Here is a 41530-nt window from a genome sequence, read left to right on the forward strand (position 1 = left end):
ATGTGGAGAGTCAAAATGCATAACAATAAGATTGCATTCACGAATGTCACCATTTTTGACGGTAGCGGTGAAAAGCCTTTCAAAGGCAGTGTGCTGGTAGAGAACAACCGGATCACCCGTATCCTTAAAGGCAATGCAAAGCTTCATGACCTTGACGCCCAGACCGTGGACGGCAAGGGTGCCTTCATGATGCCTGGCATGACAGAAGCACACACTCACTTCTCCTGGAATGACCAGCCAACGCTTTCTGCCATTCAGTTGATGCCTCCTGAAGAGCACATCCTGTGGTGCGTTGGTGTGGCTAAGCGATATCTCGACATGGGCTGGACGTCCTGTATTGGCGCTGCCGCTGCCAAGGCTCGCCTCGACGTCGTACTGCGCAATGCCATCAATGCCGGCCAGTTTCCTGGGCCGCGCTATCTCGCTGGCAGCCAGGAAGTTACGACCATCGGTACGCTGGGAGACAACACCTTGCCGCATCTGCCGTTCCCAGAGCTGAACTTCGGTTCGGTGTGCTGTGGGCCAGAGGAAATTCGCAAGGCGGCCCGGACGTTTATCAAGTACGGAGTTGACCATCTTAAGATCAACTTGTCGGGTGAGTACATCGCCGGCATTCCTGCGGAGACCTCACCCTTCGCCGAAGAAGAGATCGCCATGCTGGTCTCCGAAGCCAAGCGCTTCGGCAAGCGCGTCGCTGCCCATGCCCGCTCGGCAGAGTCGGTCAAGCAGTGCGTGCGGTATGGCATCGAGCTGATCTACCACGCCAGCTTCGCCGACGAAGAAGCGCTGGACATGTTGGAAGCCAACAAGGACAAGCACTTCGTGGCACCAGGTCTGGCTTGGTTGATCCGTACCACCTACAACGCCTCCGACTATGGCATCACCCCGGCCATTGCCGAGAAGATGGGCTACAAGCGCGAGTTGGAAATCGCCTGTGAAACTCTGCAGAAGATCCACAAGCGCGGTATCCGTGTCCTGCCGGGTGGTGACTACGGTTTCGCCTGGATGCCCCACGGTACCAATGCCATGGACTTAGAGTATTTCACCACGTACCTGGGCATGACCAACATGGAAGCCTTGATCGCCGCTACCCGATACGGTGGCGAGATCATGATGCAGGGAGATCAATTGGGTCAGTTGAAGGAAGGCTATCTTGCCGATCTTATGCTGGTGACTGGTAATCCACTGGCTGATATCAAGGTGCTTCAGGATCCAGAAAAAATCGCACTGGTGATGAAGGACGGTGTGATCCACAAAACCTCTCTGCAAGTGCAGCAACCTCGTGCAGCGGTTCACCGCCTCCCACGAAAGGTCGCGCAGGGCGGTAAGCACTAATCCATGCGTAATAGGGTGCCGCAAAGGCACCCTGACTCATTCTGATTCTTTTATCATTGCTCAGTGCATCTTTTGATGCGCTGCCGCTATGCAGTTGTTTGTTACATGTCTGATGCTCATTTTCTCACAATAAAAACAATGAGATTGTGCTATGAAGAAAGTAATTGCTTCTGTTGTGCTTTTGTCGTGCGCGCCTGAAATAGTCCAGGCGGCAGATTTCAATATCAATGTCCTCAGTGTGCTGCATACGAGTAATTCGAAAGCAGACCCCGTCCTCGGTACGGGTACCTCTGATAAAGAGCTGACCACATATCAATTCGAGCATTTCAGCACATTCAAGTATGGGGATATCTACTTGGATGCTGAATTGTACTCTGGGGATGATGTCGGGAATGAAGAAGAGCTCGGAATCAGTACGGGTAAAAATACGCAGAGCTTATTCGTTGCCAATCCACGGCTCAGTCTGAGCAAGATGACAGGGCGGTCGTTCGCGTATGGCCCGATAAGCGATGTGTCATTGATCGCGCGTTGGGAGCGGGCCAGCTATGGTGATTTCCGTTCGAACAACTATGGGATGTCGCTGAACTTCGACGTCCCAGGCTTCGTCTACTTCGAGTCGGGGCTGCTTCAGCGGAAAACCAACTACAACAGCGCCACCTGGTTGTGGCGTTCCTACCTGATTTCCAAGCCCTGGACGATGCTTGGACAGGACTTCAACATGACGCTGCTGTCGCTGGTCAATGGCACCGACCACAACGGCACCGAGGTCTTCCTGCGTCCCGAGCTGCTCTGGCACATCGACAAGCCAGGCTCGCTACAACTGGGGGTGAGGCTCGAAACTCACCATTACAAACTCAATGGTGATCAGTACGAGCGATACACACCTAATCTGGTATTCAAATGGTTCTTCTGAATTACTTCCAGTAGGTAGCGCCGATTCGGCTTAGCCACTTGGCACTGCTACGGGTTTTGTTGCCGAGTAGTTCGTCCAACTTGTCGATCAGAGGCATCAGCATGTTTCTGGCAGCATTTGCTGCGCCGTCCTCATCGCCGGCCACAATGGCATCCAGTACGGCGACGTGATCGGCGAGGCTGGGTTCAGGAAGTTCAGCATCCGTGAAAATGCTTTTCGTATGCGCATGAATGGAGGAAGAGAAGTAGGCGTAGAGGGCCTGGAGAGCTTCATTATGTGAGGCTGCTGCGATTGCGAGATGGAAGTTGCGATCACGCTCCAGAAACTCGTCAATTTCGCCGTCGGCAGAATATTCACCGCGTCCGTCGACGGCTTTTTTTAGAGCAGCTATGTCTTTTGGTGTACGACGCCGGGCCGCAAACCTTGCAGCCTCCGCTTCGAGCACGCACTGCAATTCGATGTGATCGCGCAGACCCGAGCGGTTCAGCTTGTTCACCGTTTCTGCCGGATCCAGCTCGCGACGCACATACGTACCGTCACCCTGGCGAACCTCCAGCATGCCGGAGTGGGAGAGCACCCGGATGGCTTCACGCACGGTGTTACGGCCCACCTGGAACTGTTCAACCAGCTCGGCCTCGCGTGGGATGCATTCCCCAACCTTCCACACGCGATTCTCAATAAGCTCGCGAATGGCGTCGATGGTCGCTTCCACAAGCGACTGACGTGCGATCGGGGTTTTCACCGGAATTGCCATTACCAGACTTTCTCCAACATGCTTAAGATCGTGAATCTTACTCGAATAATCATGCACAAAGCTCTGGCTGTGTTCGCCAGGCAGTCAGGGTTACGCCCACAGACCGCACATGGCGTAAGGCAAGCAGCCGTTCAACCCGAACACGCGCAAAACGCACTGCGTTGAAAGTCATAACCTTGCTCAGCACCTCATGCACCAGCCGCTCCAGCACCGCAAATCGTCCTTCTTCGACGCAGGGCAGGATCGCGGAGACTACCGCATCGTAGTCCACGCCACCGTCAACATCACTGTCCGCAATGGCCTGGCTTCCGTCATACAGCAGGGTCATGCTGATGAGGATATCCTGCTTGTGCAGCATCTCGTCCTCGTTGACGCCGATGAAGCACTGCATCCTCAGGTCGTTGATCTCGATCGTGGCCAAGCCGAGGCTGAAGGGCTCCATTGTCAGGCCCTGAACACAGCGCGCATGAACTCCTGGCGTTGCCCATCTGATTGTTCGAACGAGCCCAGCATCGCTGAGGTTTGCATTTCCGACCCTTGCTTCTCCACGCCTCGCATGCGCATGCACAGGTGTTGCGCTTCGATGACGACCGCGACACCCGAGGCATCTGTCGTGCTGTAGATGGCATGGGCGATTTGCTGGGTGAGGTTTTCCTGGATCTGCAGACGGCGGGCATACATGTCCACGATGCGCGCCACTTTCGAAAGCCCCAGAACTCGCCCGGTGGGTATGTAGGCCACATGGGCTTTGCCGATGAAAGGTAGCAGGTGGTGCTCACACAGAGAGTACAACTCGATGTTGCGAACAACCACCATGTCTCGGCTTTCGCTCTCAAACAAGGCGCCGTTCACTAGCTCGCGCAGGTCTTGCTCATACCCTTGGCACAGGTAGCTCATGGCTTTCGCAGCACGCTTTGGCGTATCCAATAGGCCTTCGCGTACAGGGTTCTCACCCAGGGCTGCGATGATGCCCTTATAGTGCTTTTGAAGCTCGCTCATTGCCTGTGACCTCGATTAAATCGAGTTTACTATACATCCTAACATCCCATGTATGAAACCCTTCGACGATGAAGGGAGGTTCATGAAAGACGAGAGGCCGCATCAGTTGCTTCGACGAGCCTTCATTCGCCAGATGCATGTTTTCACTAGGCAAAAAGCCAGTATGATCTGGGGTTGCTCTTCTTCGAGGTGTTCAGGATGTTCATTTCGCCAGCGGCTGACAGTTATCTGTTTTCCAGCAATCGACTAGACGATTTGCTGCTTCAGGAACGAGGGAGGATACCCACCGAGGTGGAGCGGCTGGATGCGAATCGCCTGCTCAACACTGCGCCTGAGGATCTGATCGCCTACTTGGTGCAACTTGGCACGGTCGAGCCGATCACGCTGCGCCGGGATGAGTGGTACGTTGACACCGAAGAAGTCCATATCGATGTCCGGGGTGATTCCCGCCGATACATCCGTGACATGAGCCGACCTGCGCTCGTGCCTGGGGAGCGTGTGACGGTTCATGTCCCGTTCGATGGCCCTGAGCTTTTCTTCTTCTGCCAATCGAATCAGTGGTCGACCAGTCCGCCGCGCGGAAAGGTGGCGGGGAGTGAGCTGATCCTTGAGTTCCAGTACCCCTCGGACTCTCCTCGCGAAGTGCGTCCGGAGGTTGATCGCGTGCTGGCTGATATCCAGCAGTATCTGGGGTGGCAGGATAGCCAGATCAACGCCCACAACGCGTCCTTGCACCAGTTGGCCGCGCAGGTGGTGAATGATCGCAGGGATCGATTACTCGCCAAGTCCCAGCGCACCGCAGCCCTGGGTATCCCTGTTCGACAGCGCTCGGATGCACCGAAGACCTACGCTGTCCCTACTGCTCGCCGCAAGGCCGCCCCCACGCTGCCACCAGCCACTTCCAAGCCCTTCGAGCCGGAACCTACCTGGGCGATGGATCAGTACGAACATGCGCTGAAAATAATGCAGGACATGGCATTGGTCATGGAGCGCAGCCCAGCCGCCTTCAAGTCCATGGACGAAGAGGCCCTTCGACAACATTTCCTGGTTCAGCTTAACGCTCAGTTTGAGGGCAAAGCCTCAGGCGAGACCTTCAACATGAGCGGTAAAACCGACATCCTGCTGCGTGAGGGGGATCGCAACGTTTTCATCGCCGAGTGCAAGTTCTGGAAGGGGCCCAAGGCCTTTGGGGAGGCCATCGACCAGTTGCTCGGCTACACGACCTGGCGGGATAGTAAGACGGCGATTTTGGTGTTCAACAAGGGCGTTGATACGAGCAAAGTGTTGGCTGGCATCGATACTACTGCCCAGGCGCATGCGAACTTCAAGCGTAAGGAGGCCTACCGGCACGAAAGTGGCTTCCGCTATGTTTTCCACCAGCCGGATGACGCTAATCGCGAGCTGATCATCACCGTGCTCGTGTTTCACGTACCATCCTGACCAGCCACCTCGACCAATCCTCTCTGAGAAGTGATTTTGACGCAATGAAAGCAGTGCAATGGACAGTGTTTATCGACATGCTGGGCTTCAAAAAGCTGAATTCGGCAGTGAGATCTGACGAGCAGGCGCAGGATTTGCTCGACTTCATGACCGGGAACCGGGAGGTGTTGCTGGAGCTTGAGGCTGGGGTGGAGCAGCGCTACAAGCAGGATTTGTTTTTCAACCTTTACGAGTGGTACGACGCAAAAAGCGCCTTCATTTCCGATTCGATCGTTGTAACGTTCAAACCCAAGGAGGTGGCTTGGGAAACCAACTCCGACAGGGTTCTCATGCATTCAGCAAACGCGCTGATGATCATCATGATGAGGCTCGGGGCGTTGATGCACAGATGCTTGCTGGACAAGAAAATCACTTTCCGGGGTGGCATCTCCACCCAGTATTGCGACATAAATGAGAGTTTTGCGGTTGGCGCAGGGCTCAGCGCAGCCAATGAAGCGGAAGGCAAGGCCGTTTATGCCCGTCTTGCCCTGGCCGACGATGTCGTGCGTAACACGGCGCTGATGGCATGGATCCGCAAGCTGTTTCGTGGGATGTACGGTGACTCAGAGTTCTTGGTGGAAGAAGACGGGGTGACCTACGTTAACGCACTCGACTTCATGCTCGCAGGAGGAGACATGAGTACACCCGCCGTCTCGAATGCTATTCGATTGCAAGAAGGGCGGATTGCTGTGATGGCCACGCGGCAAAAAAATGAGGTGTTCCTCAACGCTCAGAAGGCTCTGGTAGTCGAGATGATCCGGGACTTCTATGCGGCCTACCGCAAAAATTATGCCGATGAGGACTGCCGGAAGGGCAACCGTCGAGTCCTGGAAAAATATTTCTGGCTTCGTCGCTATCACAACGCGGCGGTTGAGAAACGCCGGCTTCCAGGCTTTGCATTCTGAGCCCTCTCATCGTCCTTCCTGATCGTAAGGAGTTTGATCTTGCCACTGGCTATGGGGCGAGCTGAAACTCCACGCGATGACTTAAGTGGTTCTTCAGGAACTCGGCCAGGGCCCTCACGCGCTTAGGCAAATACTTGGCAGACGGGAAGACCAGGTAGAACTCGAAGCTTTCGGTGGGGTGCCAGTCCTCTAGGATGGTCACGAGCTGGCCGCTGTCCAAGGCTTGCTGGCCGTAGTAGCTCGGCACCTGGATGGCGCCCAAGCTCCTCTGAGCTGCCGCAACGAGGGCGATGCCGTTGTCGCTGGCGAACCTCCCTCGTGGATTGACCGTTTTGCTGATTCCGTCCTTCTGGTAGTACCACCGCCTCCCAAGCAGAGGCAGGCATTTTTCATCTGGCAGATCATCTGGCGTAGCGATCTGTCCCAGCGCGTCCCGCAGGGCAGGGGATATCAGGGTGCGCAGCGGGATGTCGATCAGCTTTCGGGCAATTAGCGCTGAGTCCAGCAACGGGCCTACCCGGACACACATATCCACGTTCTCGCCGACCAAGTCGACGTTGCGGGCCGTGACATTCACGTTCACTGAGACGCCGGGGTGCTGTTCGCCGAATTCAGCCAGCAGCGGCAGTATGTAGTGCTCCGAGAAGTGGCCGGCCAGGCTGATCTTGATCGATCCTTGCAGCTTGCTGATGCCTGACTGCATCGCATCGAGGCTTTCCTCCAGGCCATCAAGTAACCCCCTGCAGCTCCGGTAGAAGATCTGTCCTGACTCGGTCAGCGTGCATCCGCGAGCCGTGCGCAACAGCAGTTGCTGGGCCAGGCGTTTTTCGAGCGCTGCAACCTTCCGGCTGATATTGGCGACCGAAGTGGAAGTAGCCTCGGCGGCTGCCGAAAAGCTTCCGCAGTCAGCCGCTGCTACAAATTCAGCGATGCCATCGAGCATGCTTAGCTTTACCAAGCTGTAAACCTCCTTCTCATTCCTGGCCTACCTCATCGATTTCGGAAAACTTACGCTCACCATATGTGAGTCATCCCGTCGATGCCAGGAGTTTGAGCACCATGCCATTTGTGATCTATGCATGCGCCTTATGCGCGTTTGCCTTCGGGCTGAGTGAGTTCGTGGTCATCGGATTAGCCCCCGCATTAGGCGCTTCGTTCGATGCTGTCCCGGCTGAGGTCGGGCAAACCGTTACTTGGTATGCCCTCGGAGTCACGTTGGGTGGGGCGATCCTCACGGCGCTGACCTCCAGCATGTCCAGGAAGCGGTTGTTGGTTGGGGCTGTCCTGCTTTTCAGCCTCGTTCACATTGCGATGGCCATTGCGCCGACCTTGCTGTCAGTCGTTGCGGCGCGCTTTGTTTCTGGCCTGACACACGGGGTGTTTCTTGCGGCTGCTGCCGCGACAGCCGCCCATCTGGTCGGATACGAGCGGGCAGGGAAGGCTGTGGCTCTCGTGTTCAGCGGCTTGACCATCGCGTTGGTGTTTGGGGTGCCGTTAGGCGCCTATCTCGGCGAGCACCTGAGCTGGAGGATAGTAATGCTCAGCGTGGCCGTGTTTGCGTTGGTCGGTGCCGCCATCCTCGCGAAGAAAGTCCCCTACGAGCCTGGCGTGAAAGCTGAGGTCACTCTGGCGGAGCGTTTGGGGCTGCTGTGGAAGCCTGAGTTGCTGGCCGTATTGCTCGTCACGGTGCTGAGCTACACCTCGCTGTTCACCTTCTACACCTACATCGCCGCTTTCATGGCTGAGGTGATGCACGCTTCGGAGGTCTTCGTAGGGCTTGCGTTACTGGCCTTTGGGGTGTCCGCAGTAGCTGGAAACCTCTTCGGCGGATGGCTACGTGACGGGATCGGATCGTTGAATGCCTCGCTCTATGTCGTGAGCGCCCTGGTGGTGATCTCAGTGTTGATCGCCCTTTTGATCGCCTTGCAAGTCGGTGCAGCCAAGACCGAAGTGCTGGTCATGCTGGTCTTGGCGGGAGGCCTGGGGTTCGTGGCGTTCGCCGCTGTTGCGGTATTTCAGTCACGGATCATTGAGGTCGCCCAGGAGATCGCACCCCACAGCAGTGATGTTGCGTCTGGGCTGAATATTTCTGGATTCAACTTGGGCATCGTCCTGGGCTCACTGCTGGGGTCAGCGGTGATCTCTCATCTCGGTATCACATATCTACCTTACTGCTCCGCGCTGGTCGGGCTGGCTTCGCTGCTGGCCCTCGGTGTGCAGCGCTTTTCTGAAAAACGAGTCGCCAGCGCGGCCTGCTAAAAGGGAAATACCATGAGCATCACGAAACAACGCTTTGTCATTATCGGTGGTTCGTCGGGGATGGGCTTGGCCTTGGCGAAAAAGGTGGTTCAGGCAGGAGGAGAGGTCGTACTTTGCGGTCGGAGCTCCTCCAAGTTGGAAGCTGCGGTGTCTACGCTGGCCGAGCTGGGAGGCGTCGCGAGTTACCAGGCATTCGACGCCAGTGTCAGCCAGGACGTGATCAATGCCTTTATCGCAATCGGCACCTACGATCATCTGGTCGTGACCGCTGCAGACTTGACCTTCGCACCGTTGGCCCAGCTGAACACCAACGACATTCAACGCATGCTGAACTCAAAGTTCTGGGGGCCTGTAAACGCCGCGAAATACGGCCTAAACCTTATCAACCGCAAAGGCTCGGTCACCTTCTTCTCTGGCTTGGCGGCCTACCGTCCAGCGGTGGGTACTACCATCGTCGCAGCGTTGAATGCGGGCCTTGAAGGCTTTGCGATGGCTCTGGCGTTGGAGGTCAAACCGCTGCGCGTCAATGTGATCTCCCCAGGCGTTGTTGATACCCCAACATGGAGTTTCCTCAGCGATGAGGAAAGGGTAGGTCTCTTTGATGACGTAGCAAAGGGTTTGCCAGTAGGCCATGTCGGGCGTGCCGAAGACCTAGCCGGAGCTGCTCTGTCCGTGGTGGAGAATCCCTTCATCAATGCCACCGTTCTGCACGTAGATGGCGGAGGACGAGTTGCGTAATAGATGATCATCCACTGTATAGCTGAAGCCTGAAAACGGGTCATGGCTGTTTGATTCTTGTTAGCAGCCAGTCCAAGTCAGCTGGGTTCGATCTCGCCGAAACGGCAAGCTAGGTCAAAGCCGAAATCATGCCCTAGGTGGAAAAGGCATTTGTCCGTTCAACACGTGCATCGATATGTGAGAATTTTTTTCTAACCCCAGCGGAATCCGATGAGAGCCGATGTCTTAGGCTCCCTTAGGATCGCCCACAGATGACACACACTGAAGGCGCCGTGCACTGCAATCGAGCTAGCCTTACCTGACGGCGGATAATTCCAGACCGGCTGTGCCTGTGCTCGCAAGACCGGGAAAAGGCGAAGCTGCGGCTAGATTTCAGCTACCGCCCAGCTCATTAAATCCTTTTCAAATCCGGACAGCTTGAGGTCTCCCAGGCGTGGTGCCAACGCGCGGAGTTTTGCTAAAAGATCATTTAGATTCTCCGACGGGAGAAGTCGATGCTTTATTTGAGTTGAAATCTGCGTCGGTATTCCGTACTCGTCCAAAGCAGTGAGCAAAGGGTCGAGGAACAGATTCTCAAGCTGCTCCGCAAAGAAGCTGAAATCACCCGGCTCGAAGCCTCTCTTAATGAAGACGTCGGCCTGGATTTTGTTGATGGCCATGATGTCCCGAGGGAGTTTAAAGCACACCATATTCCTGATGAATTTTAGGCGAAGATTGATCGCCTCACTCGCCGTCTCATCTTCCTGCCGTTTGTCTACGGCCTGCGTGAGATAGCCCGGCAGATCCTTTTGCGTGCGCAGTTCGTTAATGTGCCATGCCAACTGCGAGCTTGAAGCAATCCCGTAGTCCATCAAATTACCGCCCACGAGGCTATACACTAACTCGCACAGGTAGTTGAACTGGTTTGCCTGTTCAGGAATTCCCTTCCATCCCAGCAAGGCTCGGCTGCGAGGCAGGTCTCGAATGATCGTCTCCGCGACTTCAACTTGCCGATCAATTGGGATGTGCCTGTTCTCAGTGAGAGTTGCTGGCGACAGCACTGGGTTGGCGCAGGCCTCCTGAAGCCGCCTGCGTGAGACGTCCGTGAGGTACTCGTTATCCAGTTGCAAGAGAAGCCCTAGAGGGGACTTTTCGTCCTGCAGACCTATTGGGTACTTAACAGTCAGCCCTTCTTCTAGTGGTGGCGCTTCGAGCATGAACACCTTGCCGATAAAGTATTTGTTCATACGGCCAGCACGGCCCGAGATGTTTTTATAGGTGAAATAATCGAACTTTGGTTTGTTCAGTCGGCGGTCATAAATAATCACATTCTCTGCCGACGTATTAACCCCTTCAATCATTGTTGATGTACAGATTATCCGCTTGATGACGCCGTCATTGAACAGCTTCACGATATATTGCTGCAGCGCACGCGGCACCCCGCCATGGTGTATGCCGACGCCAAGCGAAATGGCTTTGGCTACGTTCCACTCATGGTGATAGTGCTTGGAGATCCAAGCGGCGACCTCCTGTGTCTCCGGGACTGGGGCCAGCCCGGCGTCTTCGATGAGATACTCGGCCACCCGGTTTGCGCTTGGCGGTGACTGGCAATAAATCAGTGTAGGGGATCGCAGGGTCGTGACCAGTTCCAAAAGTTTTTCCTTCCGCTCCTCAGAACGCATACTGAGGCCGAAATTCTGGATGTCCACTGCAACCGTACTGTAGTCAGAGGGGATAAAGTGATACTCGTACCCCTCCAGTCCTGAAATCCTTTGAATGTGTGGGCCGAGCATGTAGAACTGTGCACCCGTCTTGGCGAGCTTGTGAAACGCCAGACTTAGGTCGACGGCACGTGAGCTTTGTTCGCTGTCGTTTGCCAAGTCAATTTTGTAGAACTCATCTAAAACGAAGAATTCAACGTCTGTCAAGTCAGGTCGCTGAAGCACCCGTTCCTGGGTGAGAAGGTAGACGTTGGTCGTTTCAGCCACAGCCTGCTGAGAGGGGTGCGTGATGAGGTTGAAATCCTTGAAACGCCTGACCAACCTGCGACGTGTTTCATCAATGAGTGCGATGGTGGGCACGATCACCACTACCTTCTTGAATCGCCGCTGCGCCAGCACAGCGTCAATGACCAGACTCTTACCCACGCTGGTAGAGGCGCTCAGGACGACATTTCGACCCTCCATGATAAGGCTGAACACGTGAGCCTGTAGGTGGTGAAACACCATCCCCTGCTCAACACCCTCAACCCTGTGAGCTTCATATGCCAGGCGATCTGAGAGCCCCAAGTTGCTTAAATGAGGGGTGATGTAAGGGAATAAGCCGACCGCTCGTACCATGTTCAGCAGCAGAGACTGTTCGACCGGATCGAATAAACTGAATTTATCGAGCGCTCGAATTACCAGGTCGCGTCCTTCCCACCCGGAATTACTTCTGTTTACCAGAGCGTTTATGGCGAGAAGTACATCAACAGGTGACCCTCCCTCGCTGTTGAGCTGGGCCAGCTTGGTTTTGATCGTATCGTAGTTCATGACCGCGTCGTTCCTTGAACTCCCAGGGATGCCGGACAAGCCAGGGATGCTTTGACCCATTGCGTTATCAACTGCATTGTTCTGGCGTTTTTTTCAATTCGTGATGGAAGGCTTCGAGCGGCTCACAACATGCGTTAAAGGCCTTCGTGAGCTGCGCGATGCTTTCCATAGGAACCAAGAAGACCATCACCTTCACCTGTTCAACATTCTCCGGAAGTTGAGTGATAAGCGCTTCGTAGTGGTTCTGAATCTCGATCTTAAGATTGTTCACATAGTCGGCGAGCCAGCCGGAGGCCAGGGCCGCGCTGTCGTAGGTCAGGAGGATGGGGAAGCAGAGCACGTTAAGCATGTCATCGACTGACGCATTGCGGTGGAGAGCCTGATTAAAGGCCTCCGCTTTCGGTTGATGGTGCAGCGGCTCGCGAAGGGCGATGATGATTTCGCGCTCCGCAGATAACACCGTTTCGGAGATCGTATCGTCAAGAACGCCACAGATCTGTTCCAGCGTCGTTTCCATGGCGTCTGCCTCAATAAGGCGAGCCAGGCCCAGCCAGAGCTGGTCATCCTGCCCAGCTTGCTGGACGATGTGGGCATTGCCGAACTCAGAAAGCTTGCCGGCGGACTTATAGAAAACCTTGCAGGCGACAGGCTCGCTGTTCTGGCGGCTGCGGAGAATGGCATGAAGAATCAGCTCAGCGATGAGCCTGTCTCGCGGTAGCTCGCTTTCACTAAACGCGTTGATCGATCGGGTTAGGATCGCTTGGGCGTTATGAGGTGTGATGTTCACGATCTCACTGGCCTTCAGCGAGAACTCAGGCAGCCACTCGATAAGATGCTTCGCAAAGGCGCCACACCGCCACCTTTTCAATCCATAGCTGACGTTCAGCCCCGAGAAGGAGCGGAGTAGGCCTTCTGGTGTGCTGGAGTGGAATTCCACCAGGAAGGGATCGGGGCGCTTCTTGTACGGTTTGGAGATCGCGGTTGCTTTGTCATCAGCCCCGTCAAGCAACTGCTTGAGGTGAGCAAGCGCGGGCTCCCTCAAGATGATTTTCTCCTGCGCCTCAGTCTTGACATTGGCCGTAGCGGCTTTGTCGACCAGCTCCAAAAAAACGTCGTAGATCGCCTTCAGCTGGGTGTAGCTGGGACGGTTTCCAAGGGTCTCAGCGAGCTGGAAAAGGACTTTGATGTTCACGGCCTCTAACGCCTCGACATCACCGTATACCTGCCAAACGAAATTCTTTGCCCAGTCGGAGAAGTCCCTTTTTTGAGGGGAAGCAAATTTTCTGAATTTATTGAATAGCGCGGTACCACGCTGGATAGTTACATCCGGTAAAACTCGCGTATCCAGCTCCTTTTTGAAGCCTTCCAGAATGTTTGCTACGTCGCGTTTGGTGACGATTCGAAAGCGAGCGGGGCCAGGGCGGACATCGCATTTCAGGGATTTGTGGACGAGCGACGAATCGGCTTTGCCGTTGTCCAGCTTGATGATCTCCTGCCAATTCCACTTCTTCTCGCCCTCCGTGGTCTTGACCTGGATGTACTCGTTCACGGTTTGCCCGCCTGCAAGGAACACCGCAACGATGTCATCTGCTGTCTCGCACTCAACCTGGTAGTAAGTGCTATCGCTAAGCATCTTGAAGATGAAGCTGACGGCCACGTGATCCTGATACTTAAAGCCTTGCCTTGCCGCAGGCCCACCCTTGTTCGATGGACTGGAAGTACGCACCATGACATCCCTGCATCGCGAAAATTGACTGAGAACCAGGCATCCGCGTGAGCTCTGCAGCTCAGACATTGTCGCTCGGCGCCTCCCAACTCTCGTTACGCTACCACTAATGGCAATTGGCCGACATCAGCATTTTTGGCATATTCTCGTTTCAGGGTGGGATCGTTCACCTCTGGCTTGAACGCGCTGAAAGCCGCTGGCTTGTTCGATGAGTGAGCGACTTGTTTGAAATGAGGATATTGGGAGTCAGAACTGCACGGAGGAACTGACAGTGGATCACGTTCGCGAACTGGAGCTCTCGCGCATCAAGGCGTTCTATCGATTGCTGGTCGACAGGCTTGGCGTGCAGGCTTGGGAGCAGCGGAAGGCTCGGTATGAGGCGCGTATTCGGAAGAAAGAAGTCACGCTAGATCTTGCACTGCCGATTGAACCACAACTATTTGTGCCAGCGGATGATGACATCGACTGGTACATACTCGCCTGCGAGCTAGCTTCCGATGTTCCGCACAGCGACTGCGCATACAGCAGCAAGCGGATCTATCCCTTCGCTATGGCAATAGGCGCCGTTGCCGAACAGCTCAGGGACATCCCCAATGTGGGAGGGGTCTTGGACAAGATGTTGGCGAACAATAACAAGCCCGACACCCAACTTTTCGAGCTGCTAACTGCCGCGTTCTATTTGAAGAATGGCTACAAGGTGGAGTTCCTGCCTGAGCTGAGCCTGACCTGGCCAGACGGGAAAACAAAGAAGACACCTGACATGCTTGTTCATGTCGGTGATGACAGCATGTATGTCGAGTGCAAAAGGGCCGCACAGCAGACCCGATACTCCCTGGAGGAGCAGGACGTCTGGGGCCAAATCTGGGCTTCGCTCAGCCGGTACTTACTGGACACTGCGCCCTGGAGCATTGTCGACCTCACGTTCCATGGTCAGGTCAAGCTGACCAGTCTCGAAGAGGTGATCAGGGTCGTGGATCTCGCTCTTCAGAAAGACGGGGCTCGGGTTAGACATGGCTCCGTCAGCGCTGCTATACGCTGGGTCGATCGAGCGCCCCTTGAGCGCCACTATCGCCGCTTCCTGGTCAGGCCAAACTGCCCGCAGCAAGAGCAGTTGGTGTTCGGTGACGTCGATACCAATGAAAAGCGCAGCATCGCTACTATCGCTCAAAGTATCGAGCGGGCGGGATCGCCGGATAGCATTCTCAACATTTTCTTGGACGACGTAGCGAGCTGCGTTGCTGCGCAATGGCGCTGCGATCACGAGATATCGCTCGGTCTTCGCTCCAAGCATTTCAAAAGCTTGATCAATGACGCCTCCATGCAAATTCCGCCCGATAAACCTGGCGTCGTTCATGTGCTGTATGAGACTCGCGATGGCATCGATATCGAAGAACTCCGGAGCGAAAAAAATCTGGACAACATCGCAGGCTATGACGCGTCCGGTACCACGGTGCTGGGCGTACTCCTGCACGGCGTGAACTACTACCCGCAGGCGCAGGGTTATCAGTGGGCAGAGACCATGCAGTACTTTTCCCGCGCACCCGATTTTATCGATCTATACCCGAGGCAGACCCTAGTGCTGTCCTCCGGCACGACACGGGAAGTGGTAGGAGATACGCACTGGGCCCAAGACAGAGCTTCGAAGCAGTCCTGATAACGCGCTTGTTGATTCCGCCGCTAAGCCAGGGCAACGTGGCGCCTGTACGATGGCGGTTCAATATCTGTGGCAAAATGGGTATCCGCTGGGGACTTGCCACTGGAAGAAAAATAATTGTCCGCATTGATGCCCCTTGAGCCGTTATTTGATTACGCGACCTTGGATAAAGAGGTCTGCGTACCGCATCCGGTCACCGGGTTGCTCAGCTATGGCTATATTGAGCCGTACAGTAGCCGTAACCTGACCTTGCCTGGCGGTGACATCTACCTGCGAGTCGGAAAGCACCACGGCTTCAGTAAAGGCTTTGGTGTTCGTCACATCTGGGAGGGGCATGCCCATGAGTTGATCAGTGCCGGCTGCTCGACGATCGAAGACGTGCCCGCTTTCGTTGCGGCTATTTTGTCCCAAGGCGCGCAGATTCTTTGCGAGGGGTTTCAAACCCGCGACGGTTACCGGCTGACGATTGTGAGAGGGGTGAGAGGGGTTGTGATCCTATCCCCGCAGCTGGATGCCAACGGAGAAAATTTCTATTCTGTCGTCACGGCATACAAGGTGCTGAAAAAGCAAAGTGCGATGAGAGTCGGCACGCTGAAAGCAAAAAAGGCGCCTTAGGCGCCTTTTCGAAGAAGTCATTGAGGGCTGGTAGTCGCAGCGCTTGCTTAGCACGTCCAGACAGTCTGCCTGAAAGGGGTCGGAAGCTAACCATTGTTGCCGGTTACCGCTACCGCACAGGTGGCGACCTGCGCAATCCACACTGATCTGCCAATATCGCCATGATCCAGATCAGCCCTGCTCTTATTGAGCCCTCGTGATCATTTTTGAGCAATGAGGGCTGCCCTGTCAACCACAGAAAGTGGAAAAACCCCGCTGATCTGCGCAGATTCGGGCTGCGGAGCAGCGGCGAGGTTGGTTGCCACTGCGTTGCTCAAGCGCTTTCATTTTCTAATCCCAATCCCTCGCAAGAGCCAGCCTTTCGATGATCTCTGGGACGAGAAACGCGATCAGATGGTTAAGACTAGGGTCTTGGCGGAAATCTTCATCATGATTGCGCATACCATCTTTGATGACCTCTGTGCGCCGACGCCACGTCCCCTTGCTGTCTTGGGCTTTGAGCATGTCTTCATGTCCGCACAGCCTAAGCGTCCAGCCAAAAGCGTAGAGGAAGTCTTTGTAGTGATCGAACGCGGTGTTGGCGACGTTTAGCAGTCGAGGCAGGTTGTAGCCTACCGGACGCCCAAAACGGGCACTCAGCATGATTGAGACGGCACCATGAAATTTGCCTGTTCGGTAATCTGCCGGCAGATGTAGGCGCGGCATGGCGATCCGCATCTTCTCCCTCAAGGTTGCCCAGGCTGCATCCGTTTCTCGGCAGTCGTTGGCTGCGTGATCGATCCAAAAGTCGTAGAAGGCCTGACGAACCAGGGAGGTGTCCAGAGACCGTTCGAGTTCAGCTCGATGAGCATCGTAATCATAGAAAAATACCTTCTGTTCTTGAGGGTCTATGATCAGCTCATCGAGGAACACATGCGCCGTCGTCCAGTGGTTGTAAATCGTATTGCCTCGCAGCTCCGGTATGGGGTAGCAGCAATCCAGAGCCATGCGCCTGGCCTGCCGGGAGCGTTCAAGCGTTGCTTCATTCACAAGAAACACGTTGTGGTTGTTGAGGTAGAAAATATCCTCTTCGGCAGTCCGCGTCGTGTTTGGATCGAAGCTCTGGAAAACCCAGACCATTCCGCCATTGTTGCGCCGATAAAACTCTCGTCGGCCTACGATTTCGCTTAGGAACGTGGTCGACAGTTGTACCTCGAACGCCAGGCGCTGGCCCGCATGTTCGACCTGCACATCCGGCTTTCGCCACTGTGCTCGCTCAGCCAAGCGCAGCCCTTTCCAGGCTGCTTCCACCAGTGGCTCGGTACATCTTTCGTCGGCGATTAGGCTTTCGCGGATGATGGCCTTCAGTCTCAGGTGTGCCGAGCTTTCCTTTGCCGCGTTGTATTTGATGCATTTGATCTGATCGGCGCTCAGCTCTCCTCGCGTCGAGATTGAGCATTTCTCTTCCGCCTCTTCATTCTGGTGATGCCGGAAATGAAAGTACCGATCTTTCGTGCGAACCAGAATCACAGGGGCCGAGCACAGCTCGCAAACGAGCCAAGGGGCATCGGGATCGCGGGTATACCGGGCCATCAGTTCGGCACGGTCTTTCATGACCAGGCTCAGCTCGCGGCGGAGGAACACCTGAGGGTCGACGTTCTGACCTGTTTCCATGTCGAGGATATCGGTCAGGAGCATTGTATCTGTGGGCTGCGCCATCTCGCGTGTATACATGCTGCATCCTTACTGGGAGGGGTGACCTCCAGCATCCAAATTGTGGAGAGGCAGCGCCACCGAACCTCTTACACTTGCTATCACCCAGCCGAGTCGACGTCGCATGGGGGCGTGGAAACCTCGTCAAAAAGGTACGGGGTCATCCTCCCTGAGCGCGGCCTCAATCCTGCGCCTTAAATCCAAGACAAACTCATTCACTGTGCTGATCGCCTGATCCACCTCTGCCACTGACAGTTCGATAGGCTCGTCATCAACCGTCTTGCCATTCCTATGGACGATGTCATGTCGCTTGCTGCAAATGCGGCCCACGCCTGCCAGGTTTAGGCCATTCATGTGATCGCCGAACATGACGCCCAGCACCTCCCTGATGGTGGAGACGTTGTGGAAGGTCTGATCGGCAAGGATTCTAAGGACGATGGTTTCCACCACCTTCGGTTGCTCAGCGATCTCCTTCAAAGTAACTGAGACCACGTTCACCTTCTTATAGCCGGCGGCAAGCGACATCAAGAGGTTCGCATCGCTTACAACGAGCTTGCGCACCACCGAGCTGATCAGCGCCTCCATGAGAGTGACGGTATGCGCATAGACGAGCTTGAAGACAGTATTGGCGTTGGGAGTGTTGGTGGCGGCAGCCAAGAGGCTAGCCGTGGCCGCTAGCTCAGCTTCGAATTCAATGAAGAACTCCTGGTGAGAGTGACGATTCAGCCATTGGATCTCCGCTCTAGCGTCGAGCATTTCTGAATATTCGGCTGCCAGCTTTTCCCATCGCTCTGGGTCTTCGTCCGGGTCGATCTCATATCCATAGGTCTGGGCAACCCAGTCGATACAGGCTTCTTGTTGGACATCGAAAAAGTAATCTTTGATCGAGCTCACGACGTGACCTCCGACGTATATGGGAAATGGTGAGTGTGGCCATGCAGTGTTTCTTCATAGGTGCTGACCGAGGTGTTGGTTTTCCCGCAGATGATCAGCGATCATCACCGGCCTACGCGCAATTGTACTTTGCCATCATTATGCAGAAGGACGACAGAACCGCCATGACAGCCGAGCAATACGTGTGCTTCAAATGCGCCACGGATCCTTTCCTGGCTCGGCAGATTCGACGCAACGGTCAATCCGTCGCGTGCTGTCTGTGTGAAACCAAGCGCAAGTCGATCTCGCTAGCAAATCTAGTGGCCCGCGTGGAGAAAATCCTTGAGGCCTATGTATGCCCAGGGGAGCATCACTTCCAATGGAACGATGCTCACGGCTCGTTCCAGCGTCAGTTCGGGGAATTGATCGACGTATGGGTGGGGGAAATCTTCGGTTGTGACAACATCCATCCCGTCGTACAGCTCGTCTGCCGAAACCTGACCAATTACAGCGACGATGTGAACTATGCACACTTGCCATTCTTGCCCAGCGACTTCAGGTACCAATGGGGCGAGTTCCAAGAGGGATTGGCGCACGGGAACCGCTTCTTCAATGAAAGCGCGAAATCGTTTCTTGACTGGTTATTCAAAGATCTAGCGAAATATTCCGCCTCATCAAACGACCATGCTGTGGTGCGCATTCTGTCTCCGGAAGAAGCGCCTGCGATCTACCGCGCCCGTTCATGTGCAACCTCCGATGACGTCACCAAGATCCGTGCTGATCCGGCTCGTAATCTCTCAGCGCCGCCGAAAGAAATAGCAGGTGAAGGGCGGATGAACCCTGCCGGCGTGCCGGCCTTCTATGGTGCCTTTGAGCGCAAAACGTGCGTTGCTGAGTTACGTCCTCCAGTAGGCGGCACCGTGGTCAGTGGTAAGTTCAAACTCACCAAATCGATCAAGGTTCTGGACTTTGGGCGTTTCGAGAGTGCTGACCTAGGGCCAGAGCCTAGTTTTTTTGAGCCCAAATACTTCGAAAAACGTGGCCGTCGTGAATTCCTGAAGTACCTCCATAACCTGATCACCGTTCCGGTGCTTCCAGGCACCGAGCGCAACTACCTGACATCACAAGCCGTTGCCGAGTACCTCGCCACTCATTGCAAACCTCGCATCGACGGTCTCATTTTCAAATCTGTTCAGGCACCGATGGGCAACAACATCGTTCTGTTCTCCCATGTGGCATGTGCACCAACGCCAACGTTCTGGAGTGTGGATGGCGCAATGGGGGTGATGGGAGCCAAGCCATCCAGCGGGCCTTGCATTGAGTACGTAGCTGACAGTCTTGTCTACCATGACGTGCGGTACGTGGCATACGAAACGGCTGATGAGCAATTGTCGGAAGATAAGCCAAAGCTCAAAGCGGAGCCCGTGTACGAATTCTAACGACGCATGTTGAGATGCTACTGCCGAGGTCGAACCAGGCACCGCCTGTGAGCTGCTGAGCGCTGTACACTGTGTCGGACTATTGATCCTAGAGATGGATGCATGGCGCGCGATGACTTCAAACTGAGCACCATCAAAAGGCTTCGGGATAGAGTGGCACACCGGTGCTCGAACCCGAGCTGCAGAGTCGCCACATCTGCTCCACAGGATGAAGAGGGCGTAACCAATGTTGGTAAGGCCGCCCATATATGCGCTGCCTCACCTGGCGGTGCCCGCTTCGATGCGGGCATGACCAGTAACGAGAGAAAAGCCTTTTCTAATGGCATTTGGCTCTGTGCGATTCATGCTGATGAGATCGATCGGGACGTCAACACCTACACGGTCGAGGTGCTCAAAGGTTGGAAGAAACAAGCCGAAGCCGCTGCTAAGGCCGAGCTCGGCAAACGCCAGCCTTCAGCTCAAGATGCGCCCGATCTGTTGGCCATGGCCCTGACCGGAATGCCAAAAAGTTTCTTGCCCACTGCGATTCAGAATGCCCATACAGCAGCTGCGCAAGTGCTGTCTCAGGCTGATCCTCGCTTCGATATCATCACCAAGTACGATCCTCAACACGGTACCGTCTTCCAAGTGAATGCGAAGGAAAACGTGCAGCTTGCTATGACGGTAGGGGGAAAGGATGCCTCGGTAGCTGCTGCAGGTTTCGACGGGCTGTTCGAGCATGGTCAAACCTTGGAGCTGGACATGACCAACGTCGCCATCCAGGGATCGCCACTGTTCGATGCCATCGTGGACATGACCAAAGGCGCGGGGGGAAAGATGCAGATTATTCGTCCTCCTACCCGTGTGATCCAGAAGATCATTATGACGGATCCCGGCACACTGGAAACGCACGTGTTGGACGACATGCCTGGAGAAATCGTGTGGGGCACCAAGTCGTTTTGCCTTAAGGGCGAATCCATGGCTGGGATGCTCAAGCTTGTCGCCGAGGTCGGGGACGCGGGCGCGGTTTCCAATGTGAACTTCAACATCAGCGTTGAAAGCTGGCAGTCGCGCCCAGTCAACCAACTGCCCTGGTTCTCGAAAATCGCGCAATTTGCTGAAGCTGCGCGCAACGGCTGGAAGGTCTCCCTCATAGTTGAGCTCGATGGTGAGCGACTTTACGTCCTTTCGATCAATTTGCGGCCTGAAGGCTTCAATCGACTGACGACCCTGATGACCTATTTACAGTGGGCGAGACGCCTCACGGAGTTTCTGGGTGTATCGCTCAATGTTGACCTGACCTCTGGTCTCACAAATGAAGACTACGTTGAGCTGAAAGACAGTGTTGATGCCATTGATGGGTTCTACAAGCCGCTGGAGAGCATCAAATTCCCTATTCGAAGCGCGACGAGAATGGGTGAAGACGAGGCCAGCCAGTTCCAAAACCAGCGATATCGCTTCAAAGAATTCGACGCCACGGAGCAGAAAGGCATCAACGTATTTGGCCAGGCGGTTTCTTTACCCCCGGTTCACATCATGATCAGGAACGGGCTCTTGGAACTGGTGAATTACGAGAACACCGTGGCCAGCTTCCACATCTATCCTCTGGCGGACTTCGACGCGTACTGCCAGTTTGCAAAGAAGCCATGAGGATTTCTGCGTATCGCGCTCGAAGAAGACTTTCGTTCTTGTCGGGGCAACTCATCTCGCATGAGTCAGGCCGGCGTCCACTGATGCCGCAGCCCTAGCCCAGTCGCGTCAGCACTTCTTTGGGCTAGGCGGGTCACGCCCATTCGTACACGCAAGTCGGCGACCCTCACTAACTTTGATGGAGCTGAAAGGCATTGGGTGGCTAGGGGGGCGGGGCAAGTGGCGGGTAAGCGGTTTGCTGTCACGGAGCCCGAAGGCGGGCAAACCTCAGCGGGGTCTTGAGAGATTGTGACGGGCTTGCCCATCCGGCGGTGCCTGACAGTCTTCGCAGAAATCTGGGGCTATCTCGGAGCAGGGGAGTGGGTACAGGTGGCTGTCCATATCGCGATCTTTGCATTCCTGGATTTTCGGGAGTTCTTTGGATTCTCCTTGTAGACCAACAGTAGTACCGCCGACATGGCGCCCAGGCCCGACAGCAGCAGCAATGGCGAGCGGTCGATGAGGGTGGCGATGATGACAATGATGCTGAATACCCATAGCACCATCTTGGCCAACTGCACGTAGCCTTTGATCGAGCGGGTGCGGGCGTGTTCGGTGCGCGCATAGATGTCGAGCAGGGCATCGAGCAGGCATGCCAGCGCCAGGGTCATGAACAGCAGGGTGAAGGCCAGTGCGACGTTGCCCAGAAAGTGCTGGGCGGTGGCGCCGAGCTCCGGCACCAGCTTCAGGCCGAACTGGATGATCAGCGACGGGGTGGTTTGCGCGAGGCGATGAAATACCTTGTTGTGGCGCAGGTCGTCGAACCATCTGAGGGCTTGTTGGCGGGCCAGCAGGCGGCTGGCATGCAGCACCAGAAACCGCGCCAGGCGGCCGAGAATCAGCGATACCAGCAGCAGCACACCCAGGCCAATGGCGGCGTGCAGGGTCGGGTGTTGGTCGAGAGTGCCCCAGAGATCCAGGGCGTTGAACCAGAGTCGTTGAATGTCCATAGGCTAAAAAAGCGGTCTGTATTGCGGAACGAGGGTCAATTAGAGCGCGGATCGGGGCAAAGTTGCCAAAAGAAATTCGGTTCTGGCGGCGGAAAACGGTACCCTATGCAACTTGAATTTACGCACTTGCCCGAGGTTACCCCCGTGTTTTCCCAATTCGCCCTGCATGAACGCATCCTTAAAGCCGTGGCCGAGCTGAAATTTGTCGAGCCGACTCCGGTACAGGCGGCGGCCATCCCCTTGGCGTTGCAAGGGCGAGACCTGCGGGTAACGGCGCAAACCGGCAGCGGCAAGACTGCTGCGTTCGTCCTGCCGATGCTCAACCGCCTGGCTGACCTGGGCGGCCCGCGCGTCGAGATCCGTGCGCTGATCCTGCTGCCGACCCGTGAGCTGGCTCAGCAGACCCTCAAGCAGGTCGAGCTGTTCTCGCAGTTCACCTACATCAAGTCCGGCCTGGTCACCGGCGGTGAAGACTTCAAGGAACAAGCGGCCATGCTGCGCAAGGTGCCGGACGTGCTGATCGGCACCCCGGGGCGTCTGCTCGAGCAGCTCAATGCCGGCAACCTCGACCTGTCGCATGTGCAGGTACTGGTGCTGGACGAAGCCGACCGCATGCTCGACATGGGTTTTGCCGAAGACATGGAGCGCCTGTGCAAAGAGTGCGAGAACCGCGAGCAGACCCTGCTGTTCTCGGCCACCACCGGCGGCGCCGCGCTGCGCGATATCATCGGCAAAATCCTCAAGGATCCAGAGCACCTGATGCTCAACAGCGTCTCGCAGCTGGCTGAAGGCACCCGTCAGCAGATCATCATGGCTGACCATGACCAGCACAAAGAGAAGATCATCCACTGGCTGCTGGACAACGAAACCTTCCAGAAGGCGATCATCTTCACCAACACCCGCGTCGCCGCCGACCGCGTCTACGGTCACCTGGTGGCCAAGGACATCAAAGCGTTCGTGTTGCACGGCGACAAGGACCAGAAAGACCGCAAGCTGGCCATCGAGCGCTTCAAGCAAGGCGGCTCCAAGGTGCTGGTAGCGACCGACGTAGCGGCTCGTGGCCTGGACATCGACGGCCTGGACCTTGTGATCAACTTCGACATGCCGCGCAGCGGTGACGAGTACGTACACCGTATCGGCCGTACCGGCCGTGCGGGTGGGGAAGGTCTGGCGATCTCGCTGATCACCCACAACGACTGGAACTTGATGTCGAGCATCGAGCGCTACCTCAAGCAGCAGTTCCAGCGCCGCTTGATCAAGGAAGTCAAAGGCACCTACAACGGGCCGAAGAAGGTCAAGGCGTCCGGCAAGGCGGTAGGGGTCAAGAAGAAGAAAGTCGACAAGAAGACCGGTGAGAAGAAGGCTGCCGCCAAGCGCAAGCCAACTGCCAAGCCGCGTCCTAACGCGCCATTGGCCAGTGTCGATGGCATGGCTCCGCTGAAAAAACGCGCGCCGAAGCCTGAGTAAGTCTCTCCAGGGCCGCGTTCGCGGCCCATGATCTGCGCCCGTCCTTCAGCGGCGGGCCGCAGTTGATTCAGCCTCAGGCGTTGCGGCTGATCACTCCGCTTTCTTCTCCGCAGTTTTCAGCTCCTGCAGACGGTGCTCGATCAGCTGGCACTTGTCCGGCACATCCTTGCTTTCAGTCGCCAGGTCCATGCCCTGCAACTCGTCGTTGATTTCCTTGGCCTTCTGCGGGTTCTGCTCGGTGAGTTGGCTGACCAGCTTGGCCAGCTCTTCGCGTTTGGCGGTGGCTTCTTCAGGCGTGCAGGCCCAGCTTGGCAGGGCGATGCACAGACCGACAGCAATGGCACAGCTGCTTAGGATTTTCACGGGTTGACCTCCTTGTTGGCGTTAACCGGTTGAGGGGCCAGCGGCTGGAAAGTTCATGTGGTCAGGCCTTTGCGGGTGTGCCGCTACTGCGCTCGCTGTAGCCTTGCTCCAAAGCCGCTGTCAGACACTAGGATGAGCTCGAGCAGTCATATCCATGCCCAAAGCCCGCATTACGGTCAGGAAGGTCTTGAGCGTCGGGTTGCCGCTGGCACTGAAAGAGCGATACAGCTGTTCGCGAGACAGGCCAGTTTCCCGCGCCAGCTCTGACATGCCCTTCGCCCTGGCGACTACTCCAACAGCTTTCGCGACGTAACCCGCATCGCCTGTTTCCAGCGCGTCGGACATGAATTCCGCGATTGCCTCAGGCGTAGTCAGATATTCAGCTGGGTCGAATTCGGTGAAGACCTCAGTCATTTTGCATTCTCCATGCCTTCAGTATTTGTTCGGCAGCCTTGATATCGCGGCTCTGGCTACTTTTGTCACCAGCGCAAAGCAGGATCAGCCACTGGTTGCCGGCCTGATGAAAATACACCCGATAACCCGGTCCGTGATGTATTCGAAGCTCGCTTATACCTCCCCCAACCGGCGCCACGTCACCTGAAAGCCCTTCAATCAGGCGATTGATCCTGGAAATAATGCGTGCTCGGCCGGCTGTATCGCGCAGGCTGGTCAGCCAATTCTTGAACGTACGGGACTCGATCTTTTTCATCGAGATAACGTAGTTTAAAAACTACGAAGTGTGAACGCAAGCTGTTCGCCATGATGTGTCTGAATCATCTCCGCAGGTTGTCAGATAATTCACTCGGGCCCGGCTGTCGTGCCTCAGCTATTGGAACGCTTGCCAATACCCGCATGTCCCACCCTGTGTACCTCTTTCCGTCCACAGCAGGGAGCCATCGCCATGAGCCACTACGACTGGGATCTGATCGAACGCCTGTTGCACGAAGTGCAAAACGGCGCGGAACAAAGCTTCACGCCTCGCCCTTACGCCGAACAGCACGCCGCCGCGCTGGCTGCCAAAGGCCAGCCGGTGGGTGACATGGACCAGCTGAAAACCCGCGCCTGCGAATACGAGAAGCTGCTGCTCGACCGCGACTACATTGCAAGCCGCCCGGAAGAAGAGGGCGGTAACGGCGAGAACTTCGTGCTCACCGAGCGTGGTTCGCGCTTGCTCAGCATGATCGACAGCAGCATCCCCGGCTTCGAGCATCCGCGTCAGGTGTTGGATGAGCAAGCCGATGCGCTGGATCAAGCGACCTTCGATCATGTGTCGTCGAAGGCGCAAATCGCTGGCGGTGCAATTTAGGCTGGCCGGGCCGGGCTTCGGCGTCCGATAATCGCGATCTGATCCACTTATCTGCCGAGCCTTGCCCATGCCTGCAAATCACACCGAGGCCCGCCTATGAGCGCGGCCCGCAAGAACCCTGATGCCTTTGCCCTGCAATTGATGCTCGGGCTGTGCCTGATCTGGGGCAGCCAGCAGGTGATGATCAAATGGGCCGCTGCCGATATCGCGCCGGTGATGCAGGCGGCGTTTCGCTCTGGTATCGCTGCGGTGCTGGTTGGCTTGCTGATCTGCTGGCGGGGCGGCTGGGGGCAGGTTGGTAGCACTTGGCGGGCAGGATTGCTGGCGGGAGCTTTGTTCGGGCTGGAGTTCATGTTCATTGCCGAGGGGCTCAAGCTGACCTCGGCGGCGCATATGTCGGTGTTTCTTTATACCGCACCGATTTTTACCGCATTGGGTTTGCATTTCATGTTGCCTAGCGAGCGCCTCAGGTTGCTGCAGTGGCTGGGTATCCTGCTGTCGTTCGCGGGTATCGCGCTGGCGTTTGCGGGAGGCGTACAGCTGGATCAGATCGATGGGCGAACGCTACTCGGTGATGCCTTCGGTGTGCTGGCTGGCCTGGCCTGGGGGGCTACAACTGTGGTCGTGCGCGGCTCGCGACTGTCTGAAGCGCCGGCGACCCTGACCTTGTTCTATCAGTTGATGGTGGGTTTTGTCGGATTGCTGCTCATTGCTCTGCTCAGCGGGCAGATTGGCATGGTCACGCTGACGCCGCTGGCGATGGGTAGTGTGCTTTTCCAGGGCGTGGTGGTGTCGTTTGTCAGTTACCTGACCTGGTTCTGGTTATTGCGTAAGTACCTGGCTTCGAACCTGGCGGTGTTTTCCTTTATCACCCCGTTGTTTGGGGTCACTTTTGGGGTGGTGCTGTTGGGCGAGCCGTTGAGCGTTAATTTTGTGCTTGGGGCGGTGATGGTTTTGCTCGGGGTGGTTTTGGTGAGTGCTGAACCTTGGGTGCGGCGGCAGTTGCGCAGGGTGGTTGGTTGAGGGGTACGGTCGTGGATTGCTGTGCGGGCTTTGCCCTCATTTCGCGACACAAGGCCGCTCCTACGAAAGGCAGGCGGCAGTGGTAGCTCTAGGGGGTGGACCTCACCTATGTACAGCTTGCAACAGTGAGAAACAGTTGACCGGCGGTCGGAACAGCCCGCCGTTGCTTGATCCCTGTCAAAATCGGCCTTATGTATAGGATCAGACGCATGCGTAATGCAGGACATAGGACTATGATCTGTATGAAACATCGAATGATCGATTTGCCGTGAGGCTGACCCGTGAAGGGGGCACTATGAAAACACCACTGTTCAACTGGCTCCATGACCTGGCTGTCGCCTTGGGTCTGATACCGCCACCGCTGCAACCGGTGCCGATACCCACCGACGAAGAGCAGCGCAAACGCCAGCCTCGTCGCCGTTGAAACGAAAAGGCCGCCGCATCCATGGATGCAGCGGCCTTTGTCTTTCCAGCGCAGTTACATCAGGCCAGCTTAGCGCCGGCCACTGGCTGCCGCGACAGCAGGCTGACCAGCACAAAGCTCACCAGGCCAACCGCCAGGCTGTAGTAGATCGGCGTATTGGCATCCAGGCCGTCCTTGACCATGAACAGCAACGCGGTGGCAAAGCCCAGCGACATGCTGGCGATAGCCCCTGCAGTAGTTGCGCGCTTCCAGAAAATCGCGCCCATCAGCGGGATGAGCATGCCGCCCACCAACAGGTTATAGGCCAGGGTCAGGGCGCTGATCACATCATTCACTGCCAGGGCGATGCCCAACACCACCAACCCCGTAAGCAGCGTGAACAGGCGGCTGGTTGCCAGGCTCGATTGTTTGCCTCCGCGCAGCTTGGGCAGCAGGTCTTCGGTGACCGTGGTCGAGGCCGCCAGCAGGCCGGCACTCGCGGTCGACATCATCGCCGCCAACGCGGCAGCCATCAGCAGGCCACGAATGCCGTCAGGCAAGGTGGTCTTGATCATGGCGGCGAAGGCATTGTTGGGGTTGGCCAGGTCCGGCAGCAGCACATGTGCCGCCATGCCGATCAGGGCGCAGGCCAGGCCGTACAACACGCAGTAGATGCCTGCGGTGGTACCGGCGCGCTGGCAGACTTTTTCATCCCGCGCGGTGAACACCCGCTGCCAGATATCCTGGCCGATCAGGATGCCGAAGAAGTAAATCAGGAAGTAGGTGATGATGGTGTCCCAGCCGATGGTGGTCCAGTTGAAGCTGGACGCCGGCAGTTGCGCCACCAGTTGATCCCAACCGCCGACCTTGTACAGGCACACTGGCAGCAGGATGAACATCAGGCCCACGGTCTTGATCACGAACTGGACGATGTCGGTCAGGGTCAGCGACCACATGCCGCCAATGGTCGAGTAGATCACCACCACGCCACCGCCGAGCACCACCGACAGCCAGAACGGCAGGTCGAGCAGCACTTGCAGCACGGTGCCCATGGCCAGGGTCGAGGTGACCCCGATCATCAAGGCATAGGCCAGCATGATCAGCGCGCTGGCCTGGCGGGCCATCGGGTTGTAACGCCGCTCCAGCACCTGGGTCACGGTGAAGATGCGCAGGCGCAACAGCGGTTTGGCCAGGAACAGGTTTAGCGCAATGATGCCCAGACCCAGCGCGGCGCAGAGCCAGAAGCCGGAGATGCCGTGTACATAGCCAAGACGCACGGTGCCGACGGTAGAGGCCCCGCCGAGCACGGTGGTGGCCATGGTGCCCATGTACAAGGTCGGGCCGAGGTTGCGCCCGGCCACTAGGTAGTCTTCCTGGGTTTTCGCGCGGCGCATGCCGTACCAGCCCAGGGCGAGCATGCCGGCGGCATAGATCAATACAACGATGATGTCCAAGGCCATTGGGGGTCTCCCGATTATCATTATTATGGCGAGATCAAGTGCCCGGGCAGCCTCACGCTGCCCGGCGGTATCAGCAAGTACGGGTGGGCCGATCACTGGCCCATGCAAGCAACGCGACTGCAATCGAGCGCGCTGTCGACATCCTTAGCGGCGTGCTACTCCCGGCAGTACGCAGAGCATTTCGAACAGCAGGTTGGCACCCAGCAGCGAGGTGTTGCCGGTGGTGTCATAAGGTGGCGAAACCTCGACCAGATCACAGCCGATCAGGTCCAGGCCCTGGCAGCCGCGGATGATTTCGATCGCCTGAATGGTGGTCAGGCCGCCGATTTCCGGGGTGCCGGTACCGGGCGCCCAGGCCGGGTCGATGCCGTCGATATCGAACGACAGGTACACCGGCCCGCCCGCGACCTTCTCACGCACTTCAGCCATCAATGGCTCCAGCGACTTGTGCCAGCACTCTTCGGCCTGCACCACGCGAAAGCCCTGACGGCGGCTCCAGTTGAAGTCATCGGCGGTGTAGCCCTGAGCGCGCAGACCGATCTGCACGACCCGGTCGCAATCGAGCAGGCCTTCTTCGACAGCACGGCGGAAGGTGGTGCCGTGGGCGATTTTCTCGCCGAACATGTGGTCGTTGACGTCGGCGTGGGCATCGATGTGCACCAGGCCGATCTTGCCGTGTTTTTTGTGCAGCGCGCGCAGAATCGGCAGGGTGATGGTGTGGTCACCGCCCAGTGTCAACGGGATTACGTTGTGCTCGACGATGGTGTCGTAAGCTTCTTCGATGATGCGCACGGCATCCAGCAGGTTGAAGGTGTTGATCGCCACGTCGCCGATGTCGGCAACCGACAGCGAGTCGAAGGGCGCGGCCCCGGTGGCCATGTTGTAGGGGCGGATCATGACCGATTCGGCACGGATCTGGCGCGGGCCGAAGCGGGTGCCGGAGCGCAGCGAGGTGCCGATGTCCAGCGGCACGCCGACAAAGGCGGCGTCCAGGCCTTCAGGGCTTTGCAGGTGGGGCAAGCGGAGCATGGTGGCGATGCCGCCGAAACGCGGCATTTCGTTGCCGCCCAGTGGTTGGTGCAGAGTCTTGTCCACAGTGGGCCTCATCAGTCGGTCGATTGTTATGGTTGTTCGAACCTTGTCCAGCATGCTGCAACTTAGCGCAGCGGGCGGCGAGCAGGGTCATTGCGGGCAGTCTGCGCAAGGTAGTGATCGAGAAGAATCGCTACCGACAAATACTTACTTCAGGAATCTCTGAACTAAAGGCCGCGGCCAAGGTAGACTCCGCCCATTGCCACTCGCCCATTGCCACTGCGGACCGATCACCACCATGGCCTCGTCACTGCCCGACCCGAAACTGCTGCGGATCTTCGTCAGCGTGGTGCGCCACCAAGGCTTTGCCAATGCTCAGCGCGAGCTGAACCTGTCGACGTCGGCCATCAGCACCTACATGAGCCAGCTCGAGGCGGGGTTAGGCATCGTGCTCTGCCATCGTGGCCGCGGTGGCTTCAGCCTGACCAGCAAGGGCGAGCTGTTCCATCAGGAGACCCTGCGCCTGCTGGCCGAGCTGGATGGTTTTGAACAGTACGCCGCTGCGCTCAAAGGTGAATTGCGCGGCACCCTCAACCTTGGCGTGCTCGACTCCACCGTAGGCGATCGCGCCCTGCCGCTGGCCGAGGCTATTGGCGCCTACAGCCAGGAGCACCCGGCCGTGCACCTGCACTTGTCGGTGTCCAGCCCGTACGAGCTGCAGCTAGGCGTGCAGGACAACCGCCTGGACCTGGCCATCGGTGCGTTTTCGTCGCGCATGAGCGGCCTGGTCTATCAGCCGCTGTACCGCGAGCAACACTGGCTCTACTGCAGCAACCGCCATTCGTTGTATGCCGAGCGGCGGATTCCCGAGCCCGTCATCACCCAGCAACGCATGGTCGGGCGAGGCTACTGGAGCCAGGCCGAGCTGGCCCGGCACGGCTTCAAGCACAGCGCGGCAACGGTTGAAAGCATGGAGGCGCAGCTGATCCTGATTCTGTCCGGCGCCTACATCGGTTACCTGCCGGAGCACTACGCACAGGCGTGGGTCGACAAGGGCGATTTGCGCGTATTATCGCCCGCCACATTTGGTTACCAAGCCCCGTTTTCCCTGATCATCCGTCGCGGCCGCAGCCGCGAACCGTTGATCCAGACCTTCCGTGACCTGCTCAAAAGCCAGCTGAACGTCAGTTGATAAACGCCTCGATGAATGCACGCCGTCAGGAACGGTAAATTTCCTACAAAAGTGCCTGCTGACAGGCTTTCGCTCTGCTAAATATTGATTGGCCCCTGATGAATTTCCATCGTTTGCACACGCAAGGATTGCCTTGATGCGCCTGAACTTGCCCGTTACCGAGCATGAAAGAACCTTCCCCAACGAACAGCGGCTTATTTCCACTACCGACCTCAATAGCCGCATTACCTATTGCAACGACGCGTTCGTGGCCATCAGCGGTTTTACCTACGATGAACTGGTCGGGCAGACCCACAACCTGGTGCGCCATCCAGACATGCCGGCGCCGGTCTTTGCGCTGATGTGGGACACCATCAAACAGGGCAAACCGTGGATGGGCGTGGTCAAGAACCGCGCCAAGAACGGCGACTTCTATTGGGTCAGCGCGTATGTCACGGCGGTTTACGAAAACGGTCGCATCAGTGGTTATGAGTCGGTCCGCTCGGTGCCCAGCCGAGAGCAGATCAACCGTGCTGAACGGCTCTACGCACGCCTGCGCAATGGCCAGCGCGCAGTACCGTGGGCGGCGCGTGTGCTGCACGGGCTTGGCCAGAGCTGGCCAATGCTGGCCGCTGCTGCGCTGTCTACTGCAGGCTATCTCTGGCTCGCGCCGCAGGCCGCGATAGGCGTGCTACTGGCCAGCCTGCTGGGCGCCGGCTACGCGCTGAACCGCCTGCACGCTCGCGCGCTGCAGCGCACCCTCGACGAACACCCGAAAGCCTTCACCGACCCGTTGGTGGCCCTGACCTACAGCGATAACCGCGGCCTGCATGGCCAGCTGGACCTGGCCATCATCAGCGAAGAGGCGCGCTTGCAGACGGCGCTGACCCGCTTGGTCGATGCTGGTGTCGGGGTCAAGGCACGTGCAGCGCAGTCTGCTGGGCTGTCTGATGCCCAGGCGCAGATGCTTGACCGCCAGCGCAGCGAAACCGAGCAATCGGCCACCGCCATTGCGCAGATGGCTGCGACTATCCAGGAGGTCTCGCAAAACGTGCAGAGCACCGCCCATGCCGCCGGTGACGCCGACCAGTTGGCCCAGCACGGCAGCCAGCTGGCTCAGCAAAGCCTGCAGGCGATGGGCAGCATGAGCGAGGCGGTCAATGACATCGGCCAGGCCGTGCACGCCTTGGCTCAGCAGACCCAGTCGATTGGCAGTGTGGTCGATGTGATTACCTCGATTGCCGAACAGACCAACCTGCTGGCGCTCAACGCGGCAATCGAAGCTGCCCGCGCGGGCGAGCAGGGCCGTGGCTTTGCCGTGGTTGCCGACGAGGTGCGTTCACTGGCCCAGCGCACGCGCACCTCGACCGACGAGATTCACCAGATCATCAGCAGCCTGCGTGCGGGTGCCGAACGTGCAGTGTCGTCGGCCAGCCGCGGTGAACAGATCTCCCGCGACAGCGTGCACAGTGTCGAAGCGGTGCGCGAAGCACTGAGCGGTATTGCCCAGGCGGTCAGTCGCATCACCGGCATGAGCCAGCAGATGGCGACTGCCTCGGAGCAGCAAAGCCACGTCGCCGAAGACATCAACCAGCAGATCACGCGCATCTCCCACCTGTGCGACGAGAGTGCCGGACAGGCCAGGCAGGGCGCCGAGATCAGCCAGGACCTCGAGCAGATGGCCGAGTACCTGCACAGCCTTGCCGAACGTTTCAACCGCTGACCCCTTCATCAACCCACAGGGACGTGGGCGCTGTATGTTCTTCTCGAGTGGCTATGGCACACTGGCGCCCTCCAGGAGAACCCGATGTCCAGACCCCGCTGCGAACGCTGCAAGCGCGCGCAAGACCATTGCTTATGTCCGCTGATCCCCCGCCTCGACAGCCGTACCCGGGTCGTCCTGTTACAGCACCCCAGTGAAACCTCGCATGCGCTGAATACTGCCCGCCTGGCCGCGCTCGGCCTGGTCAATGCACAACTGTGGGTGGGTGAAGTGTTTGCCCAACTGCCGGAGCTGCTGGCAACGCCGGGCTATCGGCCGGTGCTGTTGTTTCCCGGAGACGAGGCGCAGGCGCTGACAGCGTATGCATCACCTGATGAGCAGCCGTTGCTATTGATCGTGCCGGATGGCACCTGGCGCAAAGCGCGCAAGCTGCTGTACCTGAATCCGCTGCTGGCAGCGCTGCCGCGGGTGACTCTGGCGCACGTCACCGCCTCGCGCTATCGCCTGCGCAAGGCGCCGGAGGAGGGCGCCCTGGCCACCATCGAAGCCGTGGTGCAGGCACTCAACGCGCTGGAGCAACCGCAGTGTTTCGATGAACTGCTGCGCCCGTTCGACGCCTTGATCGAAGGCCAGATCCGCGCCATGGGCCGCGACACCTTCGAGCGCAACCACGGCTGCTGAATCAACGCTCGCGCATGGCCTCGGTGCGGGCTTTGAGAACCGGTTTGAGCAGGTAGTCGAGCACGCTTTTCTGCCCGGTGATGATATCCACCGTGGCGACCATCCCCGGAATGATCAGCAACGGCTTGTTGTCGCCGCCCAGGTGATTCTTGTCGGTGCGCACCTGGATCAGGTAGAACGCGTTGCCCTTGTCATCGGTCACGGTATCGGCGCCGATCAGCTCCAGCTTGGCCTTGAGGCCACCATAGATGGTGTAGTCATAGGCGCTGAACTTGACCATTGCGGTCTGCCCCGGGTGCAGGAAGGCGACGTCCTGCGGGCGCACCTTGGCTTCGATCAGCAGGTTGTCCTCGATCGGCACGATCTCGACCAGGTCGCTGCCCGGCTGGACCACGCCGCCGATGGTGTTGACCTTGAGCTGCTTGATGATGCCACGCACCGGCGACACCACTGTGGTGCGCTTGACCCGGTCGTCGATGGCGATGCTGGTGGCGCTGATCTTGGACAGGTCAGTGCGCTTGTCGTTGAGTTCCTTGGCCGCCTCCGAGCGGAAGGTGGCATCGGCTTCCTGAATCTTGCTCTTGATTTCCGCCACTGCCGCGTCTGCCCGCGGAATGGCCAGGCTGGTGGCGTTGAGCTGGCCGCGGGCCTCGACCGTACGCTGCTTCAAGCGCAGGATCTCCACCGGCGAAATCGCCCCGGTGCCGACCAACGGCGAGGACATGTTCAGCTCCTGCTGGAGCAAGCCCAACGCCGAACGGTACTGATCGACCTTGGAGCGGAACTCGGCCAGTTCCTGGGTCTTCTGGCGCAGTTGTTCGTTGAGCGTCTGCTTCTCGCTGGTCAGCCGCCGTTGCCGTGACTGATACAGCGCCAGCTCGTCCTCGGCCACCTGTGGCGCCTTGCTGCGAATCTCCTCCGGCACCGTGAACGGTCGCCCTTCAGCCTCCGCCGAGAGCCGTTCGACCTGCGCCGTCAGCGCGTAGCGATCGACCTCGCTTTCGCCCTTGTTGGACAGGAAGCGGGTGTCGTCCAGGCGCAGCAGGGTCGCGCCCTTGGCGACCATCTGGCCTTCGCGGACGAAAATCTCGGTGACGATGCCGCCCTCGAGGTTCTGCACCACCTGGACCTTGCCCGAGGGGATCGCCTTGCCTTCGCCGACCGTCACCTCATCCAGCACCGCCAGGCTCGCCCAGGTGAGCGCAACCAGAAGCAGCGCCGCCGCCAGCCACACCGTCAGGCGCGACAGGCGCGGCGAGTCCTGCAGCGTGGCGCCGGCCAGTTCGGGCATATAGTCGCGCTCGGCAGTGTTGCCGGCACCTTGGAAATAACTGCGCAAGAAGGCCATCGGACTACTCCTCAAAAGCGTCTACAGCGCCGCGCCAATGCGCCCTTTGCGCAGTGCATCGATGACCGCATCCTTCGGCCCATCGGCAACGATCTTGCCGTTGTCGAGCACCAGCAGGCGGTCGACCAGGCTCAGCATCGAGGTCCGGTGCGTGACCAGCAGTACGGTCTTGCCCGGCACCCAGTCGAGCAGGCGCTGGCGCAGTTGCTCTTCGCTGCTGTTGTCCATGTGGCTGGTGGGCTCGTCGAGGATCAGGATCGGCGGCTCCAGCAGCAGCGCTCTGGCCAGCAGCACGGCCTGACGCTGGCCGCCCGAGAGCAACTGGCCGCGTTCACCCACCGGGCGGTCGAAACCCTGCGGATGCTGGCGCGCCAGTTCGGTCACGCCGGTCAGTTCGGCCACCTCGAGCATGCGTGCGTCGCTGACGTGGCGGGCACCGAGGGTGAGGTTGTCGCGCAGGCTGCCAGCCAGCAGCGGCAGGTCGTGGGCGACGTAGCCGATCTGGCTGCGCAGGTCGGCGATGTCCAGCTGGCGCAGGTCGAGGTTGTCCAGCAGCACCTGGCCTTCATCGGGATGATAGAAACCCATCAGCAACCGACCCAACGTACTTTTGCCCGAACCGCTGCGGCCGACGATACCGATGCGCTCGCCGGGCTGCAGGGTCAGGTTGACGTCATTCAGTGCGGCAGCGGTCTGGCCAGGGTAGCGGAAGCTGACGTGGCTGACGGCCACACCGCCCTTGAGGCTGGTGTGCTCCAGCGCCTGTTGCTCGGCCTGGCGCTCTTGTGGCAAGGCCATCAGTGCATCGGTGCTGCGCATGGTCAGCTGCGCCTGCTGGTAGCGGGTGATCAGCCCAGCGATCTGGCCCAGTGGTGCCAGTACCCGGCTGCCGAGCATGTAGGTGGCCACCAGTGCGCCGACACTGAGGTTGCCGGCGATGATGCTGTAGACCCCGGCAACAATCGTCGCCATGCCACAGAACTGCTGGATGAACAGCGTGCCGTTGCTGGCCAGCGAAGACAGGTTGCGTGCGTGCGCATCGAGCCGAGCAATCGCGCCGTTGGTCTGTTCCCAATGGTACTGACGCTCACTCTCGGCGCCGTTGGCCTTGAGCGTTTCCAGCCCACCCAAGGTTTCGATCAACAGGGCCTGACGCACTGCTCCCAGGCTCAGGCTTTTTTCCACGGTGTCGCGGAGGCGGATCTGGATGATCAAGGCAAAACCAACCGCCAGCGGGAAGGCAATCAGCGGGATCACCACCAGCCAGCCGCCCAGCAGGCCAACCACCACCAGCATCAACGCCACGAACGGCAGGTCGATGATGCTGGTCAAGGTGACTGCCGTGAGAAACTCGCGCAGCCCCTGAAAGTCGTGAATGCTCTGGGCGAAGCCGCCAATGGTGGCCGGGCGCGCCTTCATCGACATGCCGGTGATGCGTTCGAACAAGGTCGCCGAGAGGATCAGGTCGGTCTTCTTGCCGGCCTGGTCCAGCAGGTGCGCACGGACCATGCGCAGAACCATTTCAAACGCGGTGCCGATGAACAGCCCGGCCACCAGCACCCACAAGGTCGAGACGGCCTGGTTGGGCACCACCCGGTCGTAGGTCTGCATGACGAACAGCGGCACCATCAGGCCCAGCAGGTTGATCAGCAGGCTGGCCAGCAGGGCATCGCTGTACAGCCAGCGGGAGTGGCGCAGGGTGTCGCGAAACCAGGCATCGACCCTCGGCATCAGCGGGGTGCGCAGGTTTTCCAGAGTGTGCCGTGGGCGGGCAAACAGGGCCTGGCCGGCGTAGGCCTGTTCCAGCGCCTCGCGCTCGACCCATTGCTCGCCGCCTTCGGCCTCGGACGGCAGAATCAGCGCGCGACCGTCTTCGCCGAAGCGCAGCAGCACAGCACAGCGGTCGTCTTTGAGCAGCAGCAACACGGGAAGGTTTAGTGCGGAGATTGCGCTCAGCTCGCGCTTGAGAATGCGCGCTTGCAGGCCTGCGCGGGCTGCGGCTCTGGGCAATAACTCGGGCCCGAGCCGCTGGCTGGCCAAAGGTAGGCCGCTGCACAAGCTGGCACGGCTGGCGGGGCAGCCGTGCAGTTTGCACAGAATCAACAGGCCATCGAGCAACGGATCGTCAACGTCCAGCCGGGGCTGGGCATTTTGCATACTGGTCACGATGGCCTACTCCTGCCGCAATGGAGGGTGTACGGCTACATCCGAAACGTTGCTCGATAACGGTTAACGCATTTCGGGCAACTTCGCTTCGCTGCGTACTTCAGTCTTGGCGATGGCTTCTGCCGGCAGCGCAATACGCTGTTTGCTGAGCAATTCACCCATGGTCGAAAGTACGCGGTACATCGAGTACTCCTCGGTGTAACGCACTTCGGTGTAACGGCGGTTGGCGTTGTACAGCTCGTTCTCACTGTCGAGTACGTCGAGCAGGGTACGCTGACCGAGGCCGAACTGATCCTGATAGGCGGCCCGCACGCGCTGGGTGGTTTCAGCGTATTCACGCGCGGTTGGCGTCTGCTTGCGCGCGTTGTTCATGGCGTTCCACGACAGGCTCAGGTTCTCGTTGAGCTCGCGCAGGGCGTTGTTGCGGATATCCAGCGCCTGGTTGATCTTGTGCGAGTCCGACTGCAGGCGAGCCTTGTCGCTGCCGCCGCGGAACAGGTTGTAGTTCAGCTCGACGCCTGCCTGCCAATCGTTGTTGCTGTGGCCGCGCTCGCCGCCCAGGTTGTTGTTGGCGCCGGTGGCGAGGATGGCGTCCAGACGCGGGTAGAAGGTCGACTTGGCGACTTCGTACTGCTTCTCGGCGGCATTCACATCGGCCTGAGCCGAACGCAGGTACGGGTTGTTTTCCTGCATGCCGCGGCGTGCGTCTTCCAGCGTGCTCGGCATTTCCACCTTGATGGTCGAAGGCGCTTCCAGCTCGTCCGGCATCAGCCCGACCACGCTGTAGAAGTTGGCTTCGGCGTCAGCCAGATCGACTTCGGCGGTGTCCAGGTTGTTTTCAGCCAGAGCACGACGGGCGCGCGACTGATCGAGGTCAGCGCTACTGCCGACACCGCGCTCGGTACGCAGGCCGATCTGGTCGTTGACGCGCAAGTGCGCTTGCATGTTGTTCTTGGCCAAAGTCACCAGCTCGCGACGCTTGAGCACTTCGAGGTAGACCTCGATGGTACGCAGGGCGACGTCCTGGGCGATTGCCTGAGCGTAGTAGGCACGCGAGTTGGAAACCGCTTCGGTACGGCCGACTTCGTTGGACGTGTTGAAACCGTCGAACAGCATCTGGCGCAGACGCAGCTCGGACTGGGTGTAGTTCATGGTTTCTTTGTTGTGGTTGCGCGTGCCGTCAGCGTTCAGACCACGGGTGTTGAGGTTGTCGGAGCGTTGGCGACCGTAACCTGCAACCAGATCGACGCTTGGGTAGAACCCGCCACGGGCGAATTTGACATCTTCGTCGGCAGACAACCGGCTGTTGCGATAGGAGCTGATTTGCGGGTGATGATCCACGGCGTTCTGGACGGCTTCGGTGATCGACATCGCCTGAATGTTGGCACTCGCCATGGCCAACAGGATTGCACTGGTGATGGGGGTAAGAACGCGCATGGGGTACATCTCCATTGTCTCTAAAAGTGTCCAGCGTTCGCCAAAAAAATGACGATTATTATGGGGTAAACCGTTTCAAGTTTGTAACAACAGAGCTAAGAACATTTAACGCGCGAGCTAAGAAGATTTGTTCATAAGGTCTATGCGAAAAAAAACTTATGCGGTCTAAAGAATCCGCGACATTGTTCTACTCAACGGGCCTATAAATCAAGCTGTAGTCAGCGGTTTTAGGTCATTGCAACAAGTTCCAGAACTTTTGCAGCTAAGAACTCAGTGAAAACGGGCCGTGTCGGAATTTGGCGACAATTAATTGTCACTCTGTAGTAGCAAAATTCCATCATCTCTATCGACTTGGCCTGCGCAGTGTAGAGCTGTTTGCTGACTTTTGGCGTTTGATTGACGCCTTTATTCGGCCTGGCGCCACTGTGTTTTCGCTGCATTCAAGGTGCAGGATCCGTTCGGCAGGGGAGACGTAGGGCATGGCTAAATTTATCGGAGTGGTCAGCAAGGTGGTCGGCCAGGTTTTCGCGGTCGACAGCGACGGCAGCCGCCGCCTGTTGGTCGAAGGCGACCGACTCTATGCTGGCGAGCAACTCGAAACCGGTAACGCCGGAGCCATTGCGGTGCGCCTGGACAACGGCGCAGAGCTGACCCTGGGCCGCGACAGCAGCCTGCAGATGTCGCCAGAGCTGCTGGCTAATCAGCCTCCCCATGTGCAGACCGACGACATCGCCCCCAGCCAGGCGCAACTGACCGATGTCGAGCGCTTGCAACAAGCCATCGCGGCGGGTGCCGACCCTAGTGAAGAGGCCGAGGCTACGGCGGCTGGGCCCAATCAAGGTGTCCCGGGCGCTTTGGGCGGCGGCCACAGCTTTGTCATGCTGACTGAAGTGGGCGATCGGGTTGATCCCACGGTTGGCTTCCCGACTGCGGGCTTCAACGGTGTGCCGCTGTTGGTCAATGGCTATATTGGTGACCTCGATCCGACCAGTTCCGACGATGTGCTGCCGCCCGCGTCCCCACCTCCGGTGAATCCGCCAGACAACCCGGTCACTCTGCAAGGCCTTGATGTCAGCCCCGGCGAACTGATCCTCGATGAGGCCAACCTGCCCGACGGCTCCAACAGCAACCCGCCGGCGCTGACCCAGCAAGGCTCGTTCACCGTTATCGCCGCCGACGGCGTGTTCAATCTGAGCGTAGGTGGCATCAACGTAGTCACCGGCGGGGTGGTTACCGGCATTGGCCAATCCATCACCACCGCCCTTGGTAACACCCTGACCATCACTGGCTACAACCCGGCCACCGGAGTGGTCAATTACAGTTACACCCTCAACGGCACTGAGCAGCACGCCAACGGTGGCGGCACCAATGTGATCGGCGAGCAGTTCCCGGTGCAGGTCAGCGACAGTGATGGCGATGTGGCTAGCGGCAGCCTCGATGTGATCATCCGTGACGATGTGCCCAAGGCGGTCAATGACAGCAATGCCGTGACGGCCACCGAGCAGCAGCTTGAACTGACCGGCAATGTGCTCAACAACGATGTGCAGGGCGCTGACCGGGTCGTGGGTGGGCCGGTGATTGCCGGCACCTTCAGTGGTACCTACGGCACGCTGGTGCTGGCTGCGGATGGCACCTACACCTATACCCTCAACGCCAATGACCCTGATTTCAAAGGGCTCAAAGGCGGCGGCAGTGGCACCGAGAGCTTTACCTACACCATCAGAGACGCCGACGGCGATACCAGCAGCGCGACCCTGACGCTGAACATCAGCAACCTCAATGACCCAGTGACGATCGGCGGGCTGGATGTCGCCGGAGGTGAGCTGATTATCTACGAAAAGAATCTGCTCAATGGCAGCGCGCCAGACAGCGCTGCGCTGACGCAGAACGGGACCTTTACCGTCGCCGCGCCTGACGGCCTGCAGAGCCTGAGCGTGGGCGGCATCACGGTAGTCAGCGGCGGCGCAGCAGGCGGTTTCCCACAGTCGATCACGACTGCGCTGGGCAATACACTGACCATCACCGGCTACAACCCGGCCACAGGCGTGGTGAGCTACAGCTACACGCTACTCGACAACGAAGCCCACGCAACCGGCAACGGCAACAACAGCCTGGGCGAAACATTTGTCGTGACCGCCCAGGACAGCGATGGCAGCACTGCCTCGGCCAACCTTGGCGTGAGCATTGTCGACGATGTGCCCAAGGCGGTCGATGACACCAACGCGGTGACGGCCACAGAACAGCAGGTCGAACTCAGCGGCAATGTCCTCAGCAATGACGTACAAGGCGCTGACCGGGTCGTGGGTGGCCCGGTGGTTGCCGGCACCTTCACGGGTACCTACGGCACGCTGGTGCTGGCTGCGGATGGCACCTACACCTACACCCTCAACGTTGACGATGCCGATTTCAAAGGCCTCACCGGCGGCGGCAATGGTGTCGAGACCTTCACGTACACCATCAAAGACGCTGACGGCGACACTAGCAGTGCGACTCTGAACCTGAACATCAGCAACCTCAATGACCCGGTAATACTGGGTGGCCTCGACGTGAGCGGCGGCGAGGTTACTGTTTACGAGAAAAACCTGATCGATGGCAGCGCACCTGACGGCCCGGCGTTGCAACAAGGCGGCACCTTCACGGTGACCGCGGCGGATGGCCTGCAGTCTTTAAGCGTCGGCGGCATCAACGTAATCAGTGGCGGCGTAGCCGCAGGCTTTCCGCAGACGATCACGACCGCGCTGGGCAACACCCTCACCATCACCGGCTACAACCCTGCGACAGGTGTGGTCAGCTACACCTACACCTTGCTCGACAACGAAACCCATCCGGATGGCAACGGCACCAATGGGTTGCAGGAAAGCTTCACAGTCGTTGCCAAGGACACCGACGGCAGTACCGCCACTGGCAGCCTCGATGTAACCATCGTCGATGATGTGCCGCAGGCTCACTGCGATTTCGCCAGGGTCGAGGTAGGCGGTCAGGTCAGCGGCAATGTGCTTGTCAATGATGTGATTGGCGCCGATGACCTGGCCGATGGCCGCTACGTAGTTGGCGTGCGTGCCGGCTCCGATACCTCCACGCCGGCCTCTGGTCAGTTGGGCATCAATGTCCAGGGCACCTATGGCTACATCACGCTGGATGCCGAAGGTAATGGTGTCTATCACGCCTACCCCAACAGCAACGCTCCGGCTGGCGCTACCGATGTATTTGTCTACACCATCCGCGATGCTGACGGCGATCAGAGCACCACGACCGTTACCATCAACGTCAACAACTGCCAGATGATTGCCGGGCAGGACACTGACGTTACGGTGTATGAAAACGCCTTGGACCTGACCAAGGACGGCAACGACCTTGCGCCCGGCACCGTCACCGGCAGCCAACCAGGCTCGACCGGCGAGACTGCCAGCGGCACGTTGGTGGGTTCGGTCACAGGCGGCG

At 58.2% G+C, this 41530-nt stretch carries 34 protein-coding genes and 1 pseudogene; 18 read left to right on the forward strand and 17 right to left on the reverse strand.

Features of this window, described 5'->3' with window-relative positions:
* Positions 1–15 precede the first annotated feature (15 nt).
* Positions 16–1335 (forward strand): amidohydrolase family protein, encoded by a 1320-nt coding sequence (locus tag ACQZ2L_RS05565; protein ID WP_430325100.1) that lies wholly within the window; start codon positions 16–18, stop codon positions 1333–1335.
* A gap of 151 nt (positions 1336–1486) precedes the next feature.
* The gene (locus ACQZ2L_RS05570; protein ID WP_430325102.1) at positions 1487–2248 is read left to right on the forward strand and encodes a hypothetical protein; all 762 of its coding nucleotides are present in this window, start codon (positions 1487–1489) and stop codon (positions 2246–2248) included.
* A 1-nt stretch (position 2249) separates the two neighbouring features.
* Here the strand turns inward: ACQZ2L_RS05570 and ACQZ2L_RS05575 are convergent, their stop codons facing one another.
* Genes ACQZ2L_RS05575 through folE form a run of 3 tightly spaced genes read right to left on the reverse strand, consistent with a single transcriptional unit; the run spans position 2250 to position 4001 of the window.
* Positions 2250–3002: a FadR/GntR family transcriptional regulator gene (locus tag ACQZ2L_RS05575; RefSeq protein ID WP_430325104.1), complete on the reverse strand. Its 753-nt coding sequence runs from the start codon at positions 3000–3002 to the stop codon at positions 2250–2252.
* Between the two features lie 49 nt (positions 3003–3051).
* Positions 3052–3444 carry a dihydroneopterin aldolase gene (locus ACQZ2L_RS05580; RefSeq protein WP_430325106.1) on the reverse strand — a complete coding sequence of 131 codons (393 nt, stop codon included), beginning with the start codon at positions 3442–3444 and terminating at the stop codon, positions 3052–3054.
* 2 nt (positions 3445–3446) lie between these two features.
* Positions 3447–4001, reverse strand: a complete 555-nt coding sequence (gene folE, locus ACQZ2L_RS05585; protein ID WP_430325108.1) for a GTP cyclohydrolase I FolE — start codon at positions 3999–4001, stop codon at positions 3447–3449.
* 198 nt (positions 4002–4199) lie between these two features.
* Between folE and ACQZ2L_RS05590 the strand changes: the two genes are divergently transcribed.
* Together ACQZ2L_RS05590 and ACQZ2L_RS05595 are read left to right on the forward strand one after the other, a co-directional pair.
* A complete protein-coding gene (locus ACQZ2L_RS05590; protein ID WP_430325110.1) occupies positions 4200–5441 on the forward strand; it encodes a hypothetical protein in 1242 nt (413 codons plus the stop codon).
* A gap of 44 nt (positions 5442–5485) precedes the next feature.
* Positions 5486–6385, forward strand: coding sequence for a hypothetical protein (locus ACQZ2L_RS05595; RefSeq protein ID WP_430325112.1), 900 nt, complete (start codon positions 5486–5488; stop codon positions 6383–6385).
* 49 nt (positions 6386–6434) lie between these two features.
* On the opposite strand, the gene ACQZ2L_RS05600 is transcribed toward ACQZ2L_RS05595, so the two are convergent.
* Positions 6435–7328 carry a LysR substrate-binding domain-containing protein gene (locus ACQZ2L_RS05600; RefSeq protein ID WP_430325114.1) on the reverse strand — a complete coding sequence of 298 codons (894 nt, stop codon included), beginning with the start codon at positions 7326–7328 and terminating at the stop codon, positions 6435–6437.
* A gap of 116 nt (positions 7329–7444) precedes the next feature.
* On the opposite strand from ACQZ2L_RS05600, the gene ACQZ2L_RS05605 reads away from it, so the two are divergent.
* Together ACQZ2L_RS05605 and ACQZ2L_RS05610 are read left to right on the forward strand one after the other, a co-directional pair.
* Positions 7445–8644, forward strand: a complete 1200-nt coding sequence (locus ACQZ2L_RS05605) for an MFS transporter (RefSeq protein WP_430325116.1) — start codon at positions 7445–7447, stop codon at positions 8642–8644.
* Positions 8645–8656: 12 nt separating this feature from the next.
* Positions 8657–9382, forward strand: a complete 726-nt coding sequence (locus ACQZ2L_RS05610; RefSeq protein WP_430325118.1) for an SDR family oxidoreductase — start codon at positions 8657–8659, stop codon at positions 9380–9382.
* Positions 9383–9747: 365 nt separating this feature from the next.
* On the opposite strand, the gene ACQZ2L_RS05615 is transcribed toward ACQZ2L_RS05610, so the two are convergent.
* Positions 9748–11892 carry a DEAD/DEAH box helicase gene (locus tag ACQZ2L_RS05615; RefSeq protein WP_430325120.1) on the reverse strand — a complete coding sequence of 715 codons (2145 nt, stop codon included), beginning with the start codon at positions 11890–11892 and terminating at the stop codon, positions 9748–9750.
* Between the two features lie 67 nt (positions 11893–11959).
* Positions 11960–13621, reverse strand: a complete 1662-nt coding sequence (locus ACQZ2L_RS05620; protein ID WP_430325122.1) for a dsDNA nuclease domain-containing protein — start codon at positions 13619–13621, stop codon at positions 11960–11962.
* Between the two features lie 268 nt (positions 13622–13889).
* Between ACQZ2L_RS05620 and ACQZ2L_RS05625 the strand changes: the two genes are divergently transcribed.
* Both ACQZ2L_RS05625 and ACQZ2L_RS05630 read left to right on the forward strand, forming a co-directional pair.
* The gene (locus tag ACQZ2L_RS05625) at positions 13890–15272 is read left to right on the forward strand and encodes a hypothetical protein (RefSeq protein ID WP_430325124.1); all 1383 of its coding nucleotides are present in this window, start codon (positions 13890–13892) and stop codon (positions 15270–15272) included.
* A gap of 117 nt (positions 15273–15389) precedes the next feature.
* Complete coding sequence (locus ACQZ2L_RS05630) at positions 15390–15887, forward strand: hypothetical protein (protein WP_430325126.1); 498 nt, start codon at positions 15390–15392, stop codon at positions 15885–15887.
* A gap of 330 nt (positions 15888–16217) precedes the next feature.
* Here ACQZ2L_RS05630 and ACQZ2L_RS05635 read toward each other — a convergent pair whose 3' ends face one another.
* The gene (locus ACQZ2L_RS05635; RefSeq protein ID WP_430325128.1) at positions 16218–17600 is read right to left on the reverse strand and encodes a DUF6035 family protein; all 1383 of its coding nucleotides are present in this window, start codon (positions 17598–17600) and stop codon (positions 16218–16220) included.
* Between the two features lie 123 nt (positions 17601–17723).
* Positions 17724–18473 (reverse strand): hypothetical protein, encoded by a 750-nt coding sequence (locus ACQZ2L_RS05640; RefSeq protein WP_430325130.1) that lies wholly within the window; start codon positions 18471–18473, stop codon positions 17724–17726.
* Between the two features lie 140 nt (positions 18474–18613).
* Between ACQZ2L_RS05640 and ACQZ2L_RS05645 the strand changes: the two genes are divergently transcribed.
* Positions 18614–19891, forward strand: coding sequence for an RES family NAD+ phosphorylase (locus tag ACQZ2L_RS05645; protein ID WP_430325167.1), 1278 nt, complete (start codon positions 18614–18616; stop codon positions 19889–19891).
* Between the two features lie 102 nt (positions 19892–19993).
* The gene (locus tag ACQZ2L_RS05650; RefSeq protein WP_430325132.1) at positions 19994–21520 is read left to right on the forward strand and encodes a hypothetical protein; all 1527 of its coding nucleotides are present in this window, start codon (positions 19994–19996) and stop codon (positions 21518–21520) included.
* Between the two features lie 425 nt (positions 21521–21945).
* On the opposite strand, the pseudogene ACQZ2L_RS05655 reads toward ACQZ2L_RS05650, so the two are convergent.
* Positions 21946–22509: pseudogene (locus tag ACQZ2L_RS05655) on the reverse strand (mechanosensitive ion channel family protein); the annotation flags it as partial.
* Positions 22510–22614: 105 nt separating this feature from the next.
* Between ACQZ2L_RS05655 and ACQZ2L_RS05660 the strand changes: the two are divergent.
* Complete coding sequence (locus ACQZ2L_RS05660) at positions 22615–23976, forward strand: DEAD/DEAH box helicase (RefSeq protein ID WP_101317619.1); 1362 nt, start codon at positions 22615–22617, stop codon at positions 23974–23976.
* Between the two features lie 90 nt (positions 23977–24066).
* Here ACQZ2L_RS05660 and ACQZ2L_RS05665 read toward each other — a convergent pair whose 3' ends face one another.
* The 3 genes from ACQZ2L_RS05665 to ACQZ2L_RS05675 all read right to left on the reverse strand — a co-directional run bounded on the left by ACQZ2L_RS05665 (position 24067) and on the right by ACQZ2L_RS05675 (position 25048).
* Positions 24067–24339 carry a hypothetical protein gene (locus ACQZ2L_RS05665; RefSeq protein WP_430325134.1) on the reverse strand — a complete coding sequence of 91 codons (273 nt, stop codon included), beginning with the start codon at positions 24337–24339 and terminating at the stop codon, positions 24067–24069.
* Between the two features lie 120 nt (positions 24340–24459).
* Positions 24460–24753: an addiction module antidote protein gene (locus ACQZ2L_RS05670; protein WP_430325136.1), complete on the reverse strand. Its 294-nt coding sequence runs from the start codon at positions 24751–24753 to the stop codon at positions 24460–24462.
* Positions 24746–25048: a type II toxin-antitoxin system RelE/ParE family toxin gene (locus ACQZ2L_RS05675; protein WP_430325138.1), complete on the reverse strand. Its 303-nt coding sequence runs from the start codon at positions 25046–25048 to the stop codon at positions 24746–24748. The genes ACQZ2L_RS05670 and ACQZ2L_RS05675 overlap by 8 nt, the downstream gene beginning before the upstream one ends.
* 192 nt (positions 25049–25240) lie before the next feature.
* Here ACQZ2L_RS05675 and ACQZ2L_RS05680 point away from each other — a divergent pair, with 192 nt between their 5' ends.
* The 3 genes from ACQZ2L_RS05680 to ACQZ2L_RS05690 all read left to right on the forward strand — a co-directional run bounded on the left by ACQZ2L_RS05680 (position 25241) and on the right by ACQZ2L_RS05690 (position 27092).
* Complete coding sequence (locus ACQZ2L_RS05680; RefSeq protein ID WP_430325140.1) at positions 25241–25645, forward strand: transcriptional regulator; 405 nt, start codon at positions 25241–25243, stop codon at positions 25643–25645.
* Positions 25646–25741: 96 nt separating this feature from the next.
* Entirely contained in the window at positions 25742–26668 is a 927-nt protein-coding gene (locus ACQZ2L_RS05685; protein WP_430325142.1) for a DMT family transporter, read from the forward strand.
* 295 nt (positions 26669–26963) lie between these two features.
* On the forward strand, positions 26964–27092 hold the full coding sequence (locus ACQZ2L_RS05690) for a PA1414 family protein (protein ID WP_256585700.1): 129 nt from the start codon (positions 26964–26966) through the stop codon (positions 27090–27092).
* Positions 27093–27151: 59 nt separating this feature from the next.
* Here ACQZ2L_RS05690 and ACQZ2L_RS05695 read toward each other — a convergent pair whose 3' ends face one another.
* Both ACQZ2L_RS05695 and speB read right to left on the reverse strand, forming a co-directional pair.
* Positions 27152–28531, reverse strand: a complete 1380-nt coding sequence (locus ACQZ2L_RS05695) for a sodium:solute symporter (RefSeq protein ID WP_430325144.1) — start codon at positions 28529–28531, stop codon at positions 27152–27154.
* Between the two features lie 144 nt (positions 28532–28675).
* Entirely contained in the window at positions 28676–29626 is a 951-nt protein-coding gene (gene speB, locus ACQZ2L_RS05700) for an agmatinase (RefSeq protein ID WP_101317629.1), read from the reverse strand.
* Between the two features lie 235 nt (positions 29627–29861).
* Here speB and ACQZ2L_RS05705 point away from each other — a divergent pair, with 235 nt between their 5' ends.
* The 3 genes from ACQZ2L_RS05705 (at position 29862) to ACQZ2L_RS05715 (ending at position 33138) form a co-directional block, all read left to right on the forward strand.
* A complete protein-coding gene (locus tag ACQZ2L_RS05705) occupies positions 29862–30755 on the forward strand; it encodes a LysR family transcriptional regulator (protein ID WP_314875975.1) in 894 nt (297 codons plus the stop codon).
* A gap of 136 nt (positions 30756–30891) precedes the next feature.
* A complete protein-coding gene (locus tag ACQZ2L_RS05710; RefSeq protein WP_430325147.1) occupies positions 30892–32457 on the forward strand; it encodes a methyl-accepting chemotaxis protein in 1566 nt (521 codons plus the stop codon).
* A gap of 84 nt (positions 32458–32541) precedes the next feature.
* The gene (locus ACQZ2L_RS05715) at positions 32542–33138 is read left to right on the forward strand and encodes a tRNA-uridine aminocarboxypropyltransferase (RefSeq protein WP_314875973.1); all 597 of its coding nucleotides are present in this window, start codon (positions 32542–32544) and stop codon (positions 33136–33138) included.
* 1 nt (position 33139) lies between these two features.
* Here the strand turns inward: ACQZ2L_RS05715 and ACQZ2L_RS05720 are convergent, their stop codons facing one another.
* The 3 genes from ACQZ2L_RS05720 to ACQZ2L_RS05730 form a co-directional block, all read right to left on the reverse strand.
* Complete coding sequence (locus ACQZ2L_RS05720; RefSeq protein ID WP_430325148.1) at positions 33140–34486, reverse strand: HlyD family type I secretion periplasmic adaptor subunit; 1347 nt, start codon at positions 34484–34486, stop codon at positions 33140–33142.
* A gap of 21 nt (positions 34487–34507) precedes the next feature.
* The gene (locus ACQZ2L_RS05725; RefSeq protein ID WP_430325168.1) at positions 34508–36643 is read right to left on the reverse strand and encodes a type I secretion system permease/ATPase; all 2136 of its coding nucleotides are present in this window, start codon (positions 36641–36643) and stop codon (positions 34508–34510) included.
* A 72-nt stretch (positions 36644–36715) separates the two neighbouring features.
* Complete coding sequence (locus ACQZ2L_RS05730) at positions 36716–38089, reverse strand: TolC family outer membrane protein (protein WP_103436580.1); 1374 nt, start codon at positions 38087–38089, stop codon at positions 36716–36718.
* A gap of 479 nt (positions 38090–38568) precedes the next feature.
* Here ACQZ2L_RS05730 and ACQZ2L_RS05735 point away from each other — a divergent pair.
* Positions 38569–41530: retention module-containing protein (locus ACQZ2L_RS05735; RefSeq protein WP_430325149.1), on the forward strand; the 2962-nt coding region annotated here is incomplete at its 3' end.

The sequence above is a fragment of the Pseudomonas shirazensis genome (assembly GCF_050496565.1).
In the GTDB taxonomy this organism is placed as follows: domain Bacteria; phylum Pseudomonadota; class Gammaproteobacteria; order Pseudomonadales; family Pseudomonadaceae; genus Aquipseudomonas; species Aquipseudomonas shirazensis_A.

Excerpts from the sequence above, each read along its gene's own strand:
- ACQZ2L_RS05600 (WP_430325114.1), bottom strand. The coding sequence starts at position 7,328 with ATGCTCGATGGCATCGCTGAATTTGTAGCAGCGGCTGACTGCGGAAGC.
- ACQZ2L_RS05635 (WP_430325128.1), bottom strand. The coding sequence starts at position 17,600 with ATGTATACACGCGAGATGGCGCAGCCCACAGATACAATGCTCCTGACC.
- ACQZ2L_RS05705 (WP_314875975.1), top strand. The coding sequence starts at position 29,862 with ATGGCCTCGTCACTGCCCGACCCGAAACTGCTGCGGATCTTCGTCAGC.
- ACQZ2L_RS05620 (WP_430325122.1), bottom strand. The coding sequence starts at position 13,621 with ATGGTGCGTACTTCCAGTCCATCGAACAAGGGTGGGCCTGCGGCAAGG.
- ACQZ2L_RS05595 (WP_430325112.1), top strand. The coding sequence starts at position 5,486 with ATGAAAGCAGTGCAATGGACAGTGTTTATCGACATGCTGGGCTTCAAA.
- ACQZ2L_RS05695 (WP_430325144.1), bottom strand. The coding sequence starts at position 28,531 with ATGGCCTTGGACATCATCGTTGTATTGATCTATGCCGCCGGCATGCTC.
- ACQZ2L_RS05725 (WP_430325168.1), bottom strand. The coding sequence starts at position 36,643 with ATGCAAAATGCCCAGCCCCGGCTGGACGTTGACGATCCGTTGCTCGAT.
- ACQZ2L_RS05580 (WP_430325106.1), bottom strand. The coding sequence starts at position 3,444 with ATGGAGCCCTTCAGCCTCGGCTTGGCCACGATCGAGATCAACGACCTG.
- ACQZ2L_RS05720 (WP_430325148.1), bottom strand. The coding sequence starts at position 34,486 with ATGGCCTTCTTGCGCAGTTATTTCCAAGGTGCCGGCAACACTGCCGAG.
- ACQZ2L_RS05610 (WP_430325118.1), top strand. The coding sequence starts at position 8,657 with ATGAGCATCACGAAACAACGCTTTGTCATTATCGGTGGTTCGTCGGGG.
- ACQZ2L_RS05615 (WP_430325120.1), bottom strand. The coding sequence starts at position 11,892 with ATGAACTACGATACGATCAAAACCAAGCTGGCCCAGCTCAACAGCGAG.
- ACQZ2L_RS05670 (WP_430325136.1), bottom strand. The coding sequence starts at position 24,753 with ATGACTGAGGTCTTCACCGAATTCGACCCAGCTGAATATCTGACTACG.
- ACQZ2L_RS05685 (WP_430325142.1), top strand. The coding sequence starts at position 25,742 with ATGAGCGCGGCCCGCAAGAACCCTGATGCCTTTGCCCTGCAATTGATG.
- folE (WP_430325108.1), bottom strand. The coding sequence starts at position 4,001 with ATGAGCGAGCTTCAAAAGCACTATAAGGGCATCATCGCAGCCCTGGGT.
- ACQZ2L_RS05605 (WP_430325116.1), top strand. The coding sequence starts at position 7,445 with ATGCCATTTGTGATCTATGCATGCGCCTTATGCGCGTTTGCCTTCGGG.
- ACQZ2L_RS05680 (WP_430325140.1), top strand. The coding sequence starts at position 25,241 with ATGAGCCACTACGACTGGGATCTGATCGAACGCCTGTTGCACGAAGTG.
- ACQZ2L_RS05590 (WP_430325110.1), top strand. The coding sequence starts at position 4,200 with ATGTTCATTTCGCCAGCGGCTGACAGTTATCTGTTTTCCAGCAATCGA.
- ACQZ2L_RS05730 (WP_103436580.1), bottom strand. The coding sequence starts at position 38,089 with ATGCGCGTTCTTACCCCCATCACCAGTGCAATCCTGTTGGCCATGGCG.
- ACQZ2L_RS05690 (WP_256585700.1), top strand. The coding sequence starts at position 26,964 with ATGAAAACACCACTGTTCAACTGGCTCCATGACCTGGCTGTCGCCTTG.
- ACQZ2L_RS05645 (WP_430325167.1), top strand. The coding sequence starts at position 18,614 with ATGCAGAAGGACGACAGAACCGCCATGACAGCCGAGCAATACGTGTGC.
- ACQZ2L_RS05660 (WP_101317619.1), top strand. The coding sequence starts at position 22,615 with ATGCAACTTGAATTTACGCACTTGCCCGAGGTTACCCCCGTGTTTTCC.
- ACQZ2L_RS05715 (WP_314875973.1), top strand. The coding sequence starts at position 32,542 with ATGTCCAGACCCCGCTGCGAACGCTGCAAGCGCGCGCAAGACCATTGC.
- ACQZ2L_RS05565 (WP_430325100.1), top strand. The coding sequence starts at position 16 with ATGCATAACAATAAGATTGCATTCACGAATGTCACCATTTTTGACGGT.
- ACQZ2L_RS05570 (WP_430325102.1), top strand. The coding sequence starts at position 1,487 with ATGAAGAAAGTAATTGCTTCTGTTGTGCTTTTGTCGTGCGCGCCTGAA.
- ACQZ2L_RS05650 (WP_430325132.1), top strand. The coding sequence starts at position 19,994 with ATGGCGCGCGATGACTTCAAACTGAGCACCATCAAAAGGCTTCGGGAT.
- ACQZ2L_RS05710 (WP_430325147.1), top strand. The coding sequence starts at position 30,892 with ATGCGCCTGAACTTGCCCGTTACCGAGCATGAAAGAACCTTCCCCAAC.
- ACQZ2L_RS05575 (WP_430325104.1), bottom strand. The coding sequence starts at position 3,002 with ATGGCAATTCCGGTGAAAACCCCGATCGCACGTCAGTCGCTTGTGGAA.
- ACQZ2L_RS05675 (WP_430325138.1), bottom strand. The coding sequence starts at position 25,048 with ATGAAAAAGATCGAGTCCCGTACGTTCAAGAATTGGCTGACCAGCCTG.